This is a genomic window from Streptomyces sp. NPDC043870, from assembly GCF_056435785.1.
This window is the reverse complement of record NZ_JBWKDT010000039.1, coordinates 1-55457: the sequence shown is the minus strand read 5'-3', so window position 1 is coordinate 55457 and position 55457 is coordinate 1. Positions and strand designations below refer to the sequence as shown.

Sequence of the window (55457 nt, the reverse complement as noted above, 5' to 3'; positions counted from 1 at the left end):
GCTCGCCGCGGGGCCGACCACCATACTGCCGGCCTCGGCTCACGCGACCGAAGCGACCGAAGTCCTCATACCCGCGCCCGATGCCTACGGCGACGGGACCGAGACGGTGCTGGCGACCGGCAGCCAGGGCGTGTTGCACCGCGAGGGCGGCGGCTACCTCTGGACCACGACGTACAACCGCACCACCAAGCCCGTCCCGGCCCTCGACGGCGTACCGCAGGACGCCATCGTGCGCACCCACGACGAGGTCAACCGCGTCATCTACACCAAGCCGCGCGAGGACGGCGGTACGGACGTCGTGCGGGTCGGCATCGAGGATCCCCGTTTCACCAGCACCATTAGCGTGCCCGCCGGATACCTCAACCCGCGCGTCGCAGGCGGCTGGGTGCTGGCCACCGTCGACCAGGGCGACGGTACGTATCAGCTGCGCGCGGCGCGCGGCGGGGACCCGGCGAACGACCCCGTCGTGCAGCTGCCCGCCGGAGCCACCACCGGCGCTGAGCCCGTACTGCTCGGCGCCTACTCCAACCAGCTCGTCATCGGCTACCGCACCGCCGACGGCACCCCGGGCTACGGCATCCTCACCGCGTTCAACGGCAGGGTCGCCCCGCTGCCCGTGACCGGCGAGGCGAGCAGCTTCCGGATCACGCAGAACACCGTCAGCTGGTTCACCCGCAGCGGGGAGCCGGGCGTGCGGGTCATGCCGGTGGGCAGCACAGCCGCCCCGCGTATCGTGCCGCTCGCCACGCAGTCCCCCGACAGCGAGGTCACCTCCTTCGTGGTGGGCGACAACGTGCTCTGGTACGAGGGCGACGGCGGCCGGCTGCGCCTCACCCCCTTTGCCGGGGCGGAGACCGAGCGGACGCCGCTGAGCGACATCGAGCAGGCGTTCCTGCGCTCCGAGGGTTCCGGCTCGCTGGTCGTGCTCGGCAAGAACGCCGACGGCAAGCGCGCCGTGCACCTGTTCAGCGTGGACGGCCTGGGGCTTGTCGCCGATCTGCCCCTGCGGGAGGTGCCGCGGGTCAAGACGGCGGACGGTGCGATCGAGGCGTTGAGCCTGGATCGGGGGCGGCTGCGGTACGTCAACTCCCTCACCGGTACGGAGACGTTGCACGGCAAGGACATCGGCACCGGGCTCGACCCGGCGGACGGCGCGGCGCTCGCCGACTTCCCGGGCCTCGCGGCGGGCCGCTTCGCCGACGGCACCGACGAGGGGCTGGCCCGGCTGGTCGCCGACCCGGACACGGGCGCCGACGTGCTGGTGACCGGTGACGACCCGGAGCGCCCGTCGGACAGCTTCCCGCTGCCGGGCACGGACGGCCGGATCCTCGATACGGCACCGGAGTTCGTGCTGTACGAGGCAGGCGGACAGCAGTACGTGGTGGACACCGCCCGCGACCTCATCGTCCGCGAGCAGCCGGCGCAGGCCGCCGTACTGGAGCAGAAGAGGCTGCTCAAGCCAGCGCTGAACAAGCCCGGCACGGTGAAGGTGATCAATCTGGGCTCCGGCAAGCTGACCGGGACCATCGACCTCGGCTCCGCCTGTGTCCCCAACGAACTGCAGCGCAGCGGCACCCTGTTGTACTGGAGCTGCGCCTCGCAGGACGCGGCGGGCGTACGCGACCTGGCGACCGGGCACACCTACCCTGCCCCAGCGTCCGGCGTCCTGCTGGGCGACCGCTTCCTGGCCCACCGCGAGGCGTCCGGCGATCTGCGTCTTACGGCCCTGCAGACGGACGGCGGTACGGCCGACCTGGGCACCGTCACGGGCCTGAAGCAGCCCGCGGACGGCGACGGGCGCGGCACCACGTGGACCCTCGACGCGGGCGCCGGCAAACTCGCCTGGGTCGGCTCGGACGACACCGTCCACGTCACCGCGCCGCAGCACGCCGTTTCTCCGCTGCGCGTCGCCCGCACCGCCGCGCCCCAAACGCTGGCCCGTGAGTGGGCTGCCGCGTGGTGGCTCTCCAAGCCCGCGGCGTCCTGGCAGGTGACTCTCACCCGCCGCGCGACCGGCGAGGTCGTCCGCACCTGGACGGGCGAGGGCACCCGCAGCGCAGTACGGGTCACCTGGGACGGCACGTCCGAGTCGGGCACCCCGATGGCGACCGGCGGCTACATCTGGCAGCTGACCGCCACCCCGGCGGACGACACGGGCGCGAACGCGACAGCCTCAGGCGTCGTGAAGTTCACCGGCTGATCACGGCGCCGCATGGAATCCGGCCCCTTCCCCGAGGCCGACTCGGGGAAGTGGCCGGAGCCTTGTACGCCGTCGTCCTGCGGTACGACTAACCGAGCGATCGCTCAAGACGGCCACGGCGCGCCGTACGGTAGGTGGCATTCACGCGTCCGGACGCGGCACTCGCGCGAGCGGTGTCCGTGGAGAAGGCCAAGGAACTGCCGCGCGGGACCATCCCCGCGGGTGCGGGGAGCAGCGGTTCGGAGGACGTGGACCAGGCTTGCATCAACCTTGACGAGGCGTTGAAGCTGATGAGTTCCGCAGTCCGCTCCAAATCCGGGACCCATGACTGGCCCGATAGCGGCCTGTACGACGACGCCCGGGAGGCCGCGGACCAAGCCCTACAAGGTTCCTGACCGCGTCGCGGGTGGCAATCCGCGAAGCTCCCCGGCCGGGGCGCTGACCGCCCTACAGTTCCGGGCAGTGCGCGAAGATCCGCTGCAGCCGCTCGGCGGCGTACAGGCCGCGCCGAGGTGGCTCGGTGGTAATCCAGCGGGCGAACTCCCGGGGTGAGGGCGGCCGCTCGCGCGGCGTGGCGATCGGCAGCCCACGACGTAGTGGCGCGACGGCCATCTTGACCCGCTGATAGTGGCCCCGGCAGCCCTTGGCGACAAGCTCCTGGTGCAGCACGGTCGCGGCGTGCTCACCCTCGTCCCACCGCTGACGTAGGTACTCGATATACGGATCGAGGCTGGTGGGCGGCCGTGTATTCCCGTCCCTCGTAGGGTGGACGTGGCACCACAGCCGTAATCCGGATCCGGCTCCGGCTCCCCCCCCCGTAGTGGACAGGCCGTGTCTACTCCTCCATGTGTTCCGCGTCCTGCGGGACCCAGGGGAAGGGGACCTCGGGCCAGCGGGTATTTGCCCATTCGTCGAGGTCCACGGCGAGAACGGCATCGATGAATACCCGCGGGGGCTGATAGCCGTGTGCGGTGATGTAGTGGCTGATCAGGAACGGTGCGGCGTAAGCAACCCCGGGAGAGCCTGGGATGCGGACTTCTCCGTTGCCTTCCGGGGCGCCTCCCGGCGGACAGAGGTCGCACTCATGCAGCCCGAGGCAGACGTTCATCCACTGAACGGCCTGGACAGACTTCAGCTTCTCCGTGAACGCCGCAGGGACCGAACCGATCGAATACGGCCTGCCGGCCTCCAGCCACCCGACGTTCAGGCGCGTATACGCAGGGCGGTAGCTGAGGCCGTGTACGCCCGACTCCCAGTCGTCGAAGTAATCCTTCTCCAGGTAGGCCTAAGCGGTGAGATCTTCATAGAACACGCCCGCATCATCGTCGCACCGTGCCCTCGCATGTCATGCGATTTGCTGCGGGCCATGTCCATCGGACAGGCCCTTAGGTGTATTGATCACGAGCGCAGACGCACCCTAGAGCCGTTCCGAAATCCGGTGGATCCTCCGTCACCGGCGAGGCACAATCCCCGGGGAACCGGGGCGAGGGGGAGCTTGTTTGGACGTGTTCGCGTGTGCCGGGTGCGGCACGGAGCTGACGGCGCCGGTGTCCCGGGTCGCCCTCCCCGTCCACACCCACCACGGAGGGTGGGAGGAACTCCATCCTCCGCTGATGGAGCCCGCGACGTACGCCGTCGACCCCCGGCCCACCGGACCGCCCTGGCGGTTGTGGGAGGAGGTCGGAGAGGATGCGGCTGCCCGGCAGGGCGTGTACGCGTCGGTGTACTCCGTCTCCTTCGGCGCGCGGAACAGGATCGTCATCGCCCCCGGCGACTCCCGGTCCATGGCCCTGATCCCCGAGAAGTGCGAGGGCTACTGCCAGGGTGTGGACGGCCGGGCCGGCCCCAACCTGGCGTGCGAGGGGTGCGGGCGGGCCGTGGCGACCCGCATGGACGACTGCGGAATGTGGCAGACGGTGTGGCTGGAGCCCGACGCGGTCGCACGCCACCCCTCGGGGCTCCCGGCCGGTCCGCCTCCCGACTGGGACGACCTGGGTTGCGCCGAGCACCGCGTCCCACCCGTCGAACCCGACGGGTCGTGGAGCCGCCGCTGGGAGGCGGCAGTCGGGGTCGCGCTGGCCCACCTCGTGGCGGCCACCGAGGCCCGCCCGGTGACCCTCCCCGCCGGCCCCGTCGCCGAGCTGCTCGGCCACGCCGTCGGCCGCTACCTCCCCGCCGGGCCCGGTGCCCGGTCCGTGGGGCTGGCCGGCCCGGGGATCCGCACGCCCCGGCCCCGTCCCGACGTCCTCCTCGTCCCCCGCCACCCCCTCACGGGCGCGCCCTGGCGCCGCCCGGCGACGAGGGGGCTGTGGTGCCGCTGGACAGCGGGGTCTGGGCGTACCTCGCCCTCCCGGGCGAGACCTCGCCGATGCCCGCGACCGGGGTGCTCCCGGAGGGTGTCCTGCGCGACGACTACCCCCTGCCGCCGCGCCCCTGGTATCCGCTGACGCCCCACCACCGCGCCTTCGAGGACACCCTGGTCGGGCTGCCCGCCGTACGCACCCCCCGGCTGCGCAGGTATTGATGGGGCTTCGCGAAAATGGCTGTGACCGCGCTTCCGTGATGACTACGGTTGGTGCGGTACGGCGTCTGCTGTTGGATGGCCCGATGGAACGCATTGAGGCTGAGCTGTTCACGGATCCAGGCAACGACGCGGTCGTCCGTCTGCCCCCACGTCACTTCCCTGGGGTGCTGATCCAGGGTGACTCGCTGTCGATCATCCGCGGCGACGTTGCTGAAATTGTGGAGGCCTGCGCCCAAGGCCACGTCGAGGACGCCCGCGAGGCGGCCACCATCCTCTTGGCCAACTTCGACGAACTGCTGGCCCGCTACGAGAGCGCGTTGGAGGCTCACGACATCCAGCGCCCCTACTGATCGCGACCGCAGGAACTGGCATGCCCGAGCGAGTCGCGGCATTGGGCGTGTCCCCCGCAGTCCTGTCGCATTACGAGAGGGCTGGAACCTTTGCACGCGGGGTCGGGATCAAGGGATCGAATGTCGCTTTCGGGTCGCTGGCTTATGACGGAGGTCACTGCTCTAAGGAATGGCGGGCCGCCGTGTCGGCGAGGACCAGGGTCTCAGAGCCGCAGCACGGTCGCCAGAACCACCGGTGCATCGGCGCCATGCCCTGTCGTACGTGGGGGTTCAGCCGAGATACGCGGCAAGGGGGCAATGAGTAGACCCTGATGCGGCTTTACGCGTGGTCAGCACAGTGACGCCGCAGTAAATGCGTACATCTCGCCCTGGAAGCCGGAACGGTCCGCCGCAGGTCGCGACGATCACGTCCAGGGCTCCGTCGCAGTAAATCCGGGATTTACTGCGGCAGTTGTGCATACGTCTCCGCGACCGCACAACTGCCCAAATGCGGTTCTTCTGTGCGGGCTTGAGGGGAGGAGACTGTCAGTGCCCGACGCCGACCAGGCCTGGCACCAGCATGTTTGCCTGGGTCATACCCCCAGATCCTCCGTCACGGGCAGGCACTCGGCGAGCAGGTCGACGACGTCGCGCCAGGCTCGCTGCGCGTGCTGTGGGTGGTAGCCGACGCCGGGGACCACGGGGTGGTCGACCGGTGGGTGGTGGAAGGCGTGCAAGGCTCCGCCGTAGACCGTGAGGCGCCAGTCGACGCCCGCGGCCTGCATCTCAGCGGTAAACGCGTTCCGTTGCGCGGGCGGCATGATCGGGTCTTCCGACCCGACCCCGGCCCACACCGGGCAGCGAATGCGCGCTGCCTCGCCCGGTCGGCCCGTGGTCAGTGCGTTGACTGTCCCGATCGCACGCAGGTTGACGCCGCCGCGCCCGAGTTCCAGCCCGACGGCGCCCCCGGTTCCGTAGCCGACGGAGGCGATCCGGTCGGGGTCGGTCCGGGGCTCGGTGCGCAACACGTCGAGCGCCGCATGGCCGATCCCCCGCATCCGGTCGGGATCAGCGAGCAGTGGCATGCAACGGGCCAGCATCTCCTCGGGGTCACCCAAATAGCGCCCGCCATGAAGGTCGAAGGCCAGCGCTACATATCCCAGCTCGGCGAGAGCATCGGCCCGGCGGCGCTCGACGTCGCTGAGCCCCATGCCCTCTGGTCCGAGCAGCACCGCGGGCCGGCGGTCGACACCGGCCGGGAGCGCGAGGTGCCCGATCATCGTCAAGCCGTCGGCCGGGTACTCGACCGTACGCGTCGTAATCTTCGTCATGAGACTGGACTGTAGTGATCGTCGAGCACGGTCCGGCCGGTGTTCTGCCACTGGCAGAACAGCACGGGTGTCCCTCTGAACTTGTTCCTTAACATCCAACCCGGCCGCATCGTCACTCTTTGGAGTGATTGCAGGGTATGAGGCGGCCTTCCTCGCGATCCTGAACTCTGCGACTGAGTACGGGAGTTCGCCAGGAGGGCCGTGGGACTGGTCAGACGGTGGTGAACCGCAGCTCCGGGCGCTCCCACGCGACCTTCGGCGGCGACGGGGCGACCGTCCCCACCCGCTCGGCGCCCAGGCGCCGGTAGAACTCCTCGGCTGGGGGATGAGAGACCACGCGGACGTCAGTCAGACCGGCCTCCCTGGCCTGGCCGACCATGTGCTCGATGAGGAGCCGGCCGATGCCCCTTCCCTGTGCGCTGTCCGCCACGAACGCCAGGTCCAGCTCCGGTGGTTCCAGCACCAGGGCGTAGAAGCCCAGCGGCCGCCCGACCGCATCGACGGCCACGAAAACCCGGTGCCGGGCGATGTAGTCGGCGGAGACTGAGTTGGGGCGGGGTACATGGAGTTGGATTGTTCCGGACGGGTTGTGGGAGATCGCGAAGCCGCTGATCCCTCCGTCGAAGGTGCGCTCACAGGGCGGCGGGACGCAGGGCACACCGGACGAGACGCTGTTCGCCGCGATCGTCTATGTGCTGGTCAGCGGCTGCGCCTGGCGGGCTCTGCCGCCGTGCTTCGGCATCTCCAAGTCCACCGCTCACCGTCGCTACACGATTTGGTCGAGGGCCGGCGTCTGGGGGCGGCTGCACGAAGCGGTCCTCGACAGGATCAACGAGTGCGGCCTGCTCGATCTGTCCCGAACGGTTCTCGACTCGGCACACGTTCGGGCCAAAAGGGGGGCGAACACACAGGTCCGAGCCCCGTGGACCGGGGCAATGCGGGTTCCAAGATGCACGTCCTGTCGGACGCGAACGGACTGCCCCTGGTCGCCGGCGTCTCCGCAGGCAACACGCACGACAGCCTCGGACTGAAGCCGATGGTGGCCCGTCTCCAATCGAGACACGACCCCCACCGCGGCTGGCACTACAAGCCCCGCAAACTCCACGCCGACAAGGCCTACGACATACCTGAACTGCGGAAATGGTTACGCGGCAAGCGCATCGCAGTCCGTATCGCCCGCAAGGGCATCGAGTCCAGCGAACGACTCGGCCGCCGCAGATGGGTCATCGAACGCACCATGTCCTGGCTGACCGGCTACCGCAAACTCAACCACCGCTACGAACGCCACTCTCGCAACTACCTGGCCTTCCTCAGCCTCGCCGCCGCCCTCTGCTGCTACAAGCGACTCGTCCGCCTCACCACATAGGACACGGTCTTAGCCGCCAGACAGGGCATGGCCATTAAACGGGGGCAAAGTTAGCCTGCCCTATCCTTTGGACCACCGCCGATCGATTGAGGATTAAACATCAGGACCTGAATTACCGCATATTAAGGTCCCTTTACACCCGCCATTCGGTTGATCGTCTTCGTGTTCGGGAAGACCGGGATGTCGGTGGCCACCGTGAATGCCCGGTGGGCGGCCATCTCCGAGCCGGGTGCCGGGGGCCAGATGGTGATGACGCTGCCATCCCGGGTGCCACTCATCGGACGAAACGCACTTCGGGGTAGGCCGAGGAAGACTTGTCCAGCAGACGGTCCCAGATGACGCCACGTCACAGAGACCGAACCCCGGTGATCGTCCTCACGGATGTGTGCCTGATCCGAGAACGGACAGCGGATGTTCACCACTCTGGGAGGCAGCAGAGACACCAAGGAATTCGAACGGTCCGCGACCTTCGACTGTGTCAGTCCCACCAGTCGTTGCCGGTGTGCCAGCGCCGCACCCACTCCTCGAAGCCCCATGCCTGGTCGCCGGGCGCCGGGACGGCGCCGACGTCGGCGACCATCCACACCTCGCCACGGCGGGGACCGGTGGTCAGCAGGAGCCAGAACGACTGCCCGTCCTCGGAGCCGAGAACGATGGACCCCTGGTTGAACGCAGCGTCGATCCGTGGGTCCTCCGGGTCGACACTGTCGTCGTCCTCCCAGTGCCAGGCCGCCTCCAGGGGAAACGGCGCCCCTGGCTGCCGCGGGCCGAGGTCGGGCCAGGTGTCGGGCATACAGCCGAGTGGCTGAAGACCACCGTCGCCGGCTGGGCCGAGGCTGGACCCGTTGCTGATCTCCGCGATGAAGGTCCTGTACGGCTCTGGAAGGACCACCTGGTTCCCTTCCTCCCACTCAGCGATGGCCTCATATCCGAGCGCCGGCTCACGCCGTTCCGGCGGAAAAGCGGAGTGCAAGAAGTTCAGAGTGGCTTCGGCAGGACGCTGATCACGTGTGGCTGTCACAGCAGCATGCTGACAGGAAGGGGCTGACAACCGATCGCGGCCCCCACCCTGCAGCTGCACCCCCGAAGTCATGAACGAACAGGACAGGACAGAGCCACCTCTCAAAGTGGTGAACACCTGCTGTCCGTTCTCATGCACAGAGCCACCCAGCGCGTCGAGTCGTCGTCTACTCCAGACCGAACTGGTTCACAATGCCCGCGCTCAGCTCCTCGGCCGCACCGCGAAGCATGGCCGCGTCCACGGCCGCAGGTATCTCCGAAGTGACGGCCAATCCACAGGGCAGGGCATTGTGCGATCCCTCATCCTCGTCGAGGGCGTTCCGCTTCGCCCCCCCCGGTTGGCCGCGTCAGGCCCGGACAGGACCCGCCCATCTTCGCAGTTGTGAGCCTCCTGCCGTCGGCAGCAGCCGCGCGGGAGGGCGCACCCTTTCGCCGGGCGGTGCGGCACCTGGCAAGAACCGGCGTGCTGGTCAAGTGGGCGATCCGATCGGGGGGTTCCTCCCGGGGAGCGGCTCGTCCGATTGCGCGGGAGTCGACGCCGACCTAGCTTCAGGGTGTCGGATTTTCCCGATAAGCCACCATAATCCCTTATGGCGGCTTTCCCGTGGCATCGAATGGAGCATTCATGTCGGTCATGACCGGTATCCAACCCCTGCAGCAGTTCGGTCAACAGTTCGGTCAGCAGATGGGCGGCCCGCAGCAGCAGATCGCGCAGGTGGTCCAGCAGGCGATCCAGCAGGCGTGTCAGCAGGCGAGCCAGCAGGTCGCGCAGCGCCTGCAGCAGACGCTTCAGCAGATCCAGCAGGTCCAGCAGCAGCTCCAGCAGCAGGGCATGGCACAGCAGGCGCACCCGTACCTGGCTGTCGCGCTGCACCACTCGCTGCACCAGGGCGTGCGGAGCGCCGTGGAGCAGTCCGTGCAGCAGGCGCTGCCGATCGCGATCGTGACGCTGCTGCAGCAGAGCCAGCAGCAGTTGGGTGGCGGGTTCGGCCAGCAGCAGTTCGGCCAGCAGTTCCCGCAGTACCAGCAGCCTGGCTCCGGCTTCGGCCAGATGGGTCAGCCCTTCGGCATCGGCTGACACTGAGTGGCGCGCGATGCGGTGTGCCCCGGAGTGGTTCCAGGGCACACCGCATCACTGTGCATGCGAGAGAGCCGCCCGTCGCCGGATCAGGAACGCGCAGCCACCGCTTACGGTGCAGCAGCGCCGGGAACCGTACATGGTGACGCCGCCGCTGCCGCAGCAACTGCTCCCACCAGGTGTGCCCGAACTCAGCATGGATGCGGTGTGTGACGGCTGGAGCGGATGCCCGAGGTCACAGTGAAATGCGCAGGCTCCAGCCGTCGGAGAAGTTCCAGTCGGCCGGGCTGCCGCCCTCCTGCCCGGAGATCGCGGTCGTCGAGGCCGCCGAGGCCCAGGTACCGGCGATGCGGTCGCTGCACGTGTACATCGAGCCGGGCCTGCCGCAGTCCGGAACCCGCCCGGCCGGCACGCCGACCGCGGGAATTCTGCCGCTGCGCGATCCGGGGCTGGTGACGCCGCTGGAACAACCCGTGGAGATCTCGTTGCGCGTCTGCGGCCCGGACGGCGAACCGCTGGCCGGCGCAGCGGTGTTCCTGATCGAAGTGACATGGCCGAGCCAGCGCATCACCGGGGCCGACGGGACGGTCACCATCACGCCGGCGACGGAAACCGCGCACTCCATTGAAGTCCCCGTGCGTACGGCCCAGGGACGGTTTCACTGGCAACTGGGCGTCGTCCTACTGGCCGGGGTGGAGGGCCTGGACACCGCGAGTGGCCGCCACCGAAGAATGTCACGCTCGCCGCGGCGAGCGAGCGGCTACCGGCGCGCCGGACCCGCTGGCTGAAGGTGCGCACGATCCGGGTGCGCGACCTGTTCGGCTGACCGAGCCCTGCCGCCGTCTCCGCCCCCGCCAGGCGATGGCGACAGGGCGGCAGGGGGGTCTGTGAACGCGTCGTGCTTTCAGCCTCGCCGGTAGGGGACGGTTGCCGCGTACGCCTGCCCGGCCTGCTGCCAGCTCGCGGGGATGCCCAGGGCGGTGGGAGCGTCGGCGATCCCCGCCCCCAGGCGGGGATCCGCACCCGGCAGGCGGCGACAGGCGGTGCGCAGCAGCATGTACAGGCGGTCGGCGCGTGCCGCGGTACGCGGCACCGCCTGGGTCCGCAGATGGTCGTGGTGGGCCAGCAACAGAGCCGCCAGCCCGGTGACATGCGCGGCAGCGATCGCGGTGCCGTCCGCCGCGGCGTAGCCGTCGCCGGGGGCGGTGGTGACCACTGCCGCGCCCGGCGCGACCAGGTCCACGCCCGCACCGGTCGGGGTGAACGGCGCCGGATACGGACCCGGCCAGGGCGGCTGCACCGCAGCGAGCGGACTGCTCGCGGAATAGGTGCCGGTGTGCGCGATCGCCCCCACCGCCAGCACGCCCGGCAGGACAGCGGGCTGGGCGAGGGGGCCGGCAGTGTCCCCGGCTGGGGCGATGACGGTGATCCCGGCGGCGTGCGCGTCGGCCAGCTTCCAGGCGACCAGCTGGGACTGTGCGGGGTAGGCGAGGCTGATCTGGGCGATGTCCATGTCGTGGGTGATGCAGTAGTCGACCGCCTCGATCAGGTCGCTGAGGTGCCCGCCGGGGAACAGCTTCAGCGCGTGCAGCTCGGCCTCCGCCGCGACCCCGGTGATGCCGGCGTTGTTGTCCGCCGCGGCGATGATCCCGGCGCACCACGTGCCGTGACCGGTGACATCTACGCCCCAGGTGCCGTTCCCGGCGCCGGTGAAGTCGTGCCCGTGCCGGACGGTGTCCTTCAGGTCGGGGTGCGCGGTGTTCACCCCCGAGTCCAGCAGGGCGATCCTGATGCCGTGGCCGCGGTAGGTCGGGGGGATCTGGTGCAGCCGCATTGCCTGGATGCCCCAGCCGGTGAGCACCTTGCCGGGAAAGCCCTCGAACGTGTCCGACAGGGCCTGCACCTCCACCACCGGCTCGTGCCCGCTATTGAGGCGGAGAGGAGGGGTGCGCGCCGGCCAGTAGCCGGCGACCGGGCGGATGTAGAGGGCCTGCAGTGTTTCCGGAGTGTCTGCCGCCAGGGTCAGTGTGACTCGGCCGTCCGGGCCGGTGACACCGTGCACCGGCCCGCCCGTGCCGATCGCCCACACGTGCGCCCCGGCCACCGCACCCCCGTCGCTGCCCTTGACTTGCAGGGTGAGCTGCTCGGGCTCCTCCAGAGTGACCGTCAGCATGGGATCGATCACCGGCACCGCTCCCAGGCCCACCGGCGGGATCGGGGTGTACGACAGCGGCTGGTCGATCTCGACCACGACCTGCGGGTTCGCCGCCAGAGCGCGGGCCCGCTCCTCGGGCATCGTCACCACCGCGACCGGCGGGCAGGCCGTATGCGGCTCCGCGATCGCCCCCAAACCCCGCGAACGCGACGGCCGCACCTGCGCCACCGGCTCCACATCGGGGTCTTCCTCGAGCAGCGCGAACAGCGCCGAGGCCTCGATCGGCGGCACCCCGCCCGGAAGCAGCCCCAGGGGCCGGGGCGCCACCAGGTAGCGGCCCCGCCCCGCCCGCACACCCCGACCCTCGACATACTCCAACGCCTGTGCCTCCCCGCCCATTCGTTCGGTCGACTCACCTGTCCCGCCCGCGGCCGGCTGCTGCTGTCCGGCCTCACCCGCCGCGCCCTGCGCACGCGGCGTCTTCGCGCCCTTGCCGCCGTTGCCCGGCTTCACGCCGTTGCCGCCCTGCTCACTCATCACCCAACCGCCATCTCAACGTACGCGTAGTGGTCGCACGCCCCGGATCGTCAGACACTGTTGGCCGGGGAGTGGGCGTGCTTCCGCTCCCCGGCCATCGCCCGGCCACGCCCTTCGCCTCGCGCAGGCGCGGCAGCCGTCCGGCCGGCCTAACCCTCCTCCCTCACACGGAGAAAGGGAGCGGATGCTGCCCGGCCGGGGGCTCACATGCCCCGAGGCGACAGCTGCCCGAACTGCGGCTGCTGCTGCCGAGCCCGCCCTGGCCCGGAACTGGCCGAACTGTCCCGGCGGCTGCTGACGGAACTGGCAAAACTGCTACCGGCCGTGCGGGCTCACCTGGCCCTGGCCGGTGATCTGCGCAAGCGCGGTGTGCGCGACGGGGGCGATCCGGCGGGCACACTCGGTGAGCACGTTGCTCCAAGTCGTGCGGCGAGATCGGCCCCTGGGCCTGGGCGCCGTGGGAATCTGCGTCGATCCTCAGCTGCTCCACCACCGTCGCCGCACACCGCAGCGAAACCTCCGTCACCAGCAACGGCAACTGCTGCTGCCCCTGCTCAGCGAACGGCTGCTGCTGGGTCTGGGGCCGGCTGATCTGCTGGGGGTGTAGAGGGACATGCGGACTCCTCCTTGAGCCTTGCGGAAGCACACGCGTCGCGCCGGAACGACCCGGCCCGCCGCCACCAGGCAGCAAACCACCAACCGACCAAGAACATATTCCGTGACATACCGCCAAGCGACGGAGCCACGTCACGGACGCGTCGACACCCCGCGCAAGCACCACCCCGGCGTCCGTCCTGTTCACGAGTGTGTCGGCGGCACCAGGGAGAGCGGGCGGTGGCCGATGCAGGCTGCCGGGCGCAGGCTGGGAGCCAGCTTCTTGTTCGGGTCCCGATACTGCGGTGGCCGGACCGCCGCCCGGGGTCCAGCTGATGTTGATCCACTGGTCTTGAGCATTGCTCGCCGACCGCATTGTCGGAACCCCCGAACACCGCGTCACCGTGATCGAAATCCTCCCACCACCGCCGCTCCCCGAGCGACACTCCAGGCACATGACGGAGCATCAAGAGGAAAACAAAGCGTAGAGTGACGAACTGGTCCGGGACGGCCGGAGCAATGGGATATGGGGTAATTGGCAGCCCGACGGTTTCTGGTTCCGTTGGTCCAGGTTCGAGTCCTGGTATCCCAGCCGCGCAATTCTTTACCTCGGTGAGCCGACGGTGCAGCTGCCGTACGCCGCCCGCCGCGAACTGCTCGACGACCTCGCCCTGGCCGGTCCCGGCATCACCGTGCCCGCGGCCTGGCCCGCACCCGCGACTGGATCAAGATCAAGCACCTCGAGGCAGGGAAGAGCCCACCGGGGCATCCCGCCGTGCTGGGCCATGCCTTCTGCCCGGTGTGGTTCATCCACCAGGCGATGGGCCACCTGCGTCAACGATGCTGTGGGTCGCGCCGATCCACACGAGCCCGGCAGCCACGGCGGCCGGGTTCGGCGCGACATGATCGAGCACCAGGACGCCGATGACGAGGACCATGGAGGCGGTCACCACACCGCGCACGGCGTGATGAACGACCTGGAGAAGTGGTGGGTTACGTCCGGCGTCAGCACCCTGCGGCGGGAGCCTGGGGAGCGGGGAAAGTGAAGGCCGGCGTGTACGCGAACATCCAACGCCCCGGCCAGGCCGCGCAAGCCAAGCCGGGGTCGAGCGAAGGATGGTCGAAGTCGCGTGGCTCAGCCCGCTGGCCTCCTGCTCTGTGGCCGGAGGCGGGCAGTCGTTCGTGACCAGGGGGATCAGGCTCCGTCGGCGGCCGGCCCCGGAACTTCGGGTGGCCGGGAGACGTTGGCAGGAGAGCGCGCCGAAGTGCGCGTGGACGACCGGACGACATGGGCAGAAGCTGAGGTGGCACGAGTGGCGATGTGGGATCGGATCAAGGACCAGGCCAAGACTCTGCAGCAGCAGTCGCAGGGGATGCGGGGCTCCGGCGGACATGGGAGGCCGGGTTCGGGATCCGGGGGCGGATCGCGGGCTCAGCTGGTGAACACGCTCAAGTCCCAGCTCACCTCCCTCAAAGCGGAGCTGAAGAGCGGCGCCTACCGGGACGCCAGCATGGCGATGTGCGCCCTGGTCGCGGCCGCCGACGGGCATGTCGACCCGGCCGAGCGGCAGCATGTGGAGTCGCTGATCCTGAACAACGACGTCCTGCAGAACTTCCCGCCTGACCAATTGCGCCAGCGGTTCAACAAGCACGTCGACCAGCTGGCGTTCAACTTCCAGCAGGGCAAGGCGGAGGTCATGCAGGAGATCGCCAAGGCGGCGAAGAAACCGACGGAGGCCAGGGCGGTCGTGCAGACCGGCTTCGTCGTCGCCGGTGCGGACGGATTCGTCGCGCCGGCCGAGGAGCAGGTCCTGCGCGAGGCGTGCTCGGTGCTCGGCCTGTCCCCGCAGGAGTTCGGCATCTGACCGCATGCGAGGAGAGTCCTGGGCCTCGCCGAGCAGCTCGGCTCCCGGATGCGCGGCGAAAACCAGGTCTGCCGGTCCCCCCTCCCTCACCGAACCCGTCAGCCCAACCGGCGAAGCGAGCACATCCACATCGCCGCCATCAATCAATGCGCTCCCAATCGGTGAGGGCGGGCTGCGCCCGCCTCACACCGGCTCCGAAACATCGCTGAGGCTCCGGAGCCATGTACTTCGGGTTTGGTTCCGAGCCGGAGCCTCAGCTGTTGGCCAGGGTGCGGTCGAGGAGAGGCAGCAAGGCGGTCCTAATGGCGCTGCAGCGCGGCGGGTTGAAGGCGTCGGCGTCGGACATGGTGAAGCCGTGGATGGTGCCGGGGTGGATCGCGGAGGTGTAGGCGACCCTCGCGGCGTCCAGGGCCTGGTTGAGCTCGCCGAGGTCCTCGGGCAGTAGCCGGTCACCGCGACCGGTCCGGCGCCGAGCTCGGGCTGGGTAGTGAGGACCTGAGGTAGGTGTCGGCGTCGCTCAGGACACGTTCGGCGGTGTGCGCCTCGATCAAGGGGATCAACTGGGCGATGACCGCGGGCCGGACCTCTTCCCCTCGTCCCGGGCGTCTTCCGGGGCGGCGGCCTGGACCAGGCCGTGCAGTCGTTCCTGGGCACTTGGCTGCGTTGGGGCGGCGTCAGCCTCCTGGTGGCACCGCGGACACGCCTGAGGGTCCTGAGGTTCGAACAGGTGCGTGTAGCGGCTGACCTGGTGCTCTGAAATGCCGCACAACGTTCCGCTGCCGGCCATCGCGTGCTCGACGCCGGGAACCCCGTTGCGCTCGCCCGCACCGAATCGGGCCGGCTCCCCCGCGGTGGCGAAGGACCACTCGTCCTCGGGGTAGTGGATCACGCGGGCGACGATGGCACAGAGCGTGTTCGTCCGCGAAAATGTCGGTGTGAGTTCCAGCAAAACCGGAACCCAACACCGCCAGGTTTCGGTGCCCCTTCAATCCAGCAGCGGCGCGACCGCGTCCCGCAGTTGCTCGATGTGCTCATAGTGCAGGCCAGTCACGCCTGCCGCCTGGGCTGCAGCGACATGGCCGACGGTGTCGTCGACGAACAGACAGCGTTTCAGATCGGCTCCGACTCGCTGGGCGGCTATTTCGAAGACGCGTGGGTCCGGCTTAGCCACTCCGATGCGGGCTGTGTTGATCACCGCGTCGAACGCGTCGGCCAGTCCCACTGCGGCAAGATAACTCTCCAGCCTGGTCGTTGCGTTGGAGACCAGGACCACTGGTACTTTACTGCGGAGTGTGACGAGCAGATCCACCACATCGGTGTCGATCCTGCCGGTGAGCGCGTTCCATGCCTCGACCAGATCCCGGGCCCGCTCAGGTGATCCGCAGACCGGTGCCAGAACCTCCGCAACTTGGCACCGCCACTGCTCGTCGCTTACGCGCCCGGTGACGGCTGCTTGCAGAAGCTCGCTGTCGAACGCCGCCCCCGCCAGCGTGCCCTCGGCCAGACCCCAGACCCGGTCCAGCAAGGTCATCCCGTCGGGATCCCACAGGTGCACGACTCCGTCGAAGTCGCACAGCACTGCGTCAAAAGGCCGCGTATCCATGAAAGACGATCATGCCATCTCTCGGGCCCCCGCCTTCGTTGAACCGGACGGTCACTCGTCGGGTTTCTGCCCCGGCTTGACCAACCAGTAAAGGAATGCTCCAGTGCCCTCGGTATAGGCCCAGGGATGCCCGTGCGTCCGGGTCCTGGAGCTGGGCCGGCTTGGGCTCGACCTCCCACAGATTGGCGAGGATCTCGGCCCTCTCCCTCGTCTGGTCGACGAGGTTGTAGTCCTTGTCAGGGCACTCCGGATCGAGGACCCAGATGGTCTTGCCGAAGACCCCTCCGCCGTAGACCTCGACGAGTTGCTTGTAGTCACCGGGGAGCGCGGGCCGAGCGTGCACTCGGCCGTGGCCCAGTCGCGGGACCGGCGCGGGTGCTCGGGGGGGAACGATGACGGTGAGGCGTTCAACAGCGGGGGGCATCCTGGTCTGCGTACCCTCGTGTGGGCGTGCTGGGGAGGCTGCTCGGTCAGGATCCGGGTGCCGCGAAAGTGGCTCGGCAGACCAAGAACCCGCCCGGAGGCCGTCCTCGCGGACCTCGTTTACTCGTCTCGTGCGATCCATGGGCATCTCCGCCGGCGCGGCATTCGGGCCGTCATCCCGCAGCCCGCCGACCAGGTCGGAAACCGCCTGCGGCGAGGCCGCGCCGGAGGTCGCCCGCCCGGCTTCGATGCCGAGGCATGCAAGCAGCGCAACATGCATCAACCGCCTCAAGCAGTGGCGCGGCTGGCCATGCGAACAGACAGCTCGCCATCGCCTACCAGGCCGCGCTCCACCTCGCCGCCATCCTCATCTGGTGCGATGCTGATCAAAGGAGATGTGGCTATCAGTCGTAGAAGAACAGCTCAAGATCCTCGATAGACCCTGGCCCAGTCAGGAAACTCTCGGCCTCGGCAATCTCATTCTCTGGTGGCAACCGGCCCTCTCGGAGCTGTGTCATCCATTTCTCGCCCTGCTCTCCGATCGCATAGATTCCGGACAGCAGCTCGGCCATGCCCGCAGGGTGCGTCGGGCTGTGCCCGACGACAGGTTGGAGTTCCCACCCGCCTGCCCGGGCGGCCAGCCGGAGCACACCGGCCCAGTTGGCGATCCGCCCGATACGTACGTGCCACGAGTCCTCGGTGAACGGCGAAAGTCGGCCGCCGTGCAAGGCGTTGGTGGCCGCCCTGATGTCCGCCATCACCTGCCGTTCCACGGCATCACGGACCCAGCGCCCCTCCTGCGATTCCTCGATGGCGGCGGACCACCACGCCCATGCGCCGTCCAGTCGGGCTGTGAACGTATCCATGGCGACAGGTTTCCATGAGCGCCGCCGTCAGCCTTCAGAGGGAGGCCGATCACCCGAGCATCAACTGATCAAAGAGACACGCTCTAGCCGACAGAGTGCCAAATGCGGGATTGGAACAGCTGGCGTATGGGGGCCGGATTGCCGCCAGACGGGCGTGCTGGCATGCGGCCATGCCTTCCCGCACCCAAACGGCGATTACGCGATCACCGCGATGTACTCCGTACCCGATGACGCCTGGTACTTGGAACGGGACCTCGTTGCCGAGCTGCGAAATCTTGTGACCGCGATCGTCCCAGACAAGGAACCGGCACGGGAGCCGACGGTGTGTTTCAACCCCATGTGCGACACCTGGACGTCCCGTACGAGGTCATGCGCTGGTTCATGGACCAGATCGAGGAGGAGATCCACGCGTCCCGCGCCTGGATGCGACTGCGGCCCGAGCTTGTCGAGGTCATTTACCAATTGCGCCAGGAGTACGTGGGTGCCATCGATGACGACGATTTCCCTCATGTCCTAGCCTCGATCTTTCATGACGGTCTGCCGGTTCATCCGGTGGGCCGTTTCGGCTTGTCAGGGCAGTGCTGGGCGTGTTGAGGGCCCGGCTATCGCGTCGGGTGGGCGTAGGGTTCCACGGCCCTGGGGGTGTTCGGTGGCTCGTACCCGGTGCCTGCGGACCGGGTTCGCAACCGGCTCAAGCGCGGCTCGCGCGGCGGCTGGCCGGCGAAGTTCGACAAGGACGACTACAAGCAGCGGCACGCGGTCGAGTGCGGGATCAACCGCCTCAAGCGCCACCGGGCCGTCGCAGCTCAGTACGACAAACTCGCTGTCCGCTACGAAGCGAACGTGCTGGTCGCAGCCATCAACGAATGGCTGCGACCAGCACTGTCGCAACGACCCTCAGACGACGTCGAATTCGTTGCCCTCGGGGTCCTGCATGGCGGCGGCGTAGAGCCCCATGTCCGGCTCATCCTTGATCCGCAGCACGGTGGCACCAGCTTTGACCAGCCGTTCCACCGCAGCCTTGACCCGCTGTGTGCGGACGTCCTGTGGGACGTCACGGCCCCCACCGACCTTCAGGTCGAAGTGCCACCGGTTCTTGGCGGCCTTCGGCTCCGGAACCTGCTGGAACCACACCCTCGGTCCACGTCCCGCGGGATCGATGATCGACTCCGGAATATCCCCGGCACCGGCCGGCAACTCTGCCTCGGGCACCCCCACCGCCGCCCAGTAAGCACGCCACGTGGCGTGCCCGCCCGGCGGAGGCTCAGGCACGTAGCCCAGGGCCTCGGCCCAGAACGTCACCATTCTCTGCGGATCGGAGCAGTCGATCGTCAGCTGCACTGTCATCTCCATGCTCGGAGCATCCCAGGCAGGTCTGACAGTCGATCAACTTTCGCAACTGGCCCTAGCCGTTCTCCCGGCCCGTCAGGGGAGCACCCTCCAGGAAGGCCTGATAGGTCTCTACGGCTTCCGGCTCGATTTCAGGGTTGGAGGGGCCATAGCGGGTATCGGTGCGGTCCCGCTTCGGTCCGGAGACCCAGAACTCCTCGTTGGTCTGCACGTCGTAGAAGTTCGCGTCGAACATCCCCCTGCCCGGCGCAGTGTCCTCCCATGAAAATACGCAGTGCTCCAGGTCTTCGAGAAGTCCACCCACCCGATCCATGAGGGGTCCGCGGTCGGTGTTGTAACCAGTCTTCAACTGAACGAACATGAGACGTTGAGGCATACGCTCAGGGTCCTGCACAAACCGCATCCGTGACCTGCCATTTGTTGCGGGCCCCAACCTCGACCTTTCGTGACCTCAGTCGATGCGGCGGCACCTCGCCCGGATCGTGCACCGAACGCGGCTTGCGCCGCGGCATCAGCGCCGCCGATGTCGCCGCGTCCAACCCGGCCACGAACAGCGCCGACCTACGAGGGCCCCGCGTCCCCGCCGACAAGCGCGCGCAGGTGGGTACGGCCCGATGCGATGGTTCACCTGGAGAGTGCTTCTTTCCTTGCAGCTGACAAAACCCTCCAAAAGTCCCATCGTCGCGATGCAGGCCACCGTCCCACGACCACCTATGAGCGGGTCAACTGGTTCTCGACGTCGCGAACGACCTGCTGCGTATCGCCGATTCCACCGCCGCCCAGCGCGGACGCACACCCGTGACGCCAGCGCCGGATCGTCGTTGAAAGGTGCGACGCCAAGCACCGGGCCCCGGGGATGTCATGACCGATCCCCCGAGGCCCGTGGTATGTCCGGCGCCGGTCAGCGTTGCCTGATCCAAGTGCGCCCGGCGTCGACGCCCGGGCCCGGTACACAGTGCGTGGCGGGCCTCATGTGCCGATGGCGCCGTCTGAAGGGGTCAAGCAGTGCAAGCGCTACTGGGGACCCAACTACGCCGGCGGCGGCAAGGAATTGCGATGAGTGCCCCTTCGCCGGCACCGATGAAGGAGCCGCGCAACCGCAGTACGACCCGGACGCCAAGGAGTTCACCCTCTCTGTGAAGCTGATCGCCCGGACGACAACCCGGCCGGCGGCCTGAACCTGAAGAGTTTCTACGCCAGGAACCGCATCATCGACGGACTGGAGGACTTTCATCGTCAAGGTCGTCGCCTGATCTGACGCTTGCCCGCGGGGGCGGCCACAAGGCCGCTTCCGCCGCAGCGCGACCAGTCTCCATGCGTCGTCCGGCCAGAACTGGATGAGGTAGCGCTCCACTGCGACACCGGTGCCTTCGCCCTGCGACAGCGCAGCCGCCTCGGCCCGGCCGGTGCAGCTGACCCGGACACGCCAGGAGCCGCCCTTGTCTACACCGCCCGACTGCCGCATTTGTCGAGGCGGTCCCGCGCATATACACGAAAGGGTCCTCTCGTCCCGCCTACCCCTGACGGCGGGACGTGCGGCGGCCCTCGAACGACGACACCGGATGTGATGTGGATCGCATCGATGGTCTGTCACGTCCGGAGCAGGTTGCTTGTCCCATGGGCGTCACCGGCATCGAAGCCGGTGCCCGACCAGGGAGACTGAGATGACCAACGGCCACCGCATCGTCGTTCTCGGCGCCGGCTACACCGGTATGTTCACCGCCATCCGGCTGGCCCACCGCACCCGCCGGACCGGCGTGGAGATCACCCTGATCAACCCGTTGAGCCGGTTCGTCGAGCGGCTGCGGATGCACCAGATCGCCACCGGGCAGAAGCTGGCCGACCACCAGATCCCCAGCCTGCTCGCCGGTACGGGCGTCAGGTTCGTCCAGGGCACCGCCACCGCCATCGATCCCGAGGCTCGGCGGATCACCGTCGACGACGCCATGTCCCTCGGGTACGACACGCTCGTCTACGCGCTGGGCAGCTCGACCGACACCGGCAAGGTCCCCGGCGCCGACACCCATGCGTTCACCCTCAACAGCCCCGAGATCGCCGGCCGGTTCGCCGCGCGGCTCACCGAGGTCGCCGAGGCCGGCGGCACGGTCACTGTCTGCGGCGGCGGCCTGACCGGCATCGAGGCGGTCACCGAGATCGCCGAGAGCCACCCCGGTCTGGATGTCACGCTGATCAGCCTGGCGGAGCCCGGCAGCATGATGGGTGCCAAGGCCCGCGCCTACCTCTACCGCGCGATGGGCCGCCTCGGCATCACCCTCGAGACAGGCGCCCGTGTCACCAAGGTGCTGACCGACGCCGTCCAGTTGGCCGACGGCCGGACCATCCGCTCCGACGCCTGTCTGTGGACCGCCGGCGTCAGAGTGTCGCCGCTCGCCGCGGACGCCGGGATCGCCACCGACGACCGCGGCCTGATCCTGGTCGACGCCACGCTGCGGTCGGTGTCCCATCCGGAGATCCACGCCATCGGTGACGCCGCCGCCGTCCGCCTGGCCTGGGGACAGATCCACGGCACCTGCCAGAGCGGTCTGCCCACCGCCCAGTACACCGCCGACACCATCGCGCGCCTGGTGCGCGGCAAGGCCGTCAAGCCGTTCCGCTTCGGCTACTTCCACCAGCCGGTCAGCCTCGGCCGCCGAGACGCCGTCATCCAGTTCACCAAGGCCGACGAGACCCCCCGCCGCCAGTACCTCGCCGGCCGCAGCGCCGTCGCGTACAAGGAGATGGTCAGTGGCAGCCCTCTCACGACCTACCGCTTCAGCAAGCGCATGAACGTCACCACCCTCGTCTCCAAGGGCGGCCGTGCCACTCGCAGGCCTGCGGCATGACGTGCGCCACGACTCCCGGCGCCGTGATCCACACCTTGCTGCCCAGCTCGCGGCCCGGGCACTATGAGCCGGTGATCGACACCAGCACCGGGCAGGACCCGTACCTCGAACACCGCAGGCTGCTGTTCGCCACCGCCTACCGCATGCTGGGCAGCGTCACCGACGCCGAGGACGTCCTGCAGGACGCCTGGCTGTGCTGGAGCACCACGGACCGCGACACGATCCGCCACCCCAAGGCCTACCTGGTGCGCACGGTCACCAACCTCTCCTTGAACCGCCTCACCTCCGTGCGGGCCACCCGCGAGACCTACGTGGGCCCGTGGCTCCCCGAACCCCTGCTGACCTCCCCGGACATCGCCTCGGAGGCCGAGTTGGCCGACTCCGTGTCCACCGCCCTGCTCGTCGTCCTGGAAACCCTCACCCCCGTCGAACGCGCCGTCTTCCTGCTCCGCGAAGTCTTCGGCTACTCGCACACCGAGATCGCCGAGACCCTCGAACGCCCCGAGCCGACAGTCCGCCAGATCGCCCACCGCGCCCGCGAGCACGTCCAAGCCCGCCGGCCTCGCTTCGACGCCGACCCCACCCAGCGCCGGCAGATCACCGCCCAGTTCCTCAAGGCCTGCTCGGGCGGCGACCTGAACGCCGTCATGGAACTGCTCGCTCCCGACGTGACCGCCTGGTCCGACGGCGGCGGCAAGGTCACCGCAGCCCGTCGCCCCCTCCACGGCACCGACCACGTCGCACGCTGGCTCCTGGGCTTCCTGGCCAAGCCAGAACTGGCCGCCCTGACCATGGAACCGGCCGTCATCAACGGCGAACTCGGCATCCTGGCCGCCCTCGACGGGCACACCGTCGGCGCCCTCACCTTCGACGTCGGTGACGGCCGCATCCACAACCTGCGCTTCCAGGTCAACCCGGACAAGCTCAGCGGCCTGACCCCAGACAACAGCTTCGCCCATTCCGAAGCGTTCAATCCTGCTGCAATTCCGCCAGGACCCGGCACTGCGGCGATTCGTCCTGGACCGCCGCAGCACTCGCTTGCAGCCCTCGACAAAGCTGAATAGCTCCGATGCCTTCACCGGCAGACGATTCCGCCCCCGTTGACCAGGGCGAACGCAGCCCATCGGCCGACTTCATAGCTCTGCCTGGAGTTCCGTGAATGTCCAGGTCGGGGGTCATGCGCTGGAACGCGTCGGCAGGGCAGGGGCAGGAGGTAGTGGCTGGTGACGTAGTAGGTCTCGATGCCGAGCCGCAGCATGCGCCGGCCGTTCTCGAGGTCGCATTCCCTCATCTTCTTGCCGCGCTCGACGAGGTGCTCCGCGCCCCAGTGTTGACGAGGATGTCCAGCCGCCCGTGTTCCCGGTCAATGCGCTCGGCCAGCGCCTGCACCTGGTCCGCCTGGAGGTGATCGGCCACGACGGGATGCGCTCGCCGCCGGCGGCGGTGACCGGCTCGGCGGTCTCCTCGAAGGTCTCAGCCGGTCGGCCCGACTCGCCGGCCTTGCCGCGGGTGGTGCGGCCGGTCACGTGGACGGTGGCCCCGGCCCGGCCGAGCTCGACGGCGATCGCCGGGCTCCGCCGCGACGCCCCCGTGACCAGCGCCACCTTCCCCGCCAGCGCCTCACCTTCGGCATGATTCATGTGGGTCATTCCTTGTCTCAAAGCATCGTGATCGGAGCACGGCCCGTACCCCGACGTGTCAATCCCGTCCGGATCCGCTGCTACTACGGCCTGCGCGGACCAGGCGCGTGTTTCACCCGTTCCTGCCGGTGGCGCTGATACAGAAAGGCTGGCCGGAGGGGTCGAGCAGTACGGTCCAGTGCTTGCCGCCAGGCTGGTGGGCGGCTTGGTGGCGCCGAGGCCGACCAGACGCCGCTCGGCGGCCTCCACGTCGTCGAAGGCCAGGTCGAGGTGGAGGACGAGCTCGTCCTCGGCCCGTTCGGCGCCTTGAAGGACTCAGCGGTGTAGAAGACCTGCCTGGTGGCGCCATCGCTGGCGGGCGGAAAGGCTGCGGGCACGGCGCAGCGAGACCGAGGCGCAGCGCTCGACGTGTGTCGCGCTCAACACGGCTGCACGGCAGTACCTGGCGGTCTCACCGACCAGTTCCCTGCGCTCGGCGGCACCGAGGACCCGGGACAGATACGGCGCCGGCTCGCCGAGGCCCGCGATCTGCACCGGGAGGTCCACGCGGAGGCACAGCTGCGGTTGCCGGAGCGGGTCATCGGCGTCGCAAGCGAGGTCAGCCACGGCCTGGGCACGCTGTACGGCAGGCTGCGGCGCCTCGGCGACGGGACACCGCGCCCCGATGACTCACCGGCCGCCGCGAAGGCAGACATCGACGCACTGTGGGACCGGCTGCGCACATTGCGGCGGGAGATGAGGGAAGAACTGGGAGCAGCAGACAGAGACGCTCGGCAGGTTGAGGGGGAATGTGACCGACGCGGAGATCGAGGAGAGCGGGGGCGTCCGGGCGCTGCGCGCCTGGGTGATGGCGGCCACCAAGCGGGCGCTGCGGCTGTACCATCCGGGCTCCCCCGCCGCCGACCCGAATGTGTACGACAGCTCGATCGCCGAACTCGAAGAGCTGATACGGCTGCTGGAGCACGACGCGGAACTGCGTGCCACGGTGACGGTCCAGCTCGGCTCCGTCCTCACGATGCGTCACCTCGCCAGAGGCGGCGTGCTGCAGGACCGGGAGCGCGCCCGGCTGCTGCTGCGGGAGGCCCGGGACTCTTCCACGGCGACCGGGGCGGCGACGGACGCGGACGATCGACCGTGGGCTGCGATGTCTCTTCTCTCCCTCGTGCTGCCCTTGCCGAAGACGCGCCTTGCCGACAATCGGCCACCCGCTTTGTCCGGCCTGCTCGACTGGCACACCGAGCTGGGGCCGGCGGGGATGGCGGACGCCGTGTTCGAGATACGGGAGCTGCTGGCCGAGGTCGAGGACCTGCCGGAGCGGCACGCGGAGCTGCGGCGGACGAGCATCATGCTCGCACAGCTGGCCGGGCCCGGCTCGCCTGTCCACGCCATGCGCCGGTTCATGGACGCGACGTCCGGCGAATTCGCGCATGGGGACGATTTTCAGCGGGTGACGGACATGTTCTCGGGCCTTGCCGACGCGCAGGCGGGGCCGGACCCCGTCCCTCGCAGGGAGACCCCCGCCACGCCTGATCCGGCCCCCAGTGACACCGAGTCGTTCGTCGCCCTGAACGCCGTCGTCCCTTCAGTGTTCGAGGCGATGGAAGCGGCGCAGAGCGGCGATCCGGAAGCCCTCGACCGGGCGCTGGGCCGACTGCGGGACGCGCACCGGCGGATGCCGCCCGGCCATGAGATGGGACCCCAGATCGAGATGGTCACCGCCGCCAGGCTCCAGCTGAGCAATACGGTCGGCGGAAGCCTCCACGACCAGGCGCTCGGCCGTACCTCCATGGAGTTGCGGGGCGAGCTGACCGGGGTCTTCACACCGGACCCCACACATCCGGTGGACCGCGAACTCGCCGTCATGCTGCGCGTGCTGCCCCTCACCATGCGGCTCCGTGCGGCCCACGAGTCGGAGGACATCGAGACCGTGCGCGCCGTGCATGCCGAACTCGTCGCACTCGAAGCGGAGACCCCGCGGGAACACAAGCTCCGTTATGTCGTCATGGGGGGTCTCGCCCAGTCCTGCATCACGCTCGGCATGCTGACGGACGACGGCGACATGGCGCTTCGCGGCGCCGACTACTTCGAACAGACCTCCGCGGCGGCGGACTCGCTGCCTCCGTTCCTCAAGCAATGGATGGACCAGGCCGGCCTCGCCACCGACGCCCTGCGCGCCAGCGTCACTCACGACGCGACGCTTCTCCCGGAGCACACCCCCTGCCTCCTGACGCACCGAGGGGGCCGCAGTGGGCCTCCACGATGTCTCAGCCCCTTGAGTACAGCCTCACGCACGACCCGTCGAAACTCGACCCGCTCATCGGTGAACTGGAGAAGATCCGCGACGAGATACGGCAGGGCCGGCAACCCTGGTTCGCCGCCGACGCCCTGTGGCAGCTGGCGGTGGCCTACGGTGCCAACTGGCACCACACCGAGGACGCGACCGCTCAGGCCGCGGGCACGGTGCCCCGGCTCCTCGACCGGCCGTGGCACGAACAACCCGGCGCTCAGGGGCCGTTGGTGGTCCTGAGTGCCCGCGAGACCGGCCTCGGCACCCGTGACCACGACGAGGCCTGGACCCTGACGACAGCCTTCGTCTCGGGTGGGGCACGCAACGTGGTGGGATCGCGCTGGACCGCTCAGGACGGGGCCTCGATCGCCTTCCGCGTCTCCTCATCTCCGAGCGCCCACAACTCAAAGAGCTCCGGAAAAAGCGCTGCCAACCGCCTCCATCCAGCGTGATCGAGCTGCCGCGCCACTCGCGTACCGCTTCATGTTGGCGATCAGCACCCGAAAGCGGTGTTTCCTCAGTCCGTCGACAGCGCCTCGAGAAGCTCGCCGACCTTCGGGTCGGGCAGGGCGCGCGCGACGTCTGCCTGGGAAACCATTCCGACGAGGTCGTGGCCGTCGATGACGGGCAGCCGACGTACCTTGTGTTCGGTCATGGTGTGAAGAATCTCGTCCGCGCGGTCGTCCGCCCCGATCGTCACGGCCTCTCCTTGTGCCAGCTCGCCGGCCTTGGTGGAGGACGGGTCCTTGCCCGCGCCGAGTACCTTGACGACGATGTCGCGATCGGTGAGCACGCCCTTCAGTTTGTTGTCGGTACCGCAGATCGGCAGTGCGCCGACGCTGAGTTCGGTCATTTTCTCCGCGGCCTTGAGCACCGTCTCCTCGGAACCGATGCACTCTGCGCCACTAGTCATGATTTCTCGTGCTGTGGTCATGATGTGATTCCCCTTGTCGGGTGGGGCCCGGGCCGGCGATGCCGAGCCGGGCTCCGATTGGCCTTCACAAGGGCGCGTGCCCAGCAGCTTGATCGTCTAACGGGAGCTACGCACCCGCCTCGTCGATACCCTCAGTGACCAGGGGCTGTCTGTTCGACAGCGCGCCGGTCGACCCCGTCGTGTGCACCCAAGGTCTGGCACACGTGCGCGATGTCCAGTGCGAGTGGCACCGGGAATCGGGTGCGGATCTTCCCAGGTTCCCGGTGTGAGCAGGCGAGGCCGGCGAAGTCGCGTGGGCGGGCCGCCGGATCCGTTCCCGTCAGGACGCCGATCTCGCGGGCGCGTGCTGCTGTGTGCTGCCAGTCCTCGGCGCCGGCCGGGACGATCGACTCGGTGCCGTGATTGACCAGCAGGATCCGGATCTCGTCGTACGGGTCGGTCGCGTCCAGGTACGTTTCGCCCCCGGCAGGGAAGGTCTGGGTTCCTTCCGAGCACCGCCCAGTACGGCACCGAAGCGGTACGCAGTGCGAGCCAGGGGTCGAGCAGGAGGAACGGCTCGACCAGGAGGCGGCCCGCAGGCAGGTCCGGTCCGTGTACCAGGCACGGTAGAGATCGGCGGCTGCCGGACTGAGCAGCTGGGGCGTGTCGAAGCCCAGGACTTCGAGGCCGAGGCCATGCCGACCGGCAAACGCGGCGTCCTCGTCGAGGAGACTCGGCTCCAGCCCCCACTCTGCCTCCGGACTCTCGCCGTCGGCCGGGGACGGATCCCACCGGAGCCGCCGACCAACTGGACCAGTTCCTCCGGCCGTCGGTAGGGCACCATGTGGCCACTTCCGGGTACCACGGCCAGCCTCCCCGTCGGAAGCAGGCGGGTGACCTCCTCAGCCCATTCCTGGGGCACGAACCGGTCCTCGGCCCCGCGCACGACCAGCGTAAGCACACTCACGTACGGGAGGTCCTCGATGCGATCGCGCAGCGACTCCGCGAAGGAGCCGGCCACGTGACGTACCCGGCATTGACGTGGTCGGCGAGGTTGAGCGGCGCCATCGAAGCCCGCTCATGGTCGCTCAGGTCTCCTCCTGCATGCGGATCGCGGTGTCACGGGCTTGGCGTGTGAGAGAGCGTCATGGGGGCTGGTGTTCCTTGCGCCCGGCTCGCTGCATCGCTGCCTGTTCCCTCATCGGTCGTTGCACCGCGGGCTGCACCGGCCCATGCGTCCGTCATTCCGGGTCCCCGACCGTGGCGGGGGCGGCTGGTCCAGAGCGGCGGTCCTCGGCCAGTGAAGAGATCAGGGGTGCGATGGCGTGCCCGAGGAGAGTCGCGGTGGTGATCGCGCTGAGGGTGATGGCCCAGGCGACGGGGCCGAGCGGGGTGCTGCCGAAGAACTGGCTGATACCGGGGATCTGGATGATGGCGACGAGGACGGCCGCGGAGCCGAGTCCGGCGACAAGGACGTTGCGGTCCGTGCCGCCTGTGGTGAGGGTCTGGGCCAGTTGGGTGCCTACTACGGCGGCCAGGGCGACGGTGGAGGCACGCCGGGCTCGGCCCGTGAGGCGGGCCGCGGCCCAGGCCAGGCCGGCGCCGGTGGCGGTGATGACGCCGCGCAGCATCATTTCCTGGGTGAGTGCGGTGCCCAGCGAGCGGCGAGGTCCCTCCGCGAGAAGGCGCTCGCCGGTCTGTCCGGACGGCTCGCGCACCGCGATGGCCAGCGAGGGCGCGAGGTCGGTGAGGAGGTTCACGAGCATGATTTGGCGCGCGTTCAGCGGGGTGGCGCCGGTGATTGCGGAGGTGAGGACGCTGAAGGTGACTTCGCCGAGGTTTCCTCCGATGAGGATGGCGAGCGCCGCGCGGACGGAGGTCCACATGGCCCGGCCCTCCATGAGGGCGGAGACGATGGTCTCCAGCCTGTCATCGGTGACGACAAGGTCCGCAGCCGCCGTCGCGGCCGGGGTTCCTCGCCGTCCGAGTGCGATACCGACGTCGGCGAGCCGGATTGCGGGAGCGTCGTTGGCTCCGTCGCCGGTCATGGCCACGACGCGGCCGAGGCGCTGGTAGGCCTGGACGATCCTGACCTTGTGGCTGGGGCTGCAGCGGGCGATGACGTCGACGGTGGGCAGCAGCTCGTCCAGGGCGTCATCATCCAGTTCGTCGATCTCCGGCCCGGTGCACACCTTGGGCTCCGCGACGTCGCTGATCGTGGAGGCGATGGCGTCGGCAGTGGCCGGGTGATCGCCGGTGAGCATGACGGTGTGCACGCCGGCTTCGTGCAGTCGTGCCGTCGCGGGTGCGGCGCTCTTGCGTACCGGGTCGGCGAGCGTGAGGAAGCCGAGGAAGACCAGCCCCTCTACGGCTTCGTCGGTGAGTTCTTCGCCCGGCTCCATGCGGCGTTCCGCCACCGCCAGGACCCTTCGCCCCACCGCCGCGAGTTCCTCGGCTGCTCTGGCGAGGGCTCTCCTGGAGGTGTCGTCGAGAGCCACGGCGCCGTGCGGCTGCCGACGCCGGGTGCATCGGCTGACGACGTTCTCCGGCGCTCCCTTCACGCTGAGCAGGACACCGCCGCCGGTATGGCCGACCGTTGCATGGAAGGCCCGGGCCGGCTCGAAGGGGAGGGCGTCGGTGCGGCGCCAACGTGGGGCCCCCGTGCGCGTGGTGACGCCGGCACGGCGAGCGCCGTCGACGATCGCCCGGTCGGTCCGGTGGGCCATCGGTTCGGCCTGGCGGGCAGGCGGAGTGGCGCGCAGCGAGGCGGCCAGGACTTCCTTTCCGCGGGTGTCGAGCCGGTCGAGGGCAGCGGCTCTGTCACCATCGCTGACGCCGGTGAGCTCCAGAGTGCCTTCGGTCAGGGTGCCCGTCTTGTCGAAACAGAGGATGTCGGCGCGGCCGAGCGCCTCGATGGTGCGTGGGTTGCGTACGAGGGCGCCCACGTCGGCCAGGCGGCGTGCGGCTGCCAGTTGGGCTGCGTTGACCAGGAAGGGCAAGCCTTCGGGTACGGAGGCGACGGCCAGATTGACAGCGGAGGAGAGATTCTCGGTCAGGGGGCGGCCGTGGAGCAGCCCGGAGAGGGAGACTGCTACGGCGGACCCCAGGGCGATGGGCACGCTGGCGCGGGTAAGGGAGGACAGCCGGGCTTCCACGCCTGTTTCCGGTGCGGCCTGGCGGGCGGTGGCGAGACTGCGGCCCGCTTCCGTCGCCGAGCCGGTCGCCACGACGACGGCAACGGCCCGCCCTGCGGAGATGGTGGTGCCCTCGTAGAGCATCGAACGGCGACCGGTGATGTGTGCCGCGACCACGGGTGCCGGATCCTTGGTCACCGCGAGTGACTCCCCTGTGAGGGAGGATTCATCGACCTCGAGGCCTTCCGCCTTCAGCAGGCGGCAGTCCGCGGGCACGACATCCTCGGGTCTCAGAGAGACGACATCGCCGGGAACCAGATCACCAGAGGTGACCAGGCGCTCCCGCCCGTCGCGTCGCACACGCGCTCCGATGGCCGACTGCGCGAAAAGCTGGGCCAGCGCGCGATCGGTCCTCACTCGCTGGAATCCGCCGACCAGAGCGGAAACGGCGGTGATGGCGGCGACCAGGGCGGCATCGGTCCGGGACCCCACGGCCGCGGCGAGGGCGGCGCCCGCGGCGAGGATCGGGGTGAGCGGATTGGACAGTTCTTCGACGAACGCGTACGGCAAGGTCAGCTTCGCCGGCTCGCCTGCGTGCGCCTCGGCGGTACGAGCGGCCGCCTCCTGCGCGGTGAGGCCTTCCGGGCGGGTACGCAGCCGTTCCATGACACGGTCAGCCGGCATGAGGTGCCAGGGAACGGTGGTCACCGGCGGGGCGAGGGGACGGCTCAGCAATTGCCGGGCCCGCCAGGCACCCAGGCAGAACGCCACAGCCCCGGCCGTGTTGCTCACCGCCAGCACACGGGCGGTCGCTCGCCAGGCCGGTGCCTGCAGCGCGGCCACAGCGCCGACCCCACTGCCGCCAGCGGCCAGGTAGTGGCTGTCGCGGTCCACCACCGCGGCCGCTCCGACCGCGTCGACGATCAGGCCCGCGGCCTCGAGATCGGCCCCGACCAGAACATGGGCCCCCCAGGGGGTGTGCTCCTCCTCGCGGTGCACGCCGATCGCACAGTCGGCCGCCCCCAGCGCCCGGCGATTGCCGGAGATCAGCAGGACGACCGCTCCGTCGGCCTGCAGATCCCTCACCGAGGCCGCCAAGCCGTCGCCCGCCGGCACCACGGCATCGGCGAAGGTGAGGCCGGGGCTTTCCCGATCGGACGCCACCACCACCCGTGCCCCCGCCCGTCGCGCGGCCGCGGCCACGGCTTCGGCACCAGGAGCCGACTGAGTGCCCAGCCCCGCCACTGCCTGCAGCCGGCGCCCGTGCGCCAGACCCAGCATCTTCTCGCTACCGTGCCGCCGAAGCCGTTTCGCCGCCTTGTGCCCGGTCCGGCCCTCCAGGTCCAGCTCGTCCAGCGGTCCCAGCACCCAGTCGCCTTCGCGGCTGACAGCCCAAGGCGAATCGGCGTCGAAGAGCGAAAACAGCCGCTCGGACGCCTGCTCGGGATCAGCGCCCCCGAGCAGTTCCAGATCGATTGGCTCATACCGGTCGCCGCGCAGAGCCTCTTCCTCAAGGAGGATCGTGTCCACCTGACCCAGGCGCCGCAGCGCCGTGCGGTCCATCGTCACCACACCGCGCAGAGCCAGATACCGCCCCAGATTGGTGGCGAAGCCCTCACGTCCCGCGCCGGGTGCCTTCGGCACAGATGCCACAGCGACGGCGATCGCCTTGCGGATGCCGGCGAACGGCAGCGTGGCTGCACCGGCGGCAATGCCCGCCGCCATCGATCGCTCCGCGTACCGGTCGGCGCCGTCCTGAGGCGTCGGCCCGGCCCGGCCGACCGTGACCGCGTCGGCCGAGGCTTCCTCCGGGCCGCGGACGAGCCCGGTCTCACGCTCGCGCCACGTCGTGCGTTCCGCGCTCGCCTCCCGCCACACCGCCAGACGCTCCAGGACGTCCAGGGCAATCCCCCCGCCGCCTGTGGCCACACCCTGCACCAGGGCGCCGATCACGGGCAACAGGGAGTCGGCCTGCTCAGTCCCGCTGACGCCCTCGATCAGATGCCGAAGCCGCGGATGGTAGCGAACGGCGTCGATGCCGCCTGCGATCTCCGGCGGCAGCCCGAACCACGGAGCGAGCCGCCGAAGGGTCACCACAGCCAGCCCCAGCGTGTCCGCCACCAGAGCGGGCACCGCCGGGAACGGCGGACCCTCCGCCGGATGATGTGGCTCCGGCTGCCATTCGTCGAACGCTTCCGCATCCGCGGCGTGGTCGCCTTCCGCCTTCTCTACCAGGGCAACCAGGTCGCTCTCGGGCGGTGGAGACGAATCAACCGCGATGATCACCCGTTCCATGGGCGCGTTCACCCGCGCCCACAGCACTCCTGGATGCTCCTCGACCGCCCGCTCCACACGACGGGCGACGGCCGCGGCCCCGGGGCCGTGCACCCCGCAGACCGCGACATAGCAGCGCCCCGCAGTCCACCACACCTCACGGCGAGGCCCCTCAAGAAGACTCTCCGCCGCCCCCCAGACGGCCCGTGCACCGGTCGCCACACGGTGAACAACGCACGAGGCGATCGACCGCAGAAAGGGAGGCACCCCCAGAGGCGAGGCAGGTTCCGGCGGCATGAACCGTGCCTCCTCGCATCAGATCGGTCGGTGCGGACGAACCACAAGATGCAGTCTGATCGAAACCCATAAAACCGGCGACACGGGATAGACCCATGGATAAGGGGCGGGAACGACCTGCCGCCGGTGAGGCCCGGCGAGGCCACTGGGAACGGCGCCGCGCCTTCACACACGCTGCGCCTTCACACACGCTGCGCCTTCGCACAGGAGGGCGTCGCCGCAGCAGTGCCGTCCTCCGCAGGGCCTGGGCTGCCGGCCGTCACTCGGGGCAGCGACCGGCGCGACGGCTCTCCGTGTCGGCCGGCGGCAGAGGCGGCAGAATGGAAATGAACCACTTCATCCTCTTGAGTCGAAATGAGTGGTCGAGATGACCAGTACAGCTGAGACCGCGCCGCCGGCCGCGGCGCAGGAAGAGGAACGCAAGAAGGCTGAGCACGAGGGACAGGTTCTGCACATGCACACCGCCCATCGTGAGGTGCCCCTCCCTTACTTCACAGGGCAAGATCTGAAGGCCAACGTGCAGCAGATGACCTCGCGGCTGCCCGCGGTGCGGAGGAAGGACCTGCTCTTCTACGGCGGCCTGGGCGCCCTCACCGTCGCGGGTGCTCTCGAGTGGCCGATTGCGCTCGCCGTCGGCGGAGCCACATGGGTCGTACGCGGTAAGACAAAGGAAGAAGTGAAGGAAAGTGCTGAGGAGACGTCCGAGACGTCCGGTTCTGTCAAGCCGGACGAACCGTAGAGACCAGACCAGCCGACTTTCACCCGCGTGCACTCCGGACTGACCTGAGGCCAGCTGTCCATCGGCCGCGATCACGACATTGTCGTGGATTCTGGACAGTGTCAATTTTGGGTAGGGCTGACGCATTCCGTGACGACGTCGCGGAGGCTGCCGGGCCGCTCCAGGAGTTCTCGTTGCACACGGGCTCCAGTGCCTGCGGCCAGGAGTGCGCTGACCGCTCCCCGGACGAGTGGCAGGTCACCCGCCTCGCTGAGCGTCCTGTACATGGTCCAGGAGCGCGTGCACCACGGTACGTGCGGGTGCGGTCAGTGGGTGGAGCAGTTGCTGGTCAAGGGCGTACCGGCCGGCCTGCCAGGCGGCCATCCGCAGCACAGTCACCCTGTGAGGGGCCGGTGCCAGGCCTTCGTTCCACTCACGGGAGGCCGTTTCTACAAGGCCGCGGGCCAGAGCGGCGAGCAAAACGGGGGTAAACGGGTCAAGGCAGACGTCGGCCGCTCGGATTTCGACGGTGGGGTAGCGGTGGGACAGTCGGGCGTCAAAATAGACCATGCCGGTCCGCCTCACGAGAGGCGACAGCCAGGAGTGCTGTGGACAGATCCCGGGGTTCACCCGTTCGCTCATCCACCAGGCACAGCCGAACATGCCCCACGATTGTGGCGCCGTAATCGCTCCTCGTCGGCGTGCGGGGCAACGTTCGCCGTGTTGGTGGCGTGGAGCGAAAATCGGTGAGCCGACCCGGCTGAATCTGCCACGATCACCGGATGGGCGCATTGGATGCAGTGGCAGGCAGGGTTGCTGGCGGGGACACCGTTGAGTTCCGGCCGAGCGGCTCATCGATGGTCCCGTTGATACGCAGTCGGCAACTGGTGGCTGTCGCTCCGGTCGACCCGCCAAAGCTGGCAGTCGGGGACATCGTCCTTGCCCGTGTCGCCGGCACCGTGTACTTGCATTTGGTGTCGTCCCTCGATCCAGCCAAGAAGCGGGTGCAGATCAGCAACAATCGGGGCCACATCAACGGCTGGACCAGTCACGACCGCGTCTTCGGTATCTGTGTGGCGGTTGACGGGGTCCCACGGGCCGGTGCCGCAGTCAAGGTTCTGACAGCCGAGCCGAACGACCGGCCCTGAACAGGGAGAAGAACAGACAGCGCCCGCTCTGCCGTGATCTGACGCTCCACCGGTACGACCTGGCGGCGGGCCTCGATGGTGCTGTTATCCGCACAGGCATGCCCGTGGTGACCGACATGTGTGCTCGATGTCGAAGCGGCGCAGGAACGACTGTCAGCAGCGGTCGACGTCTCAGGCACGCGTACAACTCGGTCCGGAAGCATGACAGTTGTCCGATCACGTCCTGCGAGGCACTCGCTCACGGCACACTCATCACCACGGCCTTCCTGCTGAACGGTGCATCTGTGACGGAGCACAGCATCAGTGGAAGGCCGTTCCCACGTGTCCTGAACTGGGTAAACCCCACTCACGTGTGAAGACCCCCAACGAGCAGGTCAACGGCCGATGGCGCGTGCTCGTGCCGTCTCAGCGTCGGCTCGCCTCGTTGGGCGACCCGGTGAATCCTGTGAAGGTGCCCGCTGGTGCAAGGTGGTGGGAAATAGGCTTGGTGCCGCGGTCGTCGGGCACGGATCGGCTGCGCCCGTGCTATCGCCATTGACGGGAGCCAGGATGGGCTATTTAGACGGCATAGAACCACGCCTCAGGGAGGCGTTGGAGCTTCGCAAACTCTCCCTCCACGAGCGGGCAGACAGGAGGGGTTACTTCGACGTGTACTGGGATGACGGCATCAAGAGCGCTCCAGACGACCCCGGACTCCCTGTCGGGTTTCTGAACGTGTCCGCCCACCCTTCCGGCTTCATGCAGCGCAAGGTCGAGTTCTGGTGGGTCAGCGTTTCCAGTCCCGTGGTCCACGAGGTCGCGAGCAGGCTTCCTAACATCAACGAAGCCATCAGCGTTTTCCTCGTCCATCTCCCCAACCGATACTCCTGAACCAACCACTGGCGGTGCACTTGAGAGCCTGTTCCTGCACTGCACCCCCGGAAGACGCGGGCTCAGTAGCCTGGTACGAGGCAGGCAGTAAGCCAAGGTCACCGTCATCGCTTTGAGATCGATCAAGCTGCCGGACTCCTGGGAGGCCCCGGTCGGCGGTGGTACGGACCGACGTCACGGTGTTCGCCGCTTCGTTGACCCGTGCCTCACCAGCAGCAGCGACTCCCGTTCGGGGAACGGTCTCTGTGGCCGTTCCCGAACGCCTTCCCAACGTCCCCATCTCGGTCTTACGCCTCCTGAACTGCTAATACGGGGTTCAGAAACAGGGACTCAGCTTGTTCTTCAACCTCTGTCCGGTCAGCTGAGCGTGTCCAGGCCGACGAGGAGCTGGGCAACGCCGAGGCCCGCGGTGAGGTACTCCTCGAAGGTCCGGTTGTTCAGGGCAGAGGGGGATCGCTTGTTCCGGATGGTCTCGATAGCTGTCGTTGCCGTCCACCCCAGCTCGATGAGAGTCTGGGACACGACGAGGCCCGAGCGGTTGTAGCCGGCGTTGCAGCGGACCAGGACGGTGCGCCCGGCCCGGACGGCTTCGGCGGCGGTGCGGGCCAGCTGCTGGACTGTGTGGATCTGCTCGGCGGTGAGCGGGCTGTCAGGGAGCTCGGCGACCAGGTGGTCGATGCCCGGACCGGGTCCGTGGCCGGGACGGATGAACAAGCTGATGACCAGCTCGAACTCCTTGCAGACGACTGCTGCACGATTGTCGCCCAAGGCGTCGGTCCAGTGGTGACCGCCCATCCACAGCCCTGCTGTGATCTCGTTCCAGGGGGCATCAGGCTCGGGCGCCCCGCGGTCCTTCTGGCGTGTCTTCAACTTGGCTCCCCCTCCACATAGGCGAGGCAGAAAGCTCCGGGCCCGTATTCCACGGCTCGAACGGTCCGTCGAACTTTCTCCCCCATCTGGGATTCACCGGACACGTAAGCGGCCTTCGCCTGATTCTGTGCGCCGACCAAGGATTGCACCGAGCCAGTACGAAGACCGTAGGAATGAGCGTGCCCCAACTTGCTGCCCAGCGGAAAGCGTTCGCGGAAGCGTCACGCTTCCGGAGCCACTTCTATGCGTCTTTGACCGCACGGCGTGACGAACTGTTCGAGCTGATGGACGCGCTCCTCTACGCGGACGGCCCAGTAACGGCGCCGGTGGACCTCATGCTGCTGGCCGAGTCACCGCCGCGGGCACGGCGCCCTCTACGACGCTCTCAACCGCGGCCGTATCGACGTCGGCAGGCTGCGACGGGCACTGGCCGCGCTGCCCCAGCCGAAGGCTGCCCGCCACCGGCTGGTCCTGGCCGTGGACGTCAGCAATTGGCTGCGGCCTGACGCCGAGTGCAGCCCGGATCGGCTGGTCTGCCACACGTTCAGCCGCACCAAGACCAGCACCTGATGATCCGGCCTCACTCGTTCGTTCGTTGCCGCGCTCGAATCGGGGCGGACTTCGTGGTGCCAGTTGCTGGACGCGGTCCGGCTTGGATCCTAGGACGACGTCGCTGAGGTCACAGCCGCCCAGGTACGCCGCGTGGTCGAGGACCTGATGGCCGGCGGCCAGTGGAGCCAGGGCAACGCCGACATCATGGTCGTCTTCGACGCGGGATACGACGCCCCACGCATGGCATATCTGCTGGACGGGCTGCCGGTGGGGGTCCTGGGCCAGCTGCGGTCGGACCGTATGATGCGCAAGCTCGTGCCCAACCCCTGGATCTGCCCGCCGCAGGGCGGGCGTCCGCCGAAGCATGACAAGGTGTTCCACTTCGCCAAGCCGGAGACTTGGGGCGAGCCGCACGCGGCCACCACCCGGGTCACGGACCGGTACGGCACCGCCCAGACGATGGCCTGGGACCGCGTCCACCCTCGCCTCACCACCCGCTCGGCTTGGATTGATCACGACGGCGAACTCCGCATCATCGAGGGCACCCTGATCCGCCTGGAAGTGGACGACCGGCCCGGTGGCGGCGAGCCATTGCCCCTCTGGCTGTGGTCCACCCGGACTGGCATGAGCGGAGAGGACGTCGATCTGCGTTGGCAGGCGTTCCTCAGGCGCTTCGATCTGGAGCTCACCTTCCGGATGATCAACCAGACCCTCGGCTGGACCCGCCCGAAGACTCGCACCCCCAGAGGCCACCGACCGCTGGACGTGGCTGATCATCGCCGCCCACACCCAGATCAGGCTCGTCCGCCCGCTGGCCAAAGACCTCCGCCGCCCCTGGGAACGACCAGCGCAGCCCGGCCGGCTCACCCTGGCTCGAGTCCGCCGCGGGTTTCGGAACCTCCGCGCTCACTTGCCCTCCAATGTGTCCTGCGCGCCCAGCGCGCCCGCGGCCGCACGCGGCAAGGGCGGGCGGGGCGCGCAGGGCGGCAGGAATCAGGCCTGCGTCTCGGCGCTGCAGACCCAGTCGCCGTAGCGGACGCCGTCCTTCGAGCGGACGATGCAGACCCGGACCGGGTCGTTCTCGTTCAGGTCGTAGTCGCAGAACGAGTATCCGTCGGTCGTGTCGTTCTTGGTGGTCGTGTCGTAGCAGCCGGTCCGGTGATCCACCCAGCTCCACGCGTCGATGTTGACCTTCTGCCAGCGCTGGATCTTGGCCTGCACGGAGTAGCCGTCCGCGGACAGGTCCTTCACCCACAGCTCGTCGCCGTAGGTCTTGAAGGTCGCCGTGCCCCAGGTCCGGGAGATGGTCACATTGCTTCCGCTTGCAGAGGCCGAGCCCGCCATGCCCCCGACGATGATGACGCTCGCCGCGAGAGCCATACCAGCCTTTGCCGCCGTGCTGCGCTTCATCAAGCGTTCCCCCTGTAGATGTCGGGTCGTTACGAGTGCTAGATCAAAGCGTCGTCCTGGATCACCTGTCAACTACTTTGCGGACGTGGTGAGTTGAGGCGTGCACATGGCGAGAGGCGGATTCGACGCCTGCCTGGCGCGGGGGTGGGGGTCGGTGCAGGCGAGATCATCGCGTGTGGGGGCGGTATCCACCCAGGCGAGAGCGATTCTCCGGTACGGCGATGAGGCGCCCGGCCGGTGAAGGTCGGGTGTGCATGCGAGCCACGCCGGGCTGCCATGGATGGGCTTCAGTAAGATTCCGCGGTTTGCTCGCGGTCGGCGGCGGGCGGTGGGGACCTCTGGGCTGGCGACCCGACAGGGGCCATGGCCGACAGCTGTACGTGATGGACATCGTCTGGCTCGGCTGACCGCGATGCGATGGGTAGCGTGTCGCGGTGACCAACCTGGGCGAACGCACCGCCGCCGAACTCAAACAAGGCTGGTGCACCCTGCAACATGTCACCCTCAGCCCAAGCCGAATCGGCGACATCACCCGCGCCGCTCTCGTCCTCCACAGACACTGGGAGTGATCTTCACTGAGAAGACGCTACTGGCTGGCCCGTTCTTCCTTCCCAGGGCTCGGCGGACGAGCCGGCTAACGCGCCACGCGGTAGCGGAGGTAGACGACTCTCGAGCTGAAGGTGCGGGTCTCGACGAGTTCGAGATCCACCCGGCGCTCGCGCTGGGGAAAGAACGGAATGCCACCGCCAACCAGCACCGGGTAGACCATGGCCCGGTACTCGTCGATCAGACCCAACGCGGCCGCCTCGGCGGCGAGAGTCGCGCCGCCGATCGCGATGTCGCCCTCCCCCGGCTCGGCTCGCAACCGCTCGATCTCCTCCGCCAGGCCACCGGAGGCCAGGCGGGCATTGCCCTGCACCGCCGACAGCGTGGTCGAGAACACCACCTTCGGGAGCGGCTTCCAGAGCGCGGCCCACTCGAGCATGGAGTCGTCAAGCGATGGATCCTGGTCGGCGGTCTCCCAGTACAGCATCGTCTCGTACAGCCGTCGTCCCAACAGGTGGACGCCGACCTCTCGAATCTCGTCGATCCAGAAGCGAAAGACCTCCTCGTCGGGCGCCGTCCAGTCGAAGTCGCCGTCCGGCCCGACGATGTAGCCGTCAAGTGAGACGCTCATCGAATAGGTCACGCTGCGCATCAGAAGTCCTCCTCGGTAACGGGTTCGAGAGTACGACCGCTGGACGCCGCAGGACTCATCGCGGCTCGCGGGATCCCCTGGGCCGAGTAACCTCGCGAGATCATTTCGTTGAGAAAACCTCAGTGAGAGCATGACTCTGTCGGGGTCCTGGAAGGCCGGAGGGCATTCGGTGGTGCGCCATCCTCGTGGCCGCGGGATCGCCTCCCGGTCCAGGAAGTAATGGAGGGCGGTCGGTGGCCGCGGGCGGCGGTCCGTGTGAGGGGCAGCAGCCCCTGCGAGAACGCAACCGGCGCCTGCGCGAAGAGGTCCAGCGCCTCAACAGCGCCATCCGGCGCAGCCTCACCGCGCAGCCAGGAGCTGCAGATGGCCCGCTCCCTGATGGACGCGATCACCGAGGACTTCCGCCTGGAGGACCAGCACGACGCCTACCACCACGCCCTGGAACAAGTGGTGACCGCGCGGCTGGAAGGCCAGGAGCCGCCCCACGCCCCCACTGCCGTGCCAATCGAACCCGTCACTCCTCCCCCTCGTGAACGAGGGGGCTTCTCGCTGTGCCGGTCGGGCGTCGCGACGGACCAGCCCGGACCGTAGAACGTTGAGGGCCCACCGTGTCCGCGTGCGCCATGTGGCCGCAGGAGAGGCAGTGGAACTTCTCCCGTGTGGACCGGTTCTCCTTGGCGGTATGCCCGCCCCGGTCGCCTGCAGGGCGTGTGTCAGCGGGCCGGCAGCGAAGCAGCCATGCTGACGGTCTGCAACGTCGAGACCGTCAAGGCTTCCGTCGGGAGGGCCTCGAGACTGTCGGCTGCACCCCCGGCCGATCGCGCGGCATGGTGGCCGCCGATGACCCGTCTCAGTGAACGTGGACCAGTGAGGCCGTGACCTGCAGTGGTTCAGATCGAATGGGGCACAGGATGATCCCGTGGCAGAAAGGATCAAGCTATGAGCGGTCTGCCGGTTGAACTGCAAGACCTGATCCAGTCCGGACCGATAGCTCACCTGAGCACCGTCAACCCCGACGGGAGCCCACAGGTGACCGTCATCTGGATCGGGCTGGACGGCGACGAACTCGTCAGTGGTCATATGGCGCATCACGTGAAGCTGCGCAACATCGAGCGCGATCCGCGGGTCGTGTTGTCCTTCGACGCGCCGCGAGTGCCCGGCGTCTTCTTGAACGAGTACGCCACGTTGCGGGCGCGGGCCACCGTTCAGCCGAGCGACGCCGCATGGAGTCTGCTCAACCGCTTGGCAAAGATCTACATGGCCCCTGACGCCGAGTTCCCGGCTCCGAAGGGGCCCGGCTACATCGTGCGCTACTCCGTCGAGCGCATCGGCGGCGTTGGCCCCTGGGCGTCGGCCTCGCCCTGAGCTGCGGCCCTTCGGCGTGACCCCGGGGCCGCGAGTTCGAGCGCAATCGCGGTCAGAGCCAATTACATGATGGTCCACAGCCGGCCCCGAAGGAGAAGCTGATGGCGCGGCTCACTGACAAGGTACGCAGGCTGTTTGATGGCAAGAACTTCGCTGTACTGTCAACGCTCGAACCAAACGGCAAGCCGCACTCGACAGTGGTCTGGGTAAAGCGCGACGGAGATGACCTCTTGTTCGCGCTGCCCAAAAGCCGCCGCAAGACCGCCAACTTGAACCGGGACCGCGGGCGGCCGTGGTGATCTTCGATGCGGCCAATCCGTATGAGAGCGTCCAGGTTCAAGGCACCGCGTCCATCGAGGACGACCCGGACGGCGTGCTGATCGATGAGCTGTCGCACAAGTACACGGGCGGGCCGTACCCTGGGTTCGCCGGGCCGAACCCGCAATGGGTAGTCGCGAGGATCAAGGCCGACAAGGTCGCCACCAGCTGGCCGAACTCCACGGCCTGAGCAAGCTTGCATCCGCTGCCTTCCGGCATGGCTCAGTCATCCCGACGAACGCGACCAGTTCGTGCAGTTGCTCACCCGCCTGCTGGACCACCACACCCGGACCTCCTGAGCACGTATAGCGGCATCCGGCATCAACGCCGCCCGGGGCGCTGTTTCATAGGTGGTCATCTGTGAAACAGGCGGCCGTCCGGAGCTGCGTCTGAGCCCCGCATGACAAGGTAAGCGGTGTTTCGGCGCAGGTCAGGGGCTCAGTGCCCGGCGGCAGGCACGGTCGGCGCGGGGGCCGATCACCACGCTGCGATGGGTGCGACTACCTCAAGACCAACACCAACCTCATCGCTGTGAGACCGCTTACATTCCGGGCAGGCTCGGTCTCGACATCCCCGAGGCAGCCCGCACCGGCCGGTTCAACCGGGTGAAGGGCCGTCGCCGCCCAACCCTTGTATCGAGCATTTGACACAAGGCCCCATCGGCGGCATCTTGTACTCACTGCTCGATACAAACGTGCCTTGCGGCAAGCGGCGTCCGCTTCCGCTGGACGCAAGCCGTGCGGCCATCACCACTCATTGGGGGTCCCGTATGCTCGACACCGACCTGCCCGAATCCCGTCTCCGTGCCCGTGCCGATCGCTACGCCCGCTGGGCCGGTCTGGCCGTGGGTGTCGTGGCCGGACCGCTGTGGGCCACCACAGACATCACCGATTACCCCTTCAGCAGCTTCGACGCGGGCGTGCCCGTGGTGAGCTTCGTGACCGCTTTCGGCCTGTGCGCGGTGGGCGGCGTTCTGCTCGGCGACGCCCTCACCCCCCGCCCTCGGGAGGCGGTACGCACCGCCAGTCTCACCCCGCGCCGGGTCCGAGACCACGTGCCGCCCCGTATCACCGCTCTACTTCTCCTCCAGGCGGTACTCCTCGTCGCGCTGGTGGGCATCGGGGATGCCACAGCCACCCAAGACGCCATGGACCGGGCGATCCGCGCCATCACTGTCGGCTGCGACGGGACCGAACCACCCGTCATCCTCTGGCCCGGCATCTTCCACAGCCGCCAGATCCTCGGCTCTCTCGCCATCGGCACAGTCGCCTGCGCCTGGGCCCTGCGCCGTGTCGCCCACCGCGCGGGTGACGACCAGCAGCGCCGCGACCGCTCGTGGGCGATCACCGCAGCCTGGGGGGTGCTGGTCTCGACCCAGCTGCTGCTCGCCGTTTTGATGATCGCCACCGATCTGACGCGCAGGAACTGCGCCGGCATGATGGGCACCGTCACCTCCCTGGCCATCTACCCCCTCGGCCTGCTGGGCCTGTTCACCCTGGCATGGTCACTGTTCACCGTGGTGGTACCCCGGGCGGCCCGACGATGACCGCACTCGCCGTCCGCGTCGACACCACCAGCCCGGTACCGCCGTACGCGCAGATCCGCGCCCAGCTCGCCGCCCTGATCCTCACCAGCCAACTGGCCGAGGGCGAACGCCTGCCGACCGTGCGTCAGCTCGCTGCCGACCTGGGCCTGGCGCCGGGGACCGTGGCCCGCGCCTACCGAGAGCTGGAGGCCGCTGAGCTTATCCGCACCCGCCGTGGCGCAGGCTCCCGGGTCGCGGCGCTGCCATCCGAAGCGAAACACCCCGATCCGGACCAACTCGCCACGCTGGCACGGGACTTCACCTCTGCTGCCCGCGCACTGGGCGCCGGCAACGAAGCCATCCTGACCGCCGTGCAGAAGGCGCTGGACTAGGGCCAGTCGGCCGCCCGGGGCCGTCCTCCGTCGGCCCACTCGGCACGTCCTGGCCATTCCCGCCCACGTACGAAAGGAATCGCACACGTGAACGCGCGCGAGCAACTTGGCGAGGTGCTGGAGTTCGAGGAGTACGTCCGCACGCGGCATAACGCTCTGCTGCACAGCGCCCGGTGCCTGGTCCACGATCCGCTCGACGCTCAGGATCTGCTGCAGACCGCGCTCGCACGAACGTACCGCCACTGGGACCGCATAGCGGACAAGCAGCTCGCGGATGCCTACCTGCGCCGCGTCATGATCAACACGCGCACCGAGTGGTGGCGGGCCAGGAAACTGCAAGAGCTTCCCACCGAGCAACTGCCAGACGCGAGCGTCGAGGACTTCACCAAGCAGCACGCCGACCGCGCCCTGCTGATGGACATCATGAAGACGCTGGCGCCCCAGCAGCGCAGCGTCGTTGTGCTGCGGCACTGGGAGCAGATGTCCACGCAAGAGACGGCCGCTGCCCTCGGCATGTCGACCGGAACGGTCAAGAGCACTCTGCATCGGGGGCTCGCCCGGCTCCGGCAGGAACTGGAACGCCGCAACCTCGATTCTTTCTAGCCGGCGCAGCCACCGCGGCGGCTGACGGCTGACCACTGACGCGCAATGCGGCGCGGTGCCGGGCGAGACTCAAGGGCCGCACCGCTATCACGCCCCGCAAGTCCAAGCGGTGACCCGGGTCGTACGGTGGCCGAAGGAGCGCCGGCGGCCGCTTCCGGTGAGCCGCCACGGACGATCGCCGGACGTCTCCCGGATGCCGGACACAGCACTGGATGCAGGCAGGTGATTGAGCGTCAAACGCCGTTGTCAGTGCCTCCCCATAGAGTGAAGACATCACTCGGGGAGCCTCGAAGGGGGAGCACAAACGTGTCCGCAAACAAGATCCAGCACAAGGTGAATCACGTCGCGCTGGTGGTGGACTGTTCAGGTTCGATGCGTCCGCACCAGAGTCAACTCATCCGAGTTGTGGACGAGTTCGTGGCAGGGTTGAAGGCCGAGTCGGACAGCCTCGGCCACGAGACACGGATCAGCCTCTACTCCTTCGACCACAAGGTGGAGAACCTGGTCTGGGACATGGACGTGAAGCATCTGCCGTCCATGCGGGGGCTGTACCAGGTCAACAATGGCGCTACGGCCCTCATCGAGGCTTCTCTGAAGTCCCTGGACGACCTGGGCCATATTTGGGAGGAATACGGCGAGCACAGCTTCCTCCAGATCGTCGTGACGGACGGTGAGGAGAACGCCTCCGGCGGGGACAGGCGGCACGACGGCGACATGGCCATCCTCGGCCCCTGGCTCGACAAGATCACGGCGAAGATGAGCGGGCTTCCGGGCCACTGGACTTCCGCGATCCTCGTTCCGAACTCCCTGGCCAAGCGCACCGCCCAGAACTACGGTTTCCCGGCCGGGAACATCGCCATCTGGGATGCGGATTCCCAGAAGGGCGTCGAGGAGGCGATCGGCACCGTGCGCGCTGCCGCCACGAGCTTCCTCCGCGGGCGAGAGCAGGGGGTGCGCGGCACGAAGAACCTGTTCGCCGTCGGTCAGGACATATCAGTTGACGAGGTGCGGGCGAACCTCGAACCGATTCCGGCTGACAAGTACCGGCTCCTGAAAGTCGACAAGGAGGTCGAGATTCGCCCCTTCGTCAACTCGCATCCGGGCGTGACGTACGAACGTGGTTCGTGTTACTACCAGCTGGGCGCCCGGGCTCAGGTTCAGCAGAACAAGGAAGTCATCGTGGTCGAGAAGGACACTGACCGCGCCTATACGGGCGACGCGGCACGCAGCCTTTTGTTCGGTACGGATGTCCAGGGGACCGTCTCCGTGAAGGCGGGGAACAACCCCAAGTTGGAGGTGTACGTACAGAGTCGTTCGGTGAACAGGAAGCTCAAGCCGAAGACGCGTCTGCTCATCATGCTCTGAAATCAATGAGCGAAGAGCGGGGTGGTCCGGAAGCAGCCTGCTCCCATTGCTCGACACCGCCGTGAGCAACAGATGTCGCCCCGTGCGGTCACTGGCGGCACGCAGCGGCGCGAAGGCCGGGGGTTGTTCACAGACGCTGACAGCGACGTCTGCCCCGCATCCTGACGAAGTGGCTGCCCCTGGCACCCGCATCAGCCCAAGGTGGGCAGGAACGTTGTGCACGTTCATCGGGTCTGTCGCTGATCTTGTGACGACGTCTGGGCCGAGCCGCTACTGCTTCACTTCAGCGTGGGCATGAGCACCGGCTTCGCGGAGTTCGGCCACCAGGGCGGTGGCGACTTCTTCCGGCACGTTCTCGAGGACGGTTGCGGGTGGCTGGCTGACAAGCGGCTTGCAGTGCCTCAGGCTCAGCCCTGTCTGCCGGTGCAGCAGCTTCACGACCTCGATGGCCCGGGGACCGGCGTCTGTGAGAACTGCGGCGTGCGGTTGATCGTCGCAGATCAGCAAGAACGGTTCGCTCACCTTTCCGATCCCTCCATGCATCCGCCGATGGGCTGCAGCATATGGCGGGGCAAGGTAAGTCATGTTCTGAGGAGGATGCGGGTGCGGAGGAGATCGAGTCTCCGCCCAACACCAGCCCCAACCAGCGGGAGCCAACGCATAAAGCTCCACCCATCCCTGAACGGTTCAGGCCTCGTCCTCAACGCGCTCGTGCTGTTCAACACCCGCTACATGGACGCCGCCCTCACCCAGCTGCGCGCCAGCGGCTTCGAGGTCCGCGAAGAGGACGTCGCCCGCCTGTCCCCGTTCGTGCGCCACCACATCAATCTGCTGGGCCGCTACTCCTTCCAGCTCCCCGACCTGTACCTGTCGGGCGGAATGCGGCGGCTGCGCGACCGAGGCGCAACCGACGAGTCGTGACGTCAGCCCTGGCGTGTCGGCCCCGGTCCCAGCAGGGCTCGGCACCAGACCGGGGCACCTGCCGTGACCTTCGTGCCGAATGGGCGGCACGAAGGTCACGGCAGGGTCAGAATGCGGGGGCCCTGGTCGGTGATGGCGACGGTGTGCTCGATGTGGGCGGCCCGACTGCCGTCGGTGGTGCGCAGGGTCCAGCCGTCGGTGTCAGTGCGGTAGGTGTTCTGCCCGCCGGCCATGAGCATGGGCTCGAGGGCGAGTACCAGGCCGTGGCGGAGGGGGAAACCGCGACCGGGGCGGCCGCGGTTGGGGACGTGAGGGTCTTCATGCATGCGGCGGCCAATGCCGTGACCGCCGAAGTCGGCGGGCATGCCGCAGCCCGCCTTGCGGGCGACGGTGTCGATGGCGTGGGAGATGTCGCCGAGGCGGCTGCCGACCTGAGCGGCAGCGATCCCGGCGTCGAGGGCTTGTTGGGTGGCGTCGATCAGGTCGAGGTCCGTGGGTCGCGGAGTCCCGACCGTGAAGGTGATGGCCGCGTCACCGACCCAGCCGTCGAGCTGGGCGCCACAGTCGATGCTGACCAGGTCGCCGTCCCGCAGCCGGTAGCCGGTGGGGATGCCGTGCGACACGGCGTCGTTGACAGAGGTGCAGATCATGGCGGGGAAGGGGACCGGGGCGAAGGACGGCCGGTACCCGAGGAACGGGGAACCGGCCCCCGCCTCGGCCAGAACCGCGCGGGCCGCCTCGTCGAGTTCCTGCAAGGACACCCCGACGCCGGCTGCTTCTTGCACTGCGGCCAGGGTGCGGGCCACCACGCGCCCGGCTTCCCGCATCGCGTCCATCGCGGCATCGGTCTTGATCTCCACCATGTGCTGTAACTCTCCGCCTCAGCCCAGATCCAATACTTATACCGGTATTAGTATCACGGTCAGGGGTGAGGACTCCTTCGACTCCAGGGGCACGGGAGCGCGGCGAGCGGTTCGGCTCGCTGCTACGGCAGGCACGCGGCAGCCGGAGTATGGCGGAGGTCGCCACCGCGGCAGGGGTTCGGCCTCGGGGATCAATCGGGCAGCGGTCAGCGGTCAGGAACGATCTTGCTCACTAGGGCGCGCATCGGGTCGTGATCAATGAGCGGGTTCTCCCCTCGCGCTGATCTTCGATCCGGTAGATCGTCTTGCATGACATGTGCGCAACTGGCCGATGTGGAGTGGGAGTTCATCGAGCCGCACTTGCCGATCGGCGAGTACGGACCGTACCCGGTGCGGCTGCGGCAGCAGTTCGAGAAAGTGCTGTGGCGGTCCTGACGGGTGGGCAGTGGCGGGAGATGCCCACCGAGTTCGGTGCCTGGTCGACCGTCCACAACCGCTTCCGTCAACAGCGCGACGCCGGTGTCTTCGAGGCCCTGCTGGAGGGGCTGATAACCGAGGCCGCGAAGCGGGGCGAGGTGGACCTCTCGCTGGTCAGCGTCGACTCCACCACCGCCCGGCCCGTCGGCCGTCCCCGCACCCGCCCGGACGCGGTCGCCGGGGACAAGGCGTACTCGTCCCGCAGCAACCGCGCCCACCTGCGCAGGCGCGGCATCAAGGCCGTCATCACGGAGAGGCGGGACCATGCCGCCAACCGGAAGAGGAAGGACTGCAAAAGGGGGACGCCCCATCGACCACGACGCCGAGCTCCACAAGGAGAGGAACACCGTCGAGCGCCTGATCAACAAACTCAAGGCGTGGCGGGGCATCGCGACCCGCTACGACAAGACCCCGGAAGCTACCTCGCCGGGCTTCAGCTGCGCGCCTCGGTGATCTGGATCAAAGACCTCACCCGAACCAGAGCTGAGAGCCGCGCAGGTCATCGAGGGGCGTAGCTTGTCGGGATCGCAGGTGTGGGCTCTCGGCAGCTGCATTCCCGGATGTCGGGATTTCAGCGGCCCGCTGCCGCCCGGGGAGTGGGGATTGTGCGCCACCAACGCAGTGTCGCCCGCGAGCTCAGGCGAGGGCGGCGGCCAGCAGGGCGAATGCGGCGATGATGACGGCGACGCGGACGTAGTGGAAGCGGTCCCAGCGGTTCTGCTGCTCCTTCCAGTCGGCGGGCCGGTTCTCGGGGGTCCACGTCTTGCCCCGGTTGTTGATCGGGACGAGCAGCAGGATCGACATGATCACGCTGAGGATCAGCAGCGCGCCGGCGGTGACGACGAGGCCGGCGCCTGGGTGGCGCCATCCGGCGATGGCCCAGACCGCGACAAGGACGAGCGAGGTGATGTACCAGACCGGCATCACGGCGCCGAGCATCCGGCCCCCGTGGGCGCGGCCGAGTACGCCGCTGTCCTCCGGGAGGGCTTTGAGGATCGGGTTGATGACGAAGGCGACGGAGAACTCCACCCCCACCATCACGCCAACGACCACGGTGGTGACGACCTGGAGTGCGTTGAGCATGATGACCCCTCCTGGGATCTAGCTTTGATAGCCGATGTGGCAACGCTAGTACTGCTGCCGCTCGCTTGTCTAGCGGTGCTAGGATCGAAGCATGTCGGTACAGGAACGCAAGGAACGCGAACGGGCGGAGCGCGAACGCCTCATCGTGGCGACGGCCCGCGAACTCGCCGAGCAGCAGGGCTGGGACGCGGTCACCACCCGCCGGCTCGCTGAGCGCATCGAATACAGCCAGCCCGTCCTCTACAGCCACTTCCGCGGCAAGCGCGAGATCATCGGCGCCGTCGCCCTCGAAGGCGCCGCCGAGATGGCCGCGTTGCTGCGGGCCGCGGCCCGTGCCGCGGACGGCCCGCACGCCCGGGTCACTACCCTCGCCCGCGCCTACCTCGACTTCGCCGCACGCAACCCGGCGGTCTACGACGCGATGTTCCAGCTCGACGGCGGCCTGGCGTTCGCCAACGAGGACACCCCGGAGCCGCTGAAGGACGCCTTCGCCGCCCTGCTGGAGAGCCTCGAAGGGGTCGCCGGGGACGGCGTCCACCCGGGGCTGTTCACCGAGGTGTTCTGGGCGGCCCTGCACGGGCTGGCGACCCTGACCCGGGCGGGACGGCTGTCGCCGCAGGACACCGAGCAGCGGACGGAGCTGCTGGTGGACCGGCTCGCCATACTCTGACGCACCGTCCCGGCAGGCACACAGCCGGGGTCCTTGAGCCCCACTGCCTGCCCGCGGCATCGCTTCCGGTCACCCGCGCCCACACGGCGCGGCCTCAGATCGCCGGGCCCCGCACCCCCGACGGGCACCCGCCCCGGAAGCTGCGGAGTTCATTGATCACGACCCGATACGCGCGCTAGCACAGTGATCGCTCGCGCCGCCGATCTTCGGCCGGAAGGAAGGCGTGCCACAGCTGCGCACCGGGCGGTCGGACATGACAGAAACAGTGAGCTTCATCGGAGTGTGACCGAGGTTCCCCCGAGATGCAGGGGATGATGGCAGAGGGGCAGACAGTTCTCATGAGAGGGGCTCGTAACCGGGCCCTGACCTGCGAAATCGCAGCCTTCTGCAACGCGCCTCAGGCGGGCCGGGCGTCGGCTGCCGCCTCTACACGCCCGCGGGCCGCGGGACACCGCCCCACACCACGTGGGTTCCGCTGAACGTGGCGTCGTCGAAGGCCATGGTGCCCGCTCTGAGCGTGACGTCCTCGAAGTCCACCGTGCCGTCCCTGAACGTCGCATCGCCGAAGTCGACGGCGGCCCCGCTGAAAGTGGCTGCTCTGAACCTGACAGTGCCGCCGCCGAAATCAGCGTGGATGAACTTGACGCTGCCGTCGTTGAAGGTGGCGCCGCTGAAGCTGACGGTGCCGTTGCTGAACCTCCCCATGCTGAAGTCGGCGGTGGCCCTGCTGAACGTCGCGGAGATGAAGTCGACGGTGGCACCGCTGTACGTGGCGCCGCCGAAGTCGACGGTGCCGTCGCTGAACACGGCGTCGCCGAAGCTCACCTCGCCCCCGCGGAACGTCGCGGCGAGGAAGGAGACCTTGCCGGAGTTGAACGTGGCTCGGTGGAAACGGACGGTGCCGCAGAACGTCGCACCGTCGAACGTGACGGTGGCACCGCCGAACGCGGCGTCGGCGAAAGTGACCTTGCACCCGGACCAGAACGTGGCGTTGTCGAAGCGCACGGTACCTGCGTGAACGTCGCGCCGTGGAAGGTGACGGTGCCCTGGAAGCGACTGCCCGAGAAGTCGCCGCCGTCGAAGGTGGCGCCGGTGAAGTCGAAGGCGCACCTGCCCCAGGACGTGGGTGACTTGGGGTCCTGCAGGTGGTCGCAGATGACGCGGATGATGGTGTGGCGTACCTCGCGTTCGCCCTCCTTGTGGCCCGTCGCGGACGGGTCGGGCTCGTAGGGCATGCGGAGGTAGGCGCACAGGACGTCGATGCAGACCTGCCGCTGCTCGGCCCAGTCGTCCGCGAGCCGGGCGAGGGCGTAGACGCCGGCGAGGCGCACGGCGGCCCGGTCGTGGCCGAGTTGCTCGGCGGCGGTGGTGTAGCGGTCGGCCAGCTGACTGGCGTCGGCCCGGTGGGCGTCGCCCTCGGCGAGCAGCTGTTTGCGGTAGGCGTAGATGCCGGCGAGGACAGCACCGATCAGGGTGAGCACGGTGACGGTCGTCTTGATGACGTCGTTGACATTCACCGGCTTGCCCGGCATCTGGCCGGCGGTCGTCTGCGCGAGGAGGTCGTGGACGTTCCGGTAGACCACGAAGCTGAGGGCGCCGACGGCAAGAAGGGCCAGGGGCGCCACCAGCCAGACCGGCCAGAGCTTCGGGGTGTATCTGCCTCGCGGAGCTTCGTGCCGTCGCCGGGGTATCAGTGCCACGGAAGGATCATGCAGCCGAGTGGTCGTTCGCGGCAACGACTTGGCCGAATGCGCCAGGGCCTGGCCGGGTGGGACGGCACGATCTGTCGTGCTGCCCGGGGCCCGAGATTGCAGCCGCAGGCAGAGGTACAGCGCGCCGGAGGCCATCAGGGCGATGCCAGTACCAGTACGAGGGCCGGCGTTTGGACGGGGAGATGATCTCCGGCTACGAAAATCTTGCCGGCCGGCCGCGTGCGTGGCGATGGCGTGTGCGCTGGCGGCGCCCCGGATCGGGGACTCAGGCCGCGTTCAAGCGGTTCGCCAATGCTGGCAGCGGCTGGTGTTGAGCCACTCTCTGCTTGAGCACGTGGGGTTGTTCTTCAGGGTCTGCTGTCGCACCGGTCTGACGCACTGACCATGCGTCACTCCCCCCTTGCGTGACAAGCCATTGGTAGTCCAGCCCTGGACCGCGACCCACCACTTTTCGTGCGGCGGGACGGCCGGGCGGGGTCGGCCACCCGACACAACGTGTCGGTGGTGCAGGACGTCCGGTGGCCGCCGGACGCCCTGCACTGGGCCGAAGCCGGGTTCAGGCCGTGGTGGGGCGGTTCGCCAGCGCGGCCTTGGCGCCCGGATTCAGGAGCAGCGGTGTGGTCTGTTCGCGCAGCACGCGCACCGTTCTTGGAGACCGACGAGGTTCCGTCCCCAGATGGAACTCCTCCAGGGCAGGACATGCGGTGGCCGGGTACAGAGCTCCAGCGTTCGGAGTGGTTCACCGGTGTACAACAGTCAGTGATCGAACGGCGCTTGACGATGACTGCTCTCGACTATGTCGGCCATCTCTCGACCATCTCGGCGTATCTCGTCTTGCCGACCTTGGAGCAAGAGCAGGTACTTGGCCAGATCATGCAGGTCCTGCCCGATACAGTCGAGATTGCCGCCGACATCACCGTCCATCTCGCGCGTCGGCGCTACGAGCAGTAGCACATCGACAGACGATGTCCGCCACTGTGAACGGCCATCCGGACCCGCCGCTGACGACGCGGCAGCGCCGCGCACGTTGACAGCGAACTCCTCGAAGTGGCCCAGCCGGTACACGCGAACACGCTCACTGCGTCGTACACGACAACTGCGCCCGGGGCCGGCCATCAGCTGATCGACGGAGCAGGGCTGTCGACTACGGCTTCGGCGGTACGGCCGACGCAGGCAGAGCGAGAACGCGCGCCAGGGCGGCGTTGACGGCCGTGAAGCGGGCGGGCAGGTACCGAGACACCCAGTCGGAAGCCACTACGAAGAAGCTGGTCAGGTCACGCTCGGCGCCGTCGAGCAGCTGGTGGAGTTCGGTGACGGACAGCTCGATCACCGGGCTGTCGCTTTGCTCGGCGTCGACGGTCAGCCGGACGGTGTCGCCGAGGCGCTCGGCGAATGCGTCGGGGTCTTGGCCGAAGGAGGCTCGGCCGCTGCCGTCGACGACCTCGCGCCAGTCACGCCAGTCCTCAAGCCCATTGCAGCAGCCGGGTAGGAAGGTGATGCCTGTGGAGCTGTCCGTGACCCGTAGGCCACCGGCCGCGAAGAGGTTGTCGAAGGTCAGCAGTCCGTGCAGGAAGGATCCGAGCGGGTCGGCCGGCCGTGGCGGGCGGTCATCCTGCTCGGGGTCGATGTCGTTGCAGCCGGCGATGCGCATCACCGCTGTCCCGACCTCGGCGGGGGTGAGCTCACCGCTCAGTGGCAGGTGGCTGAACGACTCGATCTCGGCGACAGGCCAGAGGGCAAAGCCATCAGGCGTGTAGATCTCCAGGACGGGCTGCATCACGATCACCTGGGGAAGTGTTCCGCATCACCCGCCCCTACCGCCTCCCGATTCCTCGCGTCTATCAGCCTGGACAGGCATGAATACTTGGCGCTTTCGCTGGCTCTGCCGCTGATCTTGTGACGGCGCTGATCTTCCGCGGTCGCCTGCGGCTACGTTGCCGCCATGCCCCTTGACCAGATGACGTGACCCACAGCCGCGAGGAACCCGTCGCTTTCCACGGAACCCTGCACCACAGGCTCCTCCGCCTCGATGACTGATCCCAAAGGAAGCCGGACGCGCAGCACGCCAAGTCTGGACTCGGACAACCCCCAGGTCATGGAACCATGATGCCGCGCCACTCACAGAGAGTTGTGAGAGGGCGGTTCGTGAGGTGTTGACCGTTTCCCGATTGAGCCGAAGCACGCTGGTTGTCACAGAGGCAGGCTTCTTGGCACCTGCGAGGCTTGACGCCAGCAGGTCGTTCTTCCTCAACTCTTGACGGCCTCTGCGATCTGCAGGGCGGCCTGGGCGGGCGTGAGGTGTGTGGTGTCGACGACCTCGGCCTCGGCGTGCAGCCACGTGCGGGCCGCCTCGGCGTAGGGCTCAAGGTATTGGAGACGGAACGGGGAGTTGGGGCCGAGAACAGTGTCGCCCGCGATGCGCCCGCGGAGGGTGTCCTGGTCGGCATGGAGGACGAAGTGCCGGACCGGAATGGCATGCTGAGCAAGGCCCGAGCTGATCTCGCGCCAGTACTGCTCGACCAGGACAGTCATGGGCATCACCAGAGTGCCGCCGGTGTAGTCGAGAACACGTCGGGCGGTCTCGACCACGAGAGGCCGCCATGGCGGCCAGTGCTGAAAGTTGTCCGTAGCGGGCAACCCCGGTGTGATGTCCATGAGTGTCTCGCCGACCTTCTCGGCATCGAATACCCGTGAATCCGGGATCAGCTGCTGCACGAGCGCACCGGTCGTCGTCTTGCCCGCGCCATGGGTGCCGTTGAGCCATACGATCATGAGACTCGACGCTAGCGTCGTGCGGCCCGTAGGAACAGACACAGCAGAAATCGGCTCACTGAATGAGGCTGGTGTGGGGCAGCTCGTCGCGGTGCTCGGCGGCTACTGCTTCCTGGTGAAGCTGCCGACGTCGACCTCGGTGAGGATGTCGAGCTTGACCAGGCGTTTGAGCTTGGCGCGGGTGCCTTCGATGTTCTTCGGCAGTAGTTCGTGGTCGAGGGCTTCGCACACGTCCCGGGCCCGCAGCGGTCCGGTCGCATCGTTGAAGACGGCGAGGATGCGGGGGTAGTCCGGGTGCTCGGGTAGGTCCGGCGGGGCGGCCGGGAGCCGGTCGGCGAGGTCGGTGACGGTCTTTCGGGTGATCGCGAGGTGTTCGAGGTGGGCCTCGGCCTCCCGCAGCCGGGTCTGCAGCTCGCTGATCTGGGTGTGGAGGTCGTCGGCCAGGGCCCGGGCGGCGTCCTCCTGGATGCCGAGCGCGTCGAGCAGGGGCTGGATGTTCACGTGCTCACCGCCTGTGCCTCGCGCCAGGTCGGGGTGTTCGCGCCGGTGAGGCGGCGGGCCATGAGGTGGGTCATCGCCCAGTAGACCCGGGAGGCAGAGGAGGCCGGGCGGTGCTCGTAGTCGCGGACCAGGCGCCGGTGCAGTATCAGGATCCCGTAGGTCTGCTCGACCCTCCACCGCTTCGGCTGCGGGACGAACCCCGTCTCCCGCGGGTTGCGTTCGACGATCTCGACGTCGATGCCCAGGTGGTCGCCGTGGTCGACCACAGCCTTCTTGAAACCCTGGTCGACCAGCGCCTTCTCGACGGTTCCGCCGGCGTTCTCGGCGACCTGGTCCAGCAGGGCGATGCCCGCGACGTTGTCGTGCGCGCTCGCGGCCAGCACGGTGACGGCGATGACCAGGCCGAGCACGTCCACGGCCAGGCCCCGCTTACGACCCGGCACCCGCTTCGCTGGGTCCCGGCCGGTCGTGGAAGCGGGGACCCCGGCGGCCACGTGGACACTCTGCGTGTCCAGCACCACCAGGGTCGGGTCCTCTAATCGGCGGGCCCGCTCACGGACCTGACAGCGCAGGAGTTCATGGATGACCTGGTCGGTCCCGTCGTCCCGCCAGGCGGCGAAGTAGTAGTACGTCGCGCTCTTCGGCGGCAGGTCGTGCGGGAGGTAGGCCCACTGGCAGCCGGTACGGCTCTGGTAGAGGATCGCGTTCACGATCTCCCGCATCGCGTACGCGCCCTGGTGGCCGCTGACCGACCGATGCCGGTCTTTCCATGCCGTGATCAACGGCTCGATCAACGCCCACTGCTCGTCCGATAAGTCACTCGGGTAAGCCTTGCGCTCACTCACGTCGCCACCCCAACAGACCACCGGCTGCGGACCAGCGGATTCCGCCCGCACCCCACACCATCAGGCGACGACAGAATCACTCAAAGGCTTACGAACCGCCCTCTGAAAGCATCAGGCATGGCAGTTTGGGCTGAGCAGATGCAGGAATTGATCACTGCTGGGCAACCCAACAGGGTCTGGCAGGTCTTGCGTCAGTCTGCGAAAGAAGATCCGGTAGCGGCCCGGGAGTTGGGACACCTGATGCTTCAGGTGTCGTGGGTGGACACGCAGGTTCTTTTCCCAGGTGACACGCCTGAGGCGGAGTACTGGCTGCGGCATACGGTGTCGGCACGCCCAGATGATGTGCAGGCGATCACCCTGCTGGCAACGCTGTTGTCACTTCAGTGTGACCAGATCTGGGACATGACCTTTCGCTCTCGCCGACGGCAACGCTGGGGCTCCGACAGCAAACGGCGAGGCGAGGAAGCCTGTCGACTCTACGGTGAGGCTCTGCGGCTTGACCCCCTTTCAGGCGCTGCGGCCAGCGGCCTGGCCCGGCTGCTGAGCAAACACAGCTGTCAACGGCCGTGTAGTTCTCCCCGGTGGCGGCCAGGAGTTCGCCCCACTGGCGGCCACCGAGATGTCCCCGGTGGCAGCCAGATAAGTCCCCG

The 55457-nt window shown here is 68.2% G+C and carries 55 protein-coding genes, 1 tRNA gene and 7 pseudogenes (1 of these 63 running past the window's edge); 35 read left to right on the top strand and 28 right to left on the bottom strand.

Annotation, left to right across the window (positions count from 1 at the left end):
• Both AC0699_RS32315 and AC0699_RS32310 read left to right on the top strand, forming a co-directional pair.
• A protein-coding gene (locus AC0699_RS32315) for a FlgD immunoglobulin-like domain containing protein (protein WP_478667551.1) crosses the window boundary here: on the top strand, positions 1-2200 show its 3' portion. 77 nt of this gene lie to the left of the window's left edge; 2200 of the gene's 2277 nt are visible here — the last part of the coding sequence; the start codon falls outside the window, past its left edge; the stop codon is at positions 2198-2200.
• 134 nt (positions 2201-2334) lie between these two features.
• Positions 2335-2595, top strand: coding sequence for a hypothetical protein (locus AC0699_RS32310; protein ID WP_478667549.1), 261 nt, complete (start codon positions 2335-2337; stop codon positions 2593-2595).
• Positions 2596-2647: 52 nt separating this feature from the next.
• On the opposite strand, the gene AC0699_RS32305 is transcribed toward AC0699_RS32310, so the two are convergent.
• Entirely contained in the window at positions 2648-2869 is a 222-nt protein-coding gene (locus AC0699_RS32305; protein WP_478667547.1) for a hypothetical protein, read from the bottom strand.
• A 166-nt stretch (positions 2870-3035) separates the two neighbouring features.
• Positions 3036-3479 (bottom strand): DUF7919 family protein, encoded by a 444-nt coding sequence (locus tag AC0699_RS32300; RefSeq protein ID WP_478667603.1) that lies wholly within the window; start codon positions 3477-3479, stop codon positions 3036-3038.
• 220 nt (positions 3480-3699) lie between these two features.
• On the opposite strand from AC0699_RS32300, the gene AC0699_RS32295 reads away from it, so the two are divergent.
• Both AC0699_RS32295 and AC0699_RS32290 read left to right on the top strand, forming a co-directional pair.
• A complete protein-coding gene (locus tag AC0699_RS32295; protein ID WP_478667543.1) occupies positions 3700-4647 on the top strand; it encodes a hypothetical protein in 948 nt (315 codons plus the stop codon).
• 160 nt (positions 4648-4807) lie between these two features.
• Positions 4808-5074 carry a DUF6959 family protein gene (locus AC0699_RS32290; RefSeq protein ID WP_478667541.1) on the top strand — a complete coding sequence of 89 codons (267 nt, stop codon included), beginning with the start codon at positions 4808-4810 and terminating at the stop codon, positions 5072-5074.
• A 572-nt stretch (positions 5075-5646) separates the two neighbouring features.
• Here AC0699_RS32290 and AC0699_RS32285 read toward each other — a convergent pair.
• The gene (locus AC0699_RS32285) at positions 5647-6384 is read right to left on the bottom strand and encodes a dienelactone hydrolase family protein (protein WP_478667538.1); all 738 of its coding nucleotides are present in this window, start codon (positions 6382-6384) and stop codon (positions 5647-5649) included.
• A gap of 211 nt (positions 6385-6595) precedes the next feature.
• Positions 6596-6982, bottom strand: a complete 387-nt coding sequence (locus AC0699_RS32280; RefSeq protein WP_478667600.1) for a GNAT family N-acetyltransferase — start codon at positions 6980-6982, stop codon at positions 6596-6598.
• On the opposite strand from AC0699_RS32280, the gene AC0699_RS32275 reads away from it, so the two are divergent.
• Positions 6933-7750 (top strand): IS5 family transposase gene (locus AC0699_RS32275; protein ID WP_478667536.1). Its coding sequence is split into 2 segments (ribosomal slippage): positions 6933-7275 and positions 7275-7750, totalling 819 coding nucleotides; the frame shifts between segments, so codons are not numbered across the junction. The genes AC0699_RS32280 and AC0699_RS32275 overlap by 50 nt on opposite strands.
• A 478-nt stretch (positions 7751-8228) precedes the next feature.
• On the opposite strand, the gene AC0699_RS32270 is transcribed toward AC0699_RS32275, so the two are convergent.
• A complete protein-coding gene (locus tag AC0699_RS32270; protein ID WP_478667534.1) occupies positions 8229-8843 on the bottom strand; it encodes an SMI1/KNR4 family protein in 615 nt (204 codons plus the stop codon).
• 552 nt (positions 8844-9395) lie between these two features.
• On the opposite strand from AC0699_RS32270, the gene AC0699_RS32265 reads away from it, so the two are divergent.
• Both AC0699_RS32265 and AC0699_RS32260 read left to right on the top strand, forming a co-directional pair.
• Positions 9396-9848, top strand: coding sequence for a hypothetical protein (locus AC0699_RS32265; RefSeq protein WP_478667529.1), 453 nt, complete (start codon positions 9396-9398; stop codon positions 9846-9848).
• 245 nt (positions 9849-10093) lie between these two features.
• Positions 10094-10636 carry a hypothetical protein gene (locus AC0699_RS32260; RefSeq protein WP_478667525.1) on the top strand — a complete coding sequence of 181 codons (543 nt, stop codon included), beginning with the start codon at positions 10094-10096 and terminating at the stop codon, positions 10634-10636.
• A gap of 116 nt (positions 10637-10752) precedes the next feature.
• Here AC0699_RS32260 and AC0699_RS32255 read toward each other — a convergent pair whose 3' ends face one another.
• Positions 10753-12540 carry a S8 family serine peptidase gene (locus AC0699_RS32255; protein ID WP_478667523.1) on the bottom strand — a complete coding sequence of 596 codons (1788 nt, stop codon included), beginning with the start codon at positions 12538-12540 and terminating at the stop codon, positions 10753-10755.
• A 1114-nt stretch (positions 12541-13654) separates the two neighbouring features.
• Between AC0699_RS32255 and AC0699_RS32250 the strand changes: the two genes are divergently transcribed.
• The 3 genes from AC0699_RS32250 to AC0699_RS32240 all read left to right on the top strand — a co-directional run bounded on the left by AC0699_RS32250 (position 13655) and on the right by AC0699_RS32240 (position 14999).
• A tRNA-Gln gene (locus AC0699_RS32250) sits at positions 13655-13726 on the top strand.
• A 310-nt stretch (positions 13727-14036) separates the two neighbouring features.
• Positions 14037-14180 (top strand): hypothetical protein, encoded by a 144-nt coding sequence (locus tag AC0699_RS32245; protein ID WP_478667519.1) that lies wholly within the window; start codon positions 14037-14039, stop codon positions 14178-14180.
• Positions 14181-14447: 267 nt separating this feature from the next.
• Positions 14448-14999 (top strand): tellurite resistance TerB family protein, encoded by a 552-nt coding sequence (locus tag AC0699_RS32240; RefSeq protein ID WP_478667514.1) that lies wholly within the window; start codon positions 14448-14450, stop codon positions 14997-14999.
• A gap of 253 nt (positions 15000-15252) precedes the next feature.
• Here the strand turns inward: AC0699_RS32240 and AC0699_RS32235 are convergent.
• The 3 genes and pseudogenes from AC0699_RS32235 to AC0699_RS32225 form a co-directional block, all read right to left on the bottom strand.
• Positions 15253-15592 (bottom strand): annotated as a pseudogene (locus AC0699_RS32235) (dienelactone hydrolase family protein); the annotation flags it as partial.
• Between the two features lie 392 nt (positions 15593-15984).
• Positions 15985-16602, bottom strand: a complete 618-nt coding sequence (locus AC0699_RS32230; protein WP_478667510.1) for an HAD family hydrolase — start codon at positions 16600-16602, stop codon at positions 15985-15987.
• A complete protein-coding gene (locus tag AC0699_RS32225; RefSeq protein WP_478667506.1) occupies positions 16583-17026 on the bottom strand; it encodes an SMI1/KNR4 family protein in 444 nt (147 codons plus the stop codon). Before AC0699_RS32225 ends, AC0699_RS32230 begins: the two co-directional genes overlap by 20 nt.
• A 48-nt stretch (positions 17027-17074) precedes the next feature.
• Between AC0699_RS32225 and AC0699_RS32220 the strand changes: the two are divergent.
• Positions 17075-17439, top strand: a pseudogene (locus tag AC0699_RS32220) (IS5/IS1182 family transposase); the annotation flags it as partial.
• Here the strand turns inward: AC0699_RS32220 and AC0699_RS32215 are convergent.
• On the bottom strand, positions 17430-17891 hold the full coding sequence (locus AC0699_RS32215; RefSeq protein ID WP_478667501.1) for a hypothetical protein: 462 nt from the start codon (positions 17889-17891) through the stop codon (positions 17430-17432). The pseudogene AC0699_RS32220 and the gene AC0699_RS32215 sit on opposite strands and share 10 nt — an antisense overlap.
• A 381-nt stretch (positions 17892-18272) precedes the next feature.
• On the opposite strand from AC0699_RS32215, the gene AC0699_RS32210 reads away from it, so the two are divergent.
• Together AC0699_RS32210 and AC0699_RS32205 are read left to right on the top strand one after the other, a co-directional pair.
• Complete coding sequence (locus AC0699_RS32210) at positions 18273-18485, top strand: hypothetical protein (RefSeq protein WP_478667499.1); 213 nt, start codon at positions 18273-18275, stop codon at positions 18483-18485.
• Between the two features lie 66 nt (positions 18486-18551).
• Positions 18552-18764: pseudogene (locus AC0699_RS32205) on the top strand (IS5 family transposase); the annotation flags it as partial.
• A gap of 24 nt (positions 18765-18788) precedes the next feature.
• Here AC0699_RS32205 and AC0699_RS32200 read toward each other — a convergent pair.
• Together AC0699_RS32200 and AC0699_RS32195 are read right to left on the bottom strand one after the other, a co-directional pair.
• Positions 18789-19244 (bottom strand): VOC family protein, encoded by a 456-nt coding sequence (locus tag AC0699_RS32200; RefSeq protein ID WP_478667497.1) that lies wholly within the window; start codon positions 19242-19244, stop codon positions 18789-18791.
• Positions 19245-19296: 52 nt separating this feature from the next.
• The gene (locus AC0699_RS32195) at positions 19297-19617 is read right to left on the bottom strand and encodes a hypothetical protein (protein ID WP_478667495.1); all 321 of its coding nucleotides are present in this window, start codon (positions 19615-19617) and stop codon (positions 19297-19299) included.
• A 1288-nt stretch (positions 19618-20905) separates the two neighbouring features.
• Here AC0699_RS32195 and AC0699_RS32190 point away from each other — a divergent pair.
• The 3 genes from AC0699_RS32190 (at position 20906) to AC0699_RS32180 (ending at position 23719) form a co-directional block, all read left to right on the top strand.
• The gene (locus AC0699_RS32190; protein ID WP_478667493.1) at positions 20906-22084 is read left to right on the top strand and encodes an NAD(P)/FAD-dependent oxidoreductase; all 1179 of its coding nucleotides are present in this window, start codon (positions 20906-20908) and stop codon (positions 22082-22084) included.
• Positions 22085-22155: 71 nt separating this feature from the next.
• Positions 22156-23148: an RNA polymerase sigma-70 factor gene (locus tag AC0699_RS32185; RefSeq protein WP_478667597.1), complete on the top strand. Its 993-nt coding sequence runs from the start codon at positions 22156-22158 to the stop codon at positions 23146-23148.
• A gap of 289 nt (positions 23149-23437) precedes the next feature.
• Positions 23438-23719, top strand: a complete 282-nt coding sequence (locus tag AC0699_RS32180) for a hypothetical protein (protein WP_478667491.1) — start codon at positions 23438-23440, stop codon at positions 23717-23719.
• Positions 23720-24039: 320 nt separating this feature from the next.
• Here AC0699_RS32180 and AC0699_RS32175 read toward each other — a convergent pair whose 3' ends face one another.
• Complete coding sequence (locus AC0699_RS32175; protein WP_478667489.1) at positions 24040-24330, bottom strand: hypothetical protein; 291 nt, start codon at positions 24328-24330, stop codon at positions 24040-24042.
• A gap of 184 nt (positions 24331-24514) precedes the next feature.
• On the opposite strand from AC0699_RS32175, the gene AC0699_RS32170 reads away from it, so the two are divergent.
• Together AC0699_RS32170 and AC0699_RS32165 are read left to right on the top strand one after the other, a co-directional pair.
• Entirely contained in the window at positions 24515-26251 is a 1737-nt protein-coding gene (locus AC0699_RS32170; protein ID WP_478667487.1) for a hypothetical protein, read from the top strand.
• Positions 26185-26463 (top strand): CHAT domain-containing protein, encoded by a 279-nt coding sequence (locus tag AC0699_RS32165; protein ID WP_478667486.1) that lies wholly within the window; start codon positions 26185-26187, stop codon positions 26461-26463. The genes AC0699_RS32170 and AC0699_RS32165 overlap by 67 nt, the downstream gene beginning before the upstream one ends.
• A gap of 65 nt (positions 26464-26528) precedes the next feature.
• Here the strand turns inward: AC0699_RS32165 and AC0699_RS32160 are convergent, their stop codons facing one another.
• The 3 genes and pseudogenes from AC0699_RS32160 to AC0699_RS32150 form a co-directional block, all read right to left on the bottom strand.
• Positions 26529-26945 (bottom strand): CBS domain-containing protein, encoded by a 417-nt coding sequence (locus AC0699_RS32160; RefSeq protein WP_478667483.1) that lies wholly within the window; start codon positions 26943-26945, stop codon positions 26529-26531.
• Positions 26946-27264: 319 nt separating this feature from the next.
• A pseudogene (locus AC0699_RS32155) lies at positions 27265-27960 on the bottom strand (alpha/beta fold hydrolase); the annotation flags it as partial.
• A gap of 205 nt (positions 27961-28165) precedes the next feature.
• Complete coding sequence (locus AC0699_RS32150; RefSeq protein WP_478667481.1) at positions 28166-32488, bottom strand: HAD-IC family P-type ATPase; 4323 nt, start codon at positions 32486-32488, stop codon at positions 28166-28168.
• A 508-nt stretch (positions 32489-32996) separates the two neighbouring features.
• On the opposite strand from AC0699_RS32150, the gene AC0699_RS32145 reads away from it, so the two are divergent.
• On the top strand, positions 32997-33368 hold the full coding sequence (locus AC0699_RS32145) for a hypothetical protein (RefSeq protein ID WP_478667479.1): 372 nt from the start codon (positions 32997-32999) through the stop codon (positions 33366-33368).
• A gap of 101 nt (positions 33369-33469) precedes the next feature.
• On the opposite strand, the pseudogene AC0699_RS32140 reads toward AC0699_RS32145, so the two are convergent.
• Positions 33470-33920: pseudogene (locus AC0699_RS32140) on the bottom strand (glutamate-cysteine ligase family protein); the annotation flags it as partial.
• A gap of 209 nt (positions 33921-34129) precedes the next feature.
• On the opposite strand from AC0699_RS32140, the gene AC0699_RS32135 reads away from it, so the two are divergent.
• A complete protein-coding gene (locus tag AC0699_RS32135) occupies positions 34130-34495 on the top strand; it encodes a S24/S26 family peptidase (protein WP_478667478.1) in 366 nt (121 codons plus the stop codon).
• Between the two features lie 549 nt (positions 34496-35044).
• Positions 35045-35365, top strand: a complete 321-nt coding sequence (locus tag AC0699_RS32130) for a hypothetical protein (RefSeq protein WP_478667476.1) — start codon at positions 35045-35047, stop codon at positions 35363-35365.
• Positions 35366-35722: 357 nt separating this feature from the next.
• Here the strand turns inward: AC0699_RS32130 and AC0699_RS32125 are convergent, their stop codons facing one another.
• Positions 35723-36235 carry a protein-tyrosine phosphatase family protein gene (locus tag AC0699_RS32125; protein WP_478667474.1) on the bottom strand — a complete coding sequence of 171 codons (513 nt, stop codon included), beginning with the start codon at positions 36233-36235 and terminating at the stop codon, positions 35723-35725.
• Positions 36236-36408: 173 nt separating this feature from the next.
• Between AC0699_RS32125 and AC0699_RS32120 the strand changes: the two are divergent.
• Positions 36409-37977: pseudogene (locus AC0699_RS32120) on the top strand (NF041680 family putative transposase).
• 654 nt (positions 37978-38631) lie between these two features.
• The gene (locus tag AC0699_RS32115) at positions 38632-38766 is read left to right on the top strand and encodes a hypothetical protein (RefSeq protein WP_478667471.1); all 135 of its coding nucleotides are present in this window, start codon (positions 38632-38634) and stop codon (positions 38764-38766) included.
• A 65-nt stretch (positions 38767-38831) separates the two neighbouring features.
• On the opposite strand, the gene AC0699_RS32110 is transcribed toward AC0699_RS32115, so the two are convergent.
• Positions 38832-39395 (bottom strand): dihydrofolate reductase family protein, encoded by a 564-nt coding sequence (locus AC0699_RS32110; RefSeq protein WP_478667469.1) that lies wholly within the window; start codon positions 39393-39395, stop codon positions 38832-38834.
• Between the two features lie 363 nt (positions 39396-39758).
• On the opposite strand from AC0699_RS32110, the gene AC0699_RS32105 reads away from it, so the two are divergent.
• From AC0699_RS32105 to AC0699_RS32070, 8 genes are all read left to right on the top strand, one after another.
• Entirely contained in the window at positions 39759-39986 is a 228-nt protein-coding gene (locus tag AC0699_RS32105) for a hypothetical protein (protein WP_478667468.1), read from the top strand.
• A gap of 348 nt (positions 39987-40334) precedes the next feature.
• A complete protein-coding gene (locus AC0699_RS32100) occupies positions 40335-40760 on the top strand; it encodes a PPOX class F420-dependent oxidoreductase (RefSeq protein ID WP_478667466.1) in 426 nt (141 codons plus the stop codon).
• 101 nt (positions 40761-40861) lie between these two features.
• Positions 40862-41059, top strand: coding sequence for a pyridoxamine 5'-phosphate oxidase family protein (locus AC0699_RS32095; RefSeq protein ID WP_478667464.1), 198 nt, complete (start codon positions 40862-40864; stop codon positions 41057-41059).
• Positions 41053-41268: a pyridoxamine 5'-phosphate oxidase family protein gene (locus AC0699_RS32090; RefSeq protein ID WP_478667462.1), complete on the top strand. Its 216-nt coding sequence runs from the start codon at positions 41053-41055 to the stop codon at positions 41266-41268. Before AC0699_RS32095 ends, AC0699_RS32090 begins: the two co-directional genes overlap by 7 nt.
• Positions 41269-41847: 579 nt before the next feature.
• Positions 41848-42624, top strand: a complete 777-nt coding sequence (locus AC0699_RS32085; RefSeq protein WP_478667460.1) for a hypothetical protein — start codon at positions 41848-41850, stop codon at positions 42622-42624.
• Positions 42621-42995, top strand: a complete 375-nt coding sequence (locus AC0699_RS32080) for a GntR family transcriptional regulator (RefSeq protein WP_478667458.1) — start codon at positions 42621-42623, stop codon at positions 42993-42995. Before AC0699_RS32085 ends, AC0699_RS32080 begins: the two co-directional genes overlap by 4 nt.
• 87 nt (positions 42996-43082) lie before the next feature.
• On the top strand, positions 43083-43598 hold the full coding sequence (locus AC0699_RS32075; RefSeq protein WP_478667456.1) for a SigE family RNA polymerase sigma factor: 516 nt from the start codon (positions 43083-43085) through the stop codon (positions 43596-43598).
• Between the two features lie 306 nt (positions 43599-43904).
• On the top strand, positions 43905-44963 hold the full coding sequence (locus AC0699_RS32070; RefSeq protein WP_478667455.1) for a vWA domain-containing protein: 1059 nt from the start codon (positions 43905-43907) through the stop codon (positions 44961-44963).
• A gap of 270 nt (positions 44964-45233) precedes the next feature.
• Here AC0699_RS32070 and AC0699_RS32065 read toward each other — a convergent pair whose 3' ends face one another.
• Entirely contained in the window at positions 45234-45485 is a 252-nt protein-coding gene (locus tag AC0699_RS32065; RefSeq protein ID WP_478667453.1) for a ribosomal protein L7/L12, read from the bottom strand.
• 15 nt (positions 45486-45500) lie between these two features.
• On the opposite strand from AC0699_RS32065, the gene AC0699_RS32060 reads away from it, so the two are divergent.
• Positions 45501-45884, top strand: coding sequence for a Tn3 family transposase (locus tag AC0699_RS32060; protein WP_478667451.1), 384 nt, complete (start codon positions 45501-45503; stop codon positions 45882-45884).
• A gap of 95 nt (positions 45885-45979) precedes the next feature.
• Here the strand turns inward: AC0699_RS32060 and map are convergent, their stop codons facing one another.
• Positions 45980-46747 (bottom strand): type I methionyl aminopeptidase, encoded by a 768-nt coding sequence (gene map, locus AC0699_RS32055; protein WP_478667449.1) that lies wholly within the window; start codon positions 46745-46747, stop codon positions 45980-45982.
• Between the two features lie 309 nt (positions 46748-47056).
• On the opposite strand from map, the pseudogene AC0699_RS32050 reads away from it, so the two are divergent.
• Positions 47057-47739: pseudogene (locus tag AC0699_RS32050) on the top strand (transposase).
• 121 nt (positions 47740-47860) lie between these two features.
• Here AC0699_RS32050 and AC0699_RS32045 read toward each other — a convergent pair.
• Complete coding sequence (locus AC0699_RS32045) at positions 47861-48307, bottom strand: anthrone oxygenase family protein (RefSeq protein ID WP_478667447.1); 447 nt, start codon at positions 48305-48307, stop codon at positions 47861-47863.
• A gap of 91 nt (positions 48308-48398) precedes the next feature.
• Between AC0699_RS32045 and AC0699_RS32040 the strand changes: the two genes are divergently transcribed.
• Entirely contained in the window at positions 48399-48977 is a 579-nt protein-coding gene (locus AC0699_RS32040; protein WP_478667445.1) for a TetR/AcrR family transcriptional regulator, read from the top strand.
• Between the two features lie 426 nt (positions 48978-49403).
• Here the strand turns inward: AC0699_RS32040 and AC0699_RS32035 are convergent, their stop codons facing one another.
• Both AC0699_RS32035 and AC0699_RS32030 read right to left on the bottom strand, forming a co-directional pair.
• On the bottom strand, positions 49404-49802 hold the full coding sequence (locus AC0699_RS32035) for a hypothetical protein (protein WP_478667444.1): 399 nt from the start codon (positions 49800-49802) through the stop codon (positions 49404-49406).
• On the bottom strand, positions 49799-50677 hold the full coding sequence (locus tag AC0699_RS32030; RefSeq protein WP_478667442.1) for a pentapeptide repeat-containing protein: 879 nt from the start codon (positions 50675-50677) through the stop codon (positions 49799-49801). Before AC0699_RS32030 ends, AC0699_RS32035 begins: the two co-directional genes overlap by 4 nt.
• A 792-nt stretch (positions 50678-51469) precedes the next feature.
• Between AC0699_RS32030 and AC0699_RS32025 the strand changes: the two genes are divergently transcribed.
• Positions 51470-51640: a hypothetical protein gene (locus tag AC0699_RS32025; protein WP_478667440.1), complete on the top strand. Its 171-nt coding sequence runs from the start codon at positions 51470-51472 to the stop codon at positions 51638-51640.
• A gap of 193 nt (positions 51641-51833) precedes the next feature.
• On the opposite strand, the gene AC0699_RS32020 is transcribed toward AC0699_RS32025, so the two are convergent.
• The 4 genes from AC0699_RS32020 to AC0699_RS32005 all read right to left on the bottom strand — a co-directional run bounded on the left by AC0699_RS32020 (position 51834) and on the right by AC0699_RS32005 (position 54807).
• Positions 51834-52466, bottom strand: coding sequence for a hypothetical protein (locus AC0699_RS32020; RefSeq protein ID WP_478667595.1), 633 nt, complete (start codon positions 52464-52466; stop codon positions 51834-51836).
• Positions 52467-52936: 470 nt separating this feature from the next.
• Positions 52937-53461 (bottom strand): P-loop nucleotide/nucleoside kinase family protein, encoded by a 525-nt coding sequence (locus AC0699_RS32015; protein ID WP_478667438.1) that lies wholly within the window; start codon positions 53459-53461, stop codon positions 52937-52939.
• Between the two features lie 102 nt (positions 53462-53563).
• Positions 53564-53962 (bottom strand): hypothetical protein, encoded by a 399-nt coding sequence (locus AC0699_RS32010; RefSeq protein WP_478667436.1) that lies wholly within the window; start codon positions 53960-53962, stop codon positions 53564-53566.
• The gene (locus tag AC0699_RS32005) at positions 53959-54807 is read right to left on the bottom strand and encodes an IS5 family transposase (protein WP_478667434.1); all 849 of its coding nucleotides are present in this window, start codon (positions 54805-54807) and stop codon (positions 53959-53961) included. Before AC0699_RS32005 ends, AC0699_RS32010 begins: the two co-directional genes overlap by 4 nt.
• Positions 54808-55457 lie beyond the last annotated feature (650 nt).

What these genes read in the sequence shown, in the direction of transcription:
- AC0699_RS32290 (WP_478667541.1), top strand. Translation starts at nt 4,808, where the DNA reads ATGGAACGCATTGAGGCTGAGCTGTTCACGGATCCAGGCAACGACGCG.
- AC0699_RS32285 (WP_478667538.1), bottom strand. Translation starts at nt 6,384, where the DNA reads ATGACGAAGATTACGACGCGTACGGTCGAGTACCCGGCCGACGGCTTG.
- AC0699_RS32270 (WP_478667534.1), bottom strand. Translation starts at nt 8,843, where the DNA reads ATGACTTCGGGGGTGCAGCTGCAGGGTGGGGGCCGCGATCGGTTGTCA.
- AC0699_RS32265 (WP_478667529.1), top strand. Translation starts at nt 9,396, where the DNA reads ATGTCGGTCATGACCGGTATCCAACCCCTGCAGCAGTTCGGTCAACAG.
- AC0699_RS32260 (WP_478667525.1), top strand. Translation starts at nt 10,094, where the DNA reads ATGCGCAGGCTCCAGCCGTCGGAGAAGTTCCAGTCGGCCGGGCTGCCG.
- AC0699_RS32255 (WP_478667523.1), bottom strand. Translation starts at nt 12,540, where the DNA reads ATGAGTGAGCAGGGCGGCAACGGCGTGAAGCCGGGCAACGGCGGCAAG.
- AC0699_RS32245 (WP_478667519.1), top strand. Translation starts at nt 14,037, where the DNA reads ATGATCGAGCACCAGGACGCCGATGACGAGGACCATGGAGGCGGTCAC.
- AC0699_RS32230 (WP_478667510.1), bottom strand. Translation starts at nt 16,602, where the DNA reads ATGGATACGCGGCCTTTTGACGCAGTGCTGTGCGACTTCGACGGAGTC.
- AC0699_RS32225 (WP_478667506.1), bottom strand. Translation starts at nt 17,026, where the DNA reads ATGCCCCCCGCTGTTGAACGCCTCACCGTCATCGTTCCCCCCCGAGCA.
- AC0699_RS32215 (WP_478667501.1), bottom strand. Translation starts at nt 17,891, where the DNA reads ATGGATACGTTCACAGCCCGACTGGACGGCGCATGGGCGTGGTGGTCC.
- AC0699_RS32210 (WP_478667499.1), top strand. Translation starts at nt 18,273, where the DNA reads ATGGACCAGATCGAGGAGGAGATCCACGCGTCCCGCGCCTGGATGCGA.
- AC0699_RS32200 (WP_478667497.1), bottom strand. Translation starts at nt 19,244, where the DNA reads ATGGAGATGACAGTGCAGCTGACGATCGACTGCTCCGATCCGCAGAGA.
- AC0699_RS32195 (WP_478667495.1), bottom strand. Translation starts at nt 19,617, where the DNA reads ATGCCTCAACGTCTCATGTTCGTTCAGTTGAAGACTGGTTACAACACC.
- AC0699_RS32190 (WP_478667493.1), top strand. Translation starts at nt 20,906, where the DNA reads ATGACCAACGGCCACCGCATCGTCGTTCTCGGCGCCGGCTACACCGGT.
- AC0699_RS32160 (WP_478667483.1), bottom strand. Translation starts at nt 26,945, where the DNA reads ATGACCACAGCACGAGAAATCATGACTAGTGGCGCAGAGTGCATCGGT.
- AC0699_RS32145 (WP_478667479.1), top strand. Translation starts at nt 32,997, where the DNA reads ATGACCAGTACAGCTGAGACCGCGCCGCCGGCCGCGGCGCAGGAAGAG.
- AC0699_RS32135 (WP_478667478.1), top strand. Translation starts at nt 34,130, where the DNA reads ATGGGCGCATTGGATGCAGTGGCAGGCAGGGTTGCTGGCGGGGACACC.
- AC0699_RS32130 (WP_478667476.1), top strand. Translation starts at nt 35,045, where the DNA reads ATGGGCTATTTAGACGGCATAGAACCACGCCTCAGGGAGGCGTTGGAG.
- AC0699_RS32110 (WP_478667469.1), bottom strand. Translation starts at nt 39,395, where the DNA reads ATGCGCAGCGTGACCTATTCGATGAGCGTCTCACTTGACGGCTACATC.
- AC0699_RS32105 (WP_478667468.1), top strand. Translation starts at nt 39,759, where the DNA reads ATGGCCCGCTCCCTGATGGACGCGATCACCGAGGACTTCCGCCTGGAG.
- AC0699_RS32100 (WP_478667466.1), top strand. Translation starts at nt 40,335, where the DNA reads ATGAGCGGTCTGCCGGTTGAACTGCAAGACCTGATCCAGTCCGGACCG.
- AC0699_RS32095 (WP_478667464.1), top strand. Translation starts at nt 40,862, where the DNA reads ATGGCGCGGCTCACTGACAAGGTACGCAGGCTGTTTGATGGCAAGAAC.
- AC0699_RS32085 (WP_478667460.1), top strand. Translation starts at nt 41,848, where the DNA reads ATGCTCGACACCGACCTGCCCGAATCCCGTCTCCGTGCCCGTGCCGAT.
- AC0699_RS32080 (WP_478667458.1), top strand. Translation starts at nt 42,621, where the DNA reads ATGACCGCACTCGCCGTCCGCGTCGACACCACCAGCCCGGTACCGCCG.
- AC0699_RS32060 (WP_478667451.1), top strand. Translation starts at nt 45,501, where the DNA reads ATGCATCCGCCGATGGGCTGCAGCATATGGCGGGGCAAGGTAAGTCAT.
- map (WP_478667449.1), bottom strand. Translation starts at nt 46,747, where the DNA reads ATGGTGGAGATCAAGACCGATGCCGCGATGGACGCGATGCGGGAAGCC.
- AC0699_RS32045 (WP_478667447.1), bottom strand. Translation starts at nt 48,307, where the DNA reads ATGCTCAACGCACTCCAGGTCGTCACCACCGTGGTCGTTGGCGTGATG.
- AC0699_RS32040 (WP_478667445.1), top strand. Translation starts at nt 48,399, where the DNA reads ATGTCGGTACAGGAACGCAAGGAACGCGAACGGGCGGAGCGCGAACGC.
- AC0699_RS32025 (WP_478667440.1), top strand. Translation starts at nt 51,470, where the DNA reads ATGACTGCTCTCGACTATGTCGGCCATCTCTCGACCATCTCGGCGTAT.
- AC0699_RS32020 (WP_478667595.1), bottom strand. Translation starts at nt 52,466, where the DNA reads ATGCAGCCCGTCCTGGAGATCTACACGCCTGATGGCTTTGCCCTCTGG.
- AC0699_RS32015 (WP_478667438.1), bottom strand. Translation starts at nt 53,461, where the DNA reads ATGATCGTATGGCTCAACGGCACCCATGGCGCGGGCAAGACGACGACC.